The organism is Kribbella sp. NPDC002412, assembly GCF_053592935.1.
The window spans coordinates 1-56,608 of the sequence record NZ_JBSFBL010000043.1 but is presented as its reverse complement, the minus strand read 5'-3'; the positions used below and the strand labels follow the sequence as shown (position 1 = coordinate 56,608).

Sequence of the window (56,608 nt, the reverse complement as noted above, 5' to 3'; positions counted from 1 at the left end):
GAGCGCGAGCAGCCGCTCACGCCGCTTGCCGATGCCCAGGTCGGTGAGGTCAGCCGTCTTGTGCTTCGCCCGCCGGACGAAGTACGCGCGGGCCTGCAGGATGGCGCGGTGCAGCCGCAGCGACCGCCAGCGCGCCGCCCGCTGCAACCGGTCGAGGGTGAACCGACCGGCCGGCACGGACGAGCCGGATTCGCCGCCGGTGCGCTCGTGGTCGCGGCGGTCGCGGCCGCGGTCGGCGCGCAGCTCGCGGCTGGCGTACTGCCAGCGGCCGTAGGCCAGCAGGTACTCGGCCTCGGTGCTGAACCACGGCTTGAGGTTGGCCTTGATGGTGGCCAGCCGCTTGCGCCATCCCGTCACCAGCACCTTCGACTGGATGGGCGGGCACACCACCTGCACCTTGCCGAGCCGGCGGATGCCCCTGAGCTTGCGCCCGGGGATGCCGATGCAGGTGACGTCGAGGTCCCAGTTGGCCACCGTCTGCGCGTACTTGAGCACGCGGGCGTCGACGACGATGTCGTTGCCGGCCATCATGACGACCTTGGGCCGGACCCCCGGCGGCTTCCAGTCGGCCGGCACCATGCTCGGCTGCTCGACGAACGCGGCCAGCGCCTCGGCCGAACGGCGGCCGTCGTGCACCTGCTCGACGAAGGCCGATCCGCGCGCGGCGATCTCGCGGCCCCGCTCCGGGTCCGCGATGAGGTCGAGCACGACCTGTTCGACGGTGTCCGGCGTCGCATCGACGACGGGCAGCTCGAGCCCGGTGTCGGCGGCCACACGGTCGCGGACGTGCGAGGCGATGTGGCCCACCACGATCCGGCCCGCCGCCATCGCCTCGCACGCGGCGACGCCGTAGCTACCGACGCGGAACTGGTCGAGGACGATGTCGGCGTCACGGTAGACGGCCGGCATGTCCGCCGGGTCGACACCCTCGACCCGGCGGTAAGTGATGAGGCCGCGTTGGGCGAGACGCTCCATGATCGGGTCGATGAGCTCGGAGCCCTTCATGGCCGACTTGCTGGGCGCGTGGGCCACCACCGGCTTCTTGTGCTCGAGCACCGGGGCGTCGCTGCGCCAGGTGTCGACGTCGACGACCACCGGGCACCAGACGGCGTTCGGCACGTAGTCGAGGAGGTCGGGCGTGGAGACGTAGACCGAGCCCGGGTAGGACGTGAACAGCTCGACCGCCCGGGTGGCGTTGCGCTCGAGCAACTCGACGCTCTCGTCCTCGAGGTCGGGGAACGGCGACCACGGCTCGAGCTCGACGTGCCGACTCGGGATGCGGACGTCGGAGCCGTGCGCGATGAGCCCCAGGTGCAGGCCCTTGGTGAGCAGGTACTGGATGTCGCCGGACGCGTCCGGTCCGTGCAAGGGGCCGAAGATCGGCCGCGCCGCCTCGATCAGCACGTGCGTGTAGTTGCGCACGACGTGGTTGTAGAAGTTCAGCTGCCACCGGCGGTTGCGCCGGTACGTGCGCGCCGGGACGCCGTAGTCGACCGGGTAGTCGAGGACGCCCCGGAAGAAGGCGAACGAGGTCGCCTTCGCGCTCGGCACCCGCTCCTCGAGCGCGCGTGACCACCGGGTGCCCTGACCCGCGAAGTTGGCCGGGCCCACCAGCAGCCGCACCGGCGCGTCGAGCCGCGCCGGCATCCCGTCCCGGGCCGGCCCGCTACCCGGCCGGTCGTCTCGGCGTCTGTCTGTCTTCCGATCCACTGTGTTGCCCCCCACGCGCCTGCCAAGATCGCATCGCGGTCTTGACAATTGCGGACTATACCGGTATTTGGGCAGACGTATGCCCCCGGTGTGTGCGGTTGGTGGTGCTCATCCCCTCCGTGTCCAGCGAACCCAAGAGGTTGCCTCGGACTCACTGGATAGATGCCGCGAACGCCCCATTTGGTTGCCAGGCATCGCGGACTTTCTTGGTTACTTCACCTCATCACCAGGTTCAGGAGGTCGGTGCCGAGGTTGCGGAAGGCGTCCTCGTCCAGGCGGTAGGCGACGAAGCGGCCCTGGCGTTCGGCGGTGACCAGGCCGGCCCGGGTCAAGGCGCGGAGGTGGCGGGTGACCTGCGTCGGGTGGAGTCCCCAGAGGCCGGCGATCTCGCCGGCGGTGCGCGGTTCGCTGGCCACCGCCCGGCAGACGAAGAGGCGATCCGGAGCGGCGAGGGCTTCCAGGCGGGCGCGGACCTGCTGGGCGGTCGGCACGGCCGGACCGCGGTCGGCAGCGGGATAGATGACGGTGAGCGGCTCCCCCGGGACCTCGCCGAGGAACAGGTGCGGCGCGATGAAGTTGCTGGGAACAAGCAACAGCGAGCGCTCGCCCAGGTCGATGCGCTTGTTCTGCACTTTCTGGACCAGCAGGCTGTCCTTGTCCCGCACGCTGATCGCACCGTCGAGCGAGCACAGCATCGCGGCCACGCCGGCGCGGATCGCCAGGTCGCGATCCTGACGGCCGCGGGCGGCCAGGGCGTCCCGGGACTGCTCCCACACCTCCTCGAACCACTCCGACCAGCAGGCGTCGAGCAGGTCGAGGAACCGCCGTACCGGTTTGGCCGGATCGTTCAGCAGCGCCTCGACGAGGTCGCCGACGGCTCGGCCGCGACTCCTGGCCCAGCGCAGTACGGCGTCCGTGTCGGTGGCCCGGCTGCTCGACGGCAGGCCGCGCAGCGGGCGGATCAGGTCGGCCGCCAGGTCCTCGGGACGGCGCGACCGCAGGGCGGCCATCTCGTCCTGCCAGGTCGGCAGGCCGGTCGCCGTACTCGTCGCGAAACAGCGTGAGCGGATCGCCCGCACGGTCCACGTCCACTGCGCGAGCTCGGCCCGCAGGGCGTCGGACAGCGGTACGGCGGACGCCCAGTCGGTCCGGCTGTGGTGGCGTGGCTCGGCCAGGACGTGCAGGGCGCAGCCGAGCTCGATCAGCGGCGACGCGACATGGCGGATCCGTTCCGGATCGAGCCGGCTGATCCCGGCGAGCACGTTGGGCAAGGGCGGGCTCAGTCCTTCAGCTTGAACTCGAGGTCGGTCTCCCAGTCGTTCAGGTCCGGGACCTCGCGCGGGTCGGACCGGTAGATCTCGAGCCGAGCCGTCCAGTTGTTGCCGTTGGCATCCCACTCCAGGCCCTGCTCGGTCGCCCACGCGAGCAGGTCGCGAGTGGCGCCGAGCAGGCCGTCCGGGTGGCCGTGGTGGGTGGCGGTCACGTACCGGCCGGCCGGGAGCACGCCGGCCACGATCTCCCCCTCACCGTGGTGCAGGTCGTCGACCGGGAACCCGACCTCCATCACGAGCCCGGCTTCCATGTCGACCACGTCGTACTTGAAGAACGGAGCGTCGTTCGGAGCGATCTCGTGCGCGGCCAGCCAGGACACCACCTCACCCATCCGCTCGGCGAACGCGCCGATCCCGTCCATCGCGACCTTCCCCCGCAACGCGACGTACGGCCGCTCCTCGCGCTTCACGATCTCCGGCATCCCACGACCTCCCGACTCGACGCTCCCCTCAACTTAACGCCTGCGCAGGACTGGCGCCTGCCAGGCTCCCGGGCGTCTACTGAGGTGGGGGTGATCGCGATGATCCGGATCAAGGTGCTGGCGGTGGCGGTCGCGGTGGTGTCGTTGGGGTTGCCGGTGCCGGCGTCTGCCGAGCCGACGACGCCGTTGACCTATCCGGCAGGGAGTACGGCGACGCGGTTCACCGGGCTCGCGTTCGACACGTGCACGGCGCCGACGGTCGCCCAGATGACGGCGTGGAAGGCCTCGCCGTACAAGGCGATCGGGATCTACATCGGCGGGATCAATCGCAGCTGCGCGCAACCGCAGCTCACCCCCAGCTGGGTCAGCAGCGTGACACGGATGGGCTTCCGGCTGATCCCGATCTACCTCGGCTACCAGGCGCCTTGCACGTTCCGGACCAACGCCGTGAAGATGACCGCGCCGTCCGCCACCTTCCAAGGCGGCCTCCTGGCCAGGGATGCGGTCAACACGGCCCGGGCGCTCAACCTGCTGGCGGGCAGCGCGATCTACTTCGACCTGGAGCACTACGAGGCCACCGACGCGACCTGCAAGACGACGGTGCTGCGCTTCTTGTCGGCGTGGACGAAGGAGCTGCACCGGCTCGGGTTCCTCTCCGGGGTGTACGCACACCAGAATTCGGGCGCCCCGCACCTTGCGTCGGCGTACAACTCCACGTCGTACGCCCGGCCCGACGCGCTCTGGATCGCCCGCTGGGACGGCAACAGCTCGCTCACCGGCTGGCCGACCGTGCCCAACTCCTTCTGGGCGGTCGGTCAGCGAGGCAAGCAGTACGTCGGCGACCACAACGAGACGCACGGCGGCGTGACGCTGAACATCGACAGCGACCGCTTCGACGCACCGGTGGCGAGCGTCTGGTACACGTACACGGTCCGAACCACGATCCACTCCTACGCCGGCCCGTCGACCGCCTACCCGGTCCGGTCCACGATCGCCGCGAACGCCGGCGTACGGATCGTGTGCCAGACCTTCGGCCCGAAGATCGGCACCACCACGGTCTGGAACAAACTGATCGACGGCACCTACGTGACCGACTACTACGTGCGGACGCCGAACAAGACCGGCTACTCCGCGCCCATCCCCGGCTGCAGCAATCCGTTCCAGACCACGATCAACAACCTGACCCGGCGACACGGACCGGGTACGTCGTACGCCGCCTACCCGAGCCCGTTGCCGATCGGGTCGCTGGCGTGGGTGACCTGCCAGCGCGCCGGCTCCAGAGTCGGTACGACGTCCGTCTGGGACCGACTGAGCGACGGCAGCTGGGTCACCGACTACTACGTCGCCACCACGAGCAAGACCACCTACACCGCACCGCTCCGGCGCTGCTGACTCACCGCGCCCACGACGGCTGAACCGTCGTGCCGTCCGCCATCGTCCCGGTGAAACCGGCGGTGACGGCGACGTACAGCTCGGCCGCGCCGGCGCCCAGGTTGGTCAGCCGGATCGGCTCGCCGGCGGCGACCACGACGGCGTCGCCGGGACCGAGCTTGTCGCCGTCCGGGGTGACCTGCACGGTGCCGGTGAGCACCATGAACACCTCGTCCCGGTCGACCGTGTGCGGCTGATCGCCGCCGGCGCCCGGCTCGACGGTGAGCTTCCAGGTGCACAACCCGGCCGAGCCGAGGCTCGGTCCCGCCATGACCGTGAACCGGACCCCGGGCAGCTCGAACACCGGCGCCTCGTCCGCTCGAACGACCTGCATGGCCCCTCCTTAAGATAGTCAAGCTGACTTGACCAAGTCAGCTTGACTATCATGGGGTCCATGACACGATCTGGCAAGCCTGATTTCGGGATCCTGCTGTTGCTGGCGGACCAGGAGTTCGTCCGCGCGCTGCGGGCCGAGACGGCCGCGCAGGGGTTCGACGACCAGGGCCGGTCGGACGGGTTCGTGCTGCGCACGCTGGGCGCCGGGCCGACGAGTATCAGCGGGCTCGCGGAGCGGCTCGACATCACCAAGCAGGGCGCGAGCCAGATCGTCGATGACATGGAACGGCGCGGGTACGTCGAACGGCGTCCCGACCCGTCCGACGCCCGCGCGCGGCTACTGCAGCTGACCCCGAGAGGTGAGGCGGCGCTCAAGGCGGCCCGGAAGTTCCACCAGGCCTACGAGCGCAAGCTCCGAAGGCAGTACGGCGACGACGCGATCGACACCGTCCGCGCCGTACTGACCTCGATGGCAGGTGAGGCGCAGGTGAGCACCCCACACTTCAGAGCACTGATGTTCTAGCTGAAGTACTTGGAGAAGTAGTCGTGGGTCGGCCAGGTCTTCACGCCGTTGGCCGCGGTCCACATCGCCGCGTCGATGTCGGCGTACGACTTGCCGTGGCGTCGTCGCGGCGGTTGAAGATGGCGGCCCAGCTCATCCCGGCGGAGGTCCGGACCAGCAGGCTGTAGGTGCCCGGCAGGCTGCCGGTGTGCCAGGTGTTGCGCCCGGTGCCGCCCGAGGTCGGACGCACCTGCCAGCCGAGGCCGTAGTACCAGCCGTTGCTGATTCCGGTCTCCGGCTTCGCCCAGATCGCGTTCAGCGAGGTCGCGTTCAGCACCGAGGACGACGCGTCGAACATCCGCGCCCAGCGGACCAGGTCCGGCGCGCTGGCGATCCAGCCGCCGTTCGCGTCCTGGATCCGCATGCTGAACGTCCCGTACGGCGACGGCACCGTCGCGCCGGTGTCGTCGAGCACAGTCCTGCCGGTGTACTGCGACTCGTACGGCAGCTCACCGGTGTGCTTGGCGATGCTCCAGCCGAGCGCCATCCGCTTGATCTTCAGCGGGGTCAGCAGCTTCTGCTGGACGTAGGACGCATAGCTCATCCCGCTGACCTTCTCGATCACCCGGCCGGCGAGCACGTAGCCGAAGTTCGAGTAGACGACCTTGGTGCCCGGCGCGTGGTTGATCTTCTGGCCGGCCATGTACTTGATCACGTCGGCGTGCTTGAGCTCCATCGGCACGTTCAGCGCCCTGGCGATGGTGGCGTCCTTGAAGTTCGGGTCGCCGGACAGGTCGCGGTCCCAGCCGCCGAGATGCTGCAGCAGCCGCTTGATCGTGACCGACGACCAGCGCGCGTCCCGGGTCTGGCCGGTCGGCGGGGTGATGGTGAGGATCTTGGTGACCGGCGTGGACAGGCTGAGCTTGCCGTCCTGCACCAGCTTCATGATCGCGGCCGCGGTGATCGACTTCGACACGCTCGCGATCCGGAACAGCGAGGTCGGCTGCACGTCCAGCGTGGTGGACGTGCTGTAGCCACGGGCAAGCACCAGGCGGCCCTTGTAGGTGACCGCGAGCTGGCCGCCGGTGACACCGCGGGCCTGCATGAAGGTCTTCATCTGGGTGTCGAACCCGGCCAGCGCGGAGACCGCGGTGCCGGTGGTCTTCCAGGTCGCGGCGGCATCGGCGGAACGACCGAGCAGCGTCGTACCCACGCCGGTGCCGACGGCGGCGGCCGCCCCGGTTGCGACAGCAAACTTCCCGAGGTTGCGGCGCGACAGCTCCACGAATGTGTTCTCCTTCAGGTGTTCTGGCAGGGGGCAGTGCCTGAGGAGTCTCTCATCGCGCGGGTTCGTCCTACGGCTCGTCGACCACCGACGCGTACGAGATCACACCGCGGCGGATCTGGTCGACGACGGCCCGTGCGGTGGAGCGCAGCGCGCTGTCACCGGCGGCGTCGGCGACCTGCTCGGTGAGGTCGATCAGTTGCTTCACCCAACGAACGAAGTCGCCCGCGGCGAGGTCGGACTCGTACAGCACCTCGGCCAGCGAGGCGCCCGACGCCCAGCGGAACGCCGGCCAGCAGAACCCGAGATCCATCGACCGCAGGAAGTCGACCCGCATGTCGCGCTCCAGCGCGGACAGGTCCCGCCAGATCGATCCCATCCGCTCCAGCGCCTGCCGTACGTCGCCGCGCGGCAACCGTGGTGACGTCGGCTCGTCCTTCGCCCGCGACTCGTAGACGAGCGCAGCCAGGCACGCGGCCAGCTCGGGCACCGTCAGGTCGTCGAACACGCCCTGCCGCAGGCACTCCGCGGCGACCAGGTCGAGCTCGGTGTAGATCCGCGACAGCCGGTCGCCGGCCTCGGTGGTCTTGTCGCCGTCCAGGTAGTGCAGCGCGTCCAGCACCTGGCAGACCCGGTCGAACTGGCGGGCGATGGTGTTCGTCCGCTGCTCGATCTTGCGCTGCACGTCGCGGTTCTCCCGGTCGAGCCGGAAGTACCGCTCGGCCCAGCGGGCGTGGTCCTCGCGGTCCGAGCAGCCGTGGCACGGATGCGCACGCAACTGGGCCCGCATCTCCTGCAGCTCGGGGTCGTCCGCGTGACTGACCGCGTCGCGGCCGCGGGCGCGCGACGGCGGCCCGTCCTCACCCAGCATGTCGGTGTGGTTCCGCAGCACCTGGGCGAGCTCGCGCCGCTGCTGCGGGTTGCGCGGGTTGAACTTCTTCGGGATCCGCAGCGACCCGATCGCCTCGACCGGCGTCGGGAAGTCGATCATCGACAGCTTGCGGACCTGCCGGTCCAGCGTCAGCACGGTCGGCCGCGGGCCCTCCCGCTCCGAGCGCATCCCCGGGTCGAGCACCAGCGCGAACCCCGCGCTGCGGCCGGCCGGGATCCGGACGATGTCGCCGATCCGCAGCTTCTCGATCGACTCCTGCGCCTCGATCCGGCGGTCCAGCTTGCGCCGCTTGGACCCGGACGCCTCGCGATCACCGATCCGCCGGCGCAGTTCGGCGTACTCGAGGAAGTCGCCGAGGTGGCAGTCGATCGACTCCTTGTAGCCCTCGAGCGCCTCGGTGTTGCGCTGCACCTGCCGGGCCAGCCCGACCACGGCCTGGTCGGACTGGAACTGCGCGAACGACAGCTCCAGCATGTCCCGCGCCCGGGTCCGGCCGACCTGGCGGACCAGGTTGACGGCCATGTTGTACGACGGGGAGAACGACGAGCGGAGCGGATACGTACGGGTGCTCGCCAGGCCGGCCACGGCGCGCGGGTCGAACCCGGGCTGCCAGAGCACGACCGCGTGCCCCTCGACGTCGATCCCGCGCCGCCCGGCCCGGCCGGTGAGCTGGGTGTACTCCCCCGGCGTGATGTCGACGTGCGCCTCGCCGTTCCACTTCGACAGCTTCTCGAGCACGACGGTGCGGGCCGGCATGTTGATGCCCAGGGCAAGCGTCTCGGTGGCGAACACGACCTTGATCAGGCCGCGCGCGAACAGCTCCTCGACGACCTCCTTGAAGGCCGCCAGCATGCCCGCGTGGTGCGCGGCGATCCCGCGGCTGAGCGCCTCGGCGAAGTCGTGGTACCCGAGCACGCCGAGGTCCTCGTCCGGCAGGTCGGCGGTCCGCTCGGCCAGCACCCGCTTGATCTCGTCCCGCTCGTGCGGCTTGGTCAGCCGCAGGCCGGACCGCAGGCACTGCAGCATCGCGTCCTCGCAGCCCTTGCGGGAGAAGATGAAGTAGATCGCCGGCAGCAGCGCGCCCGCGTCCAGCTCCTCGACCACGTCGGACCGGTACGGCGTGAAGTGCGTCCGGCTGGGCCGGTTCTTCGGCAGGTCGCGACGCCGGCGCGGCTTGCGCGAGTCGTCGCGGAAGACCCGGTTGTCGTCGCGCGCGATCCGGACCAGCTGCGGGTTGACCAGGTCCTTCAGATCGGGTTGCGAAGCCTTGGCCGGGTTGCCGGACCTGGCCTTCGCAGGTGCGCCGACCCTCGCGGTCGGCGCTTCTCCGGCGAACAGGTCGTGCAGCCGCTTGCCCACCATCACGTGCTGGAACAGCGGCACCGGCCGTTTCTCCTCCAGGACGACGACGGTGTTGCCGCGGACGGTCTCCAGCCAGTCGCCGAACTCCTCGGCGTTGCTCACGGTCGCGGACAACGACACCACCGACACCGAGTCGGGCAGGTGGATCAGCACCTCCTCCCACACCGCGCCGCGGGACCGGTCGGCCAGGTAGTGCACTTCGTCCATCACGACGTACGACAGTCCGAGCAGGGTGCTGGATCCGGCGTACAGCATGTTGCGCAGCACCTCGGTCGTCATCACGACGATCGGGGCCTCGGAGTTGATCGAGTTGTCACCGGTGAGCAGGCCGACCTTGTCGGCGCCGTACCGGCTGACCAGGTCGGCGTACTTCTGGTTGCTCAGCGCCTTGATCGGGGTGGTGTAGAAGCACTTCTGTCCCCGCTGCAGGGCCAGGTGGACGGCGAACTCGCCGACCAGCGTCTTCCCGGACCCGGTCGGCGCCGCCACCAGCACCTGATGCCCGTCCTCCAGCGCCGCACAGGCCCGCAACTGGAACTCGTCGAGCTCGAAGTCGTACAGCCGCCGGAACTCCACGACAGCCGGATGCTCCTGGTCCGAGCGAAACACGGCGTACTTCTCGGACGGAGTGCTCATACCCCCAATCTATGCGACAGCACCCCCAAGGAAGGTCGCGGCGTGGTCGAGGGCCACGTCGGCCTCGTCCAGGAGTCCGGCCATGAGTGGGTAGACGTGGGGTGCGCCGGCTATGACGTCGAGGCTTACGTCGACGTCTTGGTGCGCGGCGTGGGTGGTCAGGCGGAGGGCGTCGTCGAGGAGGACTTCGGCGGTGCCTACCTGGATCAGGAGGGGTGGGAGGCCGGTCAGGTTGGCCAGGAGGGGGCTGGCCAGGTCGTGCTTGGGGTCGTGGCCGGCGAGGTAGTGGTCGGCGTACGCCTGCATGTGCGCGCGGCTGAAGAGCGGGTCGTAGTCGCCGCGGCTGTCCATGCTCGCGCCGGACAGCGTCAGGTCTGTCCAGGGTGAGAAGACGGCGGCTGCGGCCGGCAGCCGGAGGTCTTCGCGGCGCGCGGCGAGCATGGTGGCGAGGGCCAGCCCACCACCCGCGGAGTCGCCGGCGATCAGGATCGGACGGCCGGTCTCCAGGAGTGCTTTGTACGCCGCCAACGCGTCATCGAGCGCGGCCGGAAAGGGATTCTCCGGCGCGAGCCGATAGTCGAGAGAGACCGCTTGGAAGCCGGTACGACGGGCCAGCGGGGCCGCCAGATTCGCGCCGGTGCGGGCCGAGCCGACGACGTAGCCGCCGCCGTGCAGGTAGAAGATCACCGCGTCGCCATCCGCACCGGCCACGTTGACGTCCAGCGCCGGGACGCCGCCCAGCGTGCGCCGCGTCAGCGTGACGTCGTCGCCCAGCGGCCGGTCCGCGAACAGCTCGTCGAACTCGGCCCGCTGCTGCGCCACGGTCCGGCTGAGGTCGCCCTTGGTGATGATGGCTCGCGCCGCGGCGCGTTGTTCGTAGGTCATCGTCATCCTCCGCTGGATGATAGATTCCGAGGAATATAGTTCCTGGTAACCAGATTCCTCAGCAGCTCATTCCCAAGGATGCCGAGTGACCGATCTCACAGCCCTGTTCACGGACCTGGTCCGGCTGGAGACGCGGCTCTACAACGTGCTCGACGCCCGGCTGAAGGCGGAGCACGACCTGCCGCTGGGCCAGTTCGAGTTCCTCCGCTTCATCGCGACCCGCGGATCGGCCCGCGTGTACGACCTGGCCCACGAGATGGCGATCACCGTCGGCGCGACCAGCAAGGCCGTCGACCGGCTCGAGTCCGCCGGCCGCGTCCGCCGTACGGCGAACCCGGACGATCGGCGCTCGTCGCTGGTCACGCTCACTCCGGAAGGCGAGCGGATCCTCGCGGCGGCGGGCCCGACCGTCGAGGCGGAGCTGCAGACCTGGGTCGGCTCGATCCTGCCGGCCGAGGTCCTGGACAACCTCGCGGTCAGCCTGTCGATGCTCCGCCAGCGCGCGGAGGCGGATGCGCGGACGTCGCGGGTGTGAGTGCCGGACGCCCAGGCCATCACAATCGCGGTCGCAGCACCCGGCTCACGCTCACCGGAGCGCAGGTCGCGTAGTTGTGATGGCCCGGCGGTCCGTCTTCTCAGGCGAAGACGGTGAGCGCGCCCGGGGCGATCGTGATGTCGACCGGGAGCGGGCCGAGCAGCTCGCCGTCGGCGTACGCGGTGATACCGGGCGACTCGATCCGGACCGACTTGCCGCGCAGGGTCACCAGCCGGGGGTCGCCGACGTGCGTGCCCTTGGCGAGCTTCGGGAACAGCTGCAGCAGGGTCAGCCGGGAGATCGGCGAGATGATCGTGACGTCCAGCAGGCCGTCGTCGATCTCGGCTCCGGCGCAGATCTGCAGTCCCCCGCCGTACGTCGGCCCGGTGCCGACCGCGACCAGCATGGCCCTGGTCTCGATCACCTGGTCGTCGACGGTCACGACGTACTCGAGTGGGGTGAAGGTGCGGAGCTCGGCGAGGGTGGCGACGGTGTAGCGGGAGTTGCCCTTCGGCCAGCTCATCGCGTTGGCGCGCTTGTTCACCAGGGAGTCGAACCCGCCCGCCACGACGGTGGTGATGTACTCGTCCTTGGCCACCGCGAGGTCGACGGCCCGGGTGTTGCCGGCCACGATCAGGTCGGCTGCCGCGGCCGGATCCTTCAGCGGTACGCCGATCCCGCGCGCGAAGTCGTTGCCGGTGCCGGCCGGGATCACGCCGAACGGCATCCCGGACTTGGCCAGCACCTGGGCGCCGAGGTGGATGGTGCCGTCGCCGCCGATCAGCGCGACCGCGTCGGCGCCGGAGGCGATCACGTCGGCGGAGATCCGGCCGACGTCCTCGGCGCAGGTCGTCGAGTACTCGTCGACGGTGAGCCCGGCAGCCTCCAGGCGCCCGCGCACGATCGGGGCCACCCGGGCACCGAGGCCCTTGCCGGAGGCCGGATTCACCACCAGCGCGATCTTCCTGCTCATCAGTCGGCCAGGAGCTCTTCTGTCTTGCGGGCGCGCCGGCGGTCGTTGAGCCGCGAGATCACCTCGGCGATGAAGAACAGCACGCACATCGGGATCGCCAGCAGGCACATCGTGAACGGGTCACCGGACGGGGTCGCGACCGCCGCGAACACGAAGATGACCAGGACGATGTACGGGCGGAACCGGCCCAGCGCGGCGCCGGGGACGATGCCCAGGATGTTCAGCAGCACGACCACCAGCGGGATCAGGAACGCGACCCCGAAGACCAGCATCGTGCGCAGCACGAAGTCGAGGTAGTCGGGCAGCTCGACCAGGTTCTGGATGTCCAGCGGGGTGAAGCCCAGCAGGATCTCGATGCCCTTCGGCAGCGTCCAGTAGGCCACCCAGATACCGCCGGCGAACAGCGGGGTGGCGAGCGCGGAGAAGACGTAGGCCCACTTCCGCTCGTTGCGGTGCAGGCCGGGCGCGATGAACGCCCACAGCTGGTACAGCCAGACCGGCGCGGCCAGGATCAGGCCGAACAGCGCCGAGATCTTGATCCGGAAGGTCAGCGCGTTGCCGACGCCGGGGAAGGTCAGCTGCGGGGTCTTCGTGTTGCCCGCGTCCTTGGCCATCTCGGCGACGCTGGTCAGGAACGGCTTGGTCAGGAAGTCGAAGGCCTGGTTGTAGAAGATCCAGCCCACGACGGTCCCGGCCACGATCGCGAGCACACTGATCACCAGCCGGTTGCGCAGCTCGATGATGTGCTCGCGCAGGGTCATCCGACCCTCGTCGTCCTTCGGACGGCGTTCCTTGGGTTCTTTACGCCGTCCGATCTTCACCAATGACACCGGCGGGTGCTCGGCTCAGTTGGCCGTGTGGGTCGGCGGCAGGCCGTCGCCCGGCGCCTGGCCGTTCACCTGGTTCGGCTGCTGGGCCGCCTGCGGCTGCGCCTGGGGGGCCGCCTGCTGGGTCGGCGCCTGGGCCGGCTGGTTGGTGCCCTCGGTCAGCTCCGGCTCCTTCTTCTTCGGGCCGACCTCTTCCTCCCAGATCTTCTTCGACTTGCCGAGCTGCTTCACCAGAGCCGGCAGCTTGGCCGATCCGAACAGCAGCACGACGATGGCGAGAATGATGAGCCACTCCGCGCCCTGGGGCATGCCGATGAGTGGTGCCATGTCGATCTCCCTTTCACAAAACTTCTTAGTCGAGGCTCAAGCGTGAGAACGTGGGCCGAATACTACGCCGGTGCTCGCTCATCCTCGCGGGTCTGTCCAGACCCGGCCGTGGACATCGCGGCATCCAGCTTGGACTGGGCGGCGACCAACTCACGCGTCAGCGCCTTGCCCTGGCCCCACAGCTTCTTCGCGAGCAGGGCGAGGACGAGCAGCCACACCGCCACCACACCGAGGAAGAGCAGGAACCAGTACATACCCAGGAGCCTAGCCGGTTCCCGGTGATCGCCCACTCCTCGCGGGGAGTCTCGGTGGACAACGGTGCCGGAACGTGATGGTAAAACCGGGTGTCGCGCACGCGACGCGGCCTTCGGGCTGCCGGTCGGCCGGTGAGCGGGCAGACTGCTTCCGCGAGCGTGCGAGCACGGAAACTTTCGGTACGGCGAGGGGACGGCTGGATGTTGCGGATCGGGGTCGAGGAGCGGCGGGCGCGGATCGGCCGGCGGCACCGGCTCGGGCCGGACGTCCAGGCCGCGGACCCGGTCGAGGCGGCGGCGTCCGTCGTGGCCCTGCACGCCACCGATCCCGCCACGGTCCACTTGTCCGTCGCCGCCCGAGTACCAGGCAGTGAGGTGGCGGGCACGGAGCGTGCACTGTACGACGACCGGACGCTGATCCGGATGCTCGGCATGCGCCGTACGGTGTTCGTCGTACCGACTGAGTTCGCGCCGGTGGTGCAGGCGGCGTGCACGGACGACATCGCGGTCAAGCAGCGGAAGTTGCTGGTCAAGCACCTCACCGAGGCGGGGATCGCGCCGGACGTGGACGCGTCCGGGAAGTGGTTGCGGGCCGTTGAGGAGTCGACCGCGACCGCGCTGACGCTGCGTGGGTCTGCGACCGCTCAGGAGCTGTCTGCGGACGAGCCGCGGCTGCGGAGCCGGCTCAGCATGGCGGAGGGGAAGGCGTACGCCGCTCAGCCGTATGTGACGAGCCGTGTGCTGTTCCAGTTGTCGGCTGAGGGGCGGATCGTGCGTGGACGCCCGCTCGGGACGTGGTTGAGCAGCCAGCACCAGTGGTCGCCGGCGGAGGACTGGGTGCCGGGCGGACTTGGTGACAAGCTCGCGGCCGAGGAGGCGCGGGTGACGCTGGCTCGGGCGTGGCTGTCGTCGTTTGGCCCTGGTACGGCGGCTGATCTGCAGTGGTGGGCTGGTTGGACGGGCGGTCAGACGAAGAAGGCGCTGGCTGCGGTCCAGGCGGTCGAGGTGGACCTGGACGGGCAGGTCGGGTACGTGCTGCCGGGTGACGAGGCGCCGGAGGTCCCGGTGGAGCCGTGGGTGTCCTTCCTGCCGGCGCTGGACCCGACGCCGATGGGCTGGAAGGACCGGGACTGGTACCTCGGCTCGCACAAGGCGAAGCTCTTCGACAACACCGGCAACGTCGGCCCCACGGTCTGGGCGGACGGCCGCATCATCGGCGGCTGGGGCCAGCCCGAGTCCGGCGAAGTCCGCTACCAACTCCTGGAAGACGTCGGCTCCGACACGCTCGCCCTGGTCGAGTCAGAAGCCGCCCGCTGGACCGCCTGGCTCTCCGGCGTCCGCGTAACGCCCCGCTTCCGCGCTCCCCTGGAAAAACAACTCAGCCAGGGCTGACCCCACCCCCACCCGGCATTCGAGGGGATATCCCCTCAACTTGCGCCTTCTCCGGTCGCATACGAGGGGAGAAGGCACAACACGAGCGGATATCCCCTTGAACGAGACCTGGGTCAGGACAGGTTGTCGTACGCCGAGAGGGCCTCGCGGGCTGTGGCGGCTATTTGGGTGGAAAGGTTGGGTGGGTCCAGGACCGTGGCGGCGCCGCCGAGGCGGAGGACGAGGCGCTGGAGCCAGCCGGTGTCGGCGACGCGGAGCTTGACGATCAGGGAGTTCTCCGGGCCTTCCTCGACCGACTCGTTCGGGTAGTACTCGGCGACCCAGCGGGCCGGCGGCGCGAGCCGGATGGTCGCCAGCAGGTCCCGCTCGGACGGCTGGAACATGCCGTTCGACAGGTCCCGCGGCGTCGCCTCCGGCGGCGGCTCGCTCGGCAGCTCGAGCAGCTTCACCGCAGCGATCCGGTCCAGGCGGAACAGCCGCACATCCTCGGCCAGCCGGCACCACGCTTCCAGGTACGTGCGTCCCTCGGAGACGACCAGCCGCATCGGGTCCACGTCCCGCTCGGTGGTCTCGTCGCGCGACGGGACGTCGTACGTCAGGTGCAGGCGTTTCTTCCCGGCCAGGGCCCGGTTGACCGTCTCGGCGATCTCCGGCGCGGCCGGCTCGACGTGCACATGGGCCGCCGCACCCTCGCTCGCCGCGGCGGCCTCCCCCGCGGCGCGCTCGAGCTTGGCGATCGCCCGGTCGACCGCGTCCCGATCGCTCCCGGCGGTCACCTCGCGCAGGGTCCGGAGCGCGGTCAGCAGCGCCAGCGCCTCGTCCGCGGCCAGCCGCAGCGGACGGGCCAGGTAGTCGGCGTTGTTGATGTGGATGACGCCGTCACCCTCGGCCGCCTCGATGTCGATCTCGATCAGATCGCCCATCTGCGCCCCCGGCAGCCCGCAGAACCACAGCACCTTCAGGTCCGCGATGATCTGCTTCGGCCGGACGCCGAACTCCTTGGCGACGTCGTCGACGCGAGCACCGTCGTTCTCGCGCAGGTAGGGCACCAGTGCCAGCAACCGCTGCACCTGGTCACGCGCATTGCTCATACCCCGGCCACCGTCCGGAGCCGCCACAGCACACCGTCCAGTACGTCGCCTGGGCCCTCCACCACCGCGTCCGGGCCGTACGACGCGATCTCCTCGGCCAGCACGCCGGAGTCGGCGTACGGGACGTGCAGGAGGTCCCAGCCCTCCTCGTACGGCTCAATGGCGTTCGCACGGCGCCGCAGGCTGACGCATGAGCCGGTGCGGGCCCGCACCTTCGCCTCCGACGTCGGCCGTGGCGGCGCGAGCTCGGACACCAGCGAGCGCAGGTCGGTGCCCTCCGGCACGGTGAACGCGCCCGGCTCGCCGACCGTCTTCACGTCCCCGCCGATCCGGGACAGCCGGAACATCCGGGTCGCCTGACGGTCCCGGTCCCGGCCCACGACGTACCAGCGACCGTGCCAGGACACGATCCCCCACGGCTCCAGGGTCCGCGTGGTCGGCTCCGACGCACCGCTGCGCAGGTGCTGGAACCGTACGGCGGTCCGGCTGACCACAGCCGACCACAGCGGGTCGAAGGCCGGCTCGGACGCGCCGACGTGCGGCTCGATCGCACTCAGCGCGGACTGGTCGGTCTGGATCCCGGCCGCCTTCAGCTTGAGCACGGCCGACGTGGTCGCCTCGGCGAGGCTGGCGTGCTGCCAGACCCGGGCGGCGACACCGAGCACGGCGGCCTCGTCCGGCTCCAGGTGGACCTCGGGCAGCTCGAACACGTCCCGGCGGATCCGGTAGCCGACCTCGTCGGAGAAGAACTTGTCGATGGTGCCCATCTCGATCGGGATGCCGAGGTCGCGCAGCTCGTCCTTGTCCCGCTCGAACATCTTCTCGAACGCGTCGTCGGTCTGGCCCGCGTACCCCTCGACCACTTCGCGGATGCGTTCCTTGGTCACGTAGGTGCGCGCGACCAGCAGGCAGATGACCACGTTGAGCAGTCGCTCACTCTTCCGCGCCGACACCCGACCACCTTACGGCCTGAAAGCGTCAAACCCCGCCCTCCCGCACCGAAATCTTCGAACACACCTTCGAGGCACTACAGTCGGCGTGTGATTCGGTGGCGCGACGGTGTGGTGCGTGAGATCGGACGGAGCTGGGCGGGCGCTGTCGAACTGACAGTGACGGTCGGCGAACAGACTGTGCGCGCGCTCGCCTACCCGGAGCTGGTCGGTACGCCGGTGGCCGGCGACCGGGTGCTGCTCAACGTCGGCGCGCTCGACAAGGGTCTGGGGACGGGCGGGTACGCCTTGGTGGTCGCCGTACCGGACCGGTTGCCCAAGGACCCGCCAGAACACGGGCACCTGGTCAAGGCCCGCTACACGCCGCTGCAGACGATGGTGCTGGGCGCGGACGAGCAGGACTCCCCCGACCACGACGTACTGCGTGATGCGGACGACCTGTTCCGTACGCCGGTCGTCGTGGCGGACCTGCACTCGGCGCTGCCCGCCGTGCTGGCCGGTGTGTATGAGGCTCGACCGACCACGCGGGTCGTGTATGTGATGACGGACGGTGGGGCGCTGCCGCTGGCGTTCTCGCGGACTGTGGCAGCGCTGCGGGACAGCGGGTGGCTGAGCGGGACGGTGACCGTTGGACAGGCGTATGGCGGGGATCGGGAGGCTGTCACGGTCCACACCGGGCTGCTGACCGCCGTACACGTGCTGACGGCGGAGCTCGTCGTACTGACGCAGGGGCCGGGCAACCTGGGGACTGGGACCCGGTGGGGGTTCTCCGGGGTGCAGTCGGGTGAGGCGGTCAACGCGGTCGGCACGCTGGGCGGGCGGGCGGTGGCGTCGCTGCGGATCTCCGAGGCCGACCCGCGGCCACGACACCGAGGCATCTCGCACCACAGCCTGACTGCGTACGGCCGGGTGGCGTTACAGCCGGCGGATGTCGTTGTACCCGACCTGCCGGGTGAGTTCGGCGACGCGGTCCGGGACGCCGCCGAACCGCTGAAGGCCCGGCACCGCGTCGTACGCGTGGGTGTGGACGGCCTGTACGACGCCATGCGCGCAGCGCCGGTGAATTTGTCGACGATGGGCCGCGACCTGGACGCCGACCGCGCCTACTTCGAAGCGGCCGCCGCAGCAGGCCGCCACGCCGCCGGCCTCGTGGACGTGCCGTGATCATCACTGCCGCGAGCTTCCCGACCCCCGAGTTCATCAAGACGACGAACAACCCGGCGGTCTGGGACCAGAAGGCACGGTTCGCCGATCTCCAGGCGGCTGCCGCCAACCAGGCGCTGGAGAGGTTGAGCGGGACGCTCGACCGGCTGACGGCGCCGTACGAGCGCTCCATGGCCTTCGTGCAGCTCTACCGCGACCTGGCGGAGTGGCGGTATCGCCTCGCCCACACCGCGGAGGGTCAGAGCCCCGGTGCCGAGCTCGAGCAGTACCACCGCCCGATCGGTGGCCATCAGATGCTGGACCGCTTCGGACCGGGCCGTCGGAGGGAGCTGACGACCGACCGGGCCACCGGCCTGGTGGTGCGGGTCGCCGAGACCCCAGGCAGCCGCACGTCGGCCCGGATGGGCGCACTCATCGAGGCGCGGTTCCAGGCCGAGGCGCCACCGCGCGTCGAGATGTTGCAGAACCACGTGCGGTTGCCGGACGGCCGGACGATCCCGGGGAACGTGCTGATGCGCGGGAGCGCTGCCGCCGACGCGTACGGCATCCCCGTTCCTCCCGAAGGGATCTGGTGCACGATGACCGGCGCCGAGGCCGATCGGCGCACGATGACCGGCGCCGAGGCCGATCGGCGTGCTCTGCAGCGGGAGGCGTTCACCGTGCTGGGCGACCTGGAGACGCAGCGGGCCGAGGGCCGAGCGGACCTGGTCGCGGATCCGGACGCGCGGCGGGCGTTCGCAGCGGCGGAGTACTACCTGTACCAGGGGCCCGAGTACCAGCGCGGAGGGGACGCGACGATCAGGGTCCTGCTGGCCACCTCGCACGCCCGCATCTTCGATGCGGCGCCGAAGCTGCCGCACGACATCGACCTGATGGCGTACGTCGCCGGGCAGGACGAGTTCCACAGGCACGTGGAAGGCACTCAGGCAGTGCTGTCGGCCGGTGCCCCCGTCCAGGCTGACCCGGGTCGGCAGCCGGCGGCTTGGCGGCAGCAACAGCGTGGGGTAGCGCCGGAGCGAGGGTGATCGGTGGGGGTACGTCCACCTCGGGTGTGGTCGCAGTACTCCTGATGCTCGGGCTTTCGGCGGCGACGCTGGAAGCATGGCAACCACCACTGCAGTCGAAGCCCCGCTGACAGCCCGTTGGGCGACCCTGATGTGGTTGCTCGCCATCGGTGCGGGGGTTGCGGAATCCGTCCTCGGGGCGATCCAGGCGGACATCTCCCTCCCAACTCTCGCGGTCCAGCTCGCCGTACGCGCCCTCGTGTACGGCGCTCTCTTCGTCACCATCGACCGCTACTTCCGCCACGGCGTCCCGTGGTCCCGCTACCTCCTCGCCGGTCTCCTAGGCACTGTCGGTCTCGCCTCCCTCGTCTACGAACCCATCACCTGGCTGGCCGACCACGACCTCACCGAGCTCACCTGGTCTCCCGCGTTCTTCCTCTCGGCAGGTCTCCGCACCATCCACCTGAGCGCCCTGCTCGCCGCCCTCGCCCTCACCTTCCACCGGGACACCAACCGCTGGTTCCGCCGACAAACAGACCGAGAGCCGGTCCCCCAACGTTGGGAGACCGGCTCTCGGTAGGTGCTTGAGTTACTGACCCTGCTGCTTCGGGGCCGGGAAAGCGTTCAGCACGTCGATGACGGCGAAGGCGCTGACCGTCTTGCCGGAAGCGTCCTTGGTCGGGGGGAGCTCGACGAGGACTCGGCTGCCGATCGGGATGCCGGCGAGCGCGTCCAGCGGGCCGGACTGGCCGTTCGGGCCGGGGCCCACCTGGAGCTGGTCGGTCGGCGCGCCGGGCTGCGCGGGCTGGCCCTGAGCGGCGGGCTGGCCGTCCCACGTGCTGGCCTGCTTCTTGCCGGTGTAGTCGAACACGACGTACCGGCCGATCAGCTGGCTGCCCTTCTCGATCGGCTTGCCCTTGCCGGTCGCGAACACGACCGGCTTGCCCGGCTTCGCCGGCGCCTTACTGCCGGCCGGGACCGTCACCTTGGGCTCCGCGTTCAGCGCGCCGGTGACCTTGATCGCACTCGCCGTCGAGGCCGCCGGAGTGGCGTCCAGCGGGGTGTCGTTGGCGGCCGCGCCGACCAGGTCGACGACGAAGATCAGCGTGTCGTCCTTGGTGATGCCCGCCTTCTCGTTGCCGCCGGACGGGCCGTAGCCCTTGTCGGCCGGGATCGACAGCATCACGCGGCTGCCGATCTTCTTGCCGACCAGGCCCTCGTCCCAGCCGGCGATGACGCCGCCGACCCCGATCGGGAACGACGCCGGCGCACCGCGGTCGTAGGAGTTGTCGAAGACCTTGCCGTCCCGCCAGATCTGGCCGAGGTAGTTCGCCGTGAGCAGCTCGCCCTTCTTGACCGCCGGCCCGTCGCCCTCCTTGAGGACCTCGGTCACCAGGGTCTTGTCCGGGTCACCTTCGCGGTGGGTGACGGTCGGCTTCTGGCCGAACTCCGAGGTCACCTTGACCCCGCCGGCTCCGAACTCCGGTTCGTCGGAGCCACAGGCGGCCAGCCCGGACCCGAGCGCGACCACCGCGACCAGACTCAACAACTTGCGCACGAAACGAGCACCTCGAAACATCCCGGCGCGATCCGCGCCGCTCGACTCGGAGGGCAGACACCCTCTCGGGGGCAACAACGCGCCCACCCTAGCCTGCGCACGCAAAGACCCCAGCGCCCGGTCGCGTCACCATTGCGTCACACCACGTACAGTGACAGCCATTTCGTCGTACGGCGGGGCGCCGCACCCTCACATGCTGGCGATCAGCTTCTCGACGCGCTCGTCGTGGGACTTGAACGGGTCCTTGCACAGCACGGTCCGCTGGGCCTGGTCGTTCAGCTTCAGGTGCACCCAGTCGACGGTGAAGTCGCGGCGGCGTTCCTGCGCGCGCTTGATGAACTCACCGCGCAGCCGAGCCCGGGTCGTCTGCGGCGGCACCGACTTGGCCTCGAAGATGCGCAGGTCGTCGACCACCCGGGTGACCGCGCCCTTGCGCTCGAGCAGGTAGTACAGCCCGCGCGGCCGGTGGATGTCGTGGTAGGCCAGGTCGAGCTGGGCGACCCGCGGGCTGGCCAGGCCGAGGTTGTTCTGCTGCCGGTAGCGCTCGATCAGGCGGTACTTGATCACCCAGTCGATCTCGCGCTCGATCCCGCTCAGGTCGCCGGACTCGATCGCCTTCAGGGTCCGCTCCCACAGCGACAGCGCCCGCTCGACGGCCGGCGTCCCGAGCTCGCGGCGGTCGACGAAGTCGCGTGCCTTGGTCAGGTACTCCGTCTGGATGTCGAGGGCACTCGCCTCGCGGCCGTTGGCCAGCCGGACCTCGCGGCGGCCGGTCATGTCGTGGCTGATCTCCCGGATCGCCCGGATCGGGTTGTCCAGGGTCAGGTCGCGCATCACGATGCCGGCCTCGATCATCCGCAGCACCAGGTCGGTGCTGGCCACCTTGAGCAGCATGGTGGTCTCGGACATGTTGGAGTCGCCGACGATCACGTGCAGCCGGCGGAACCGCTCGGCGTCCGCGTGCGGCTCGTCGCGGGTGTTGATGATCGGCCGGGACCGGGTGGTCGCGCTGGAGACCCCCTCCCAGATGTGCTCGGCGCGCTGGCTGACCGAGTACACCGCGCCGCGTGGGGTCTGCAGCACCTTGCCGGCGCCGCAGATCAGCTGGCGGGTGACCAGGAACGGGATCAGCACGTCGGCCAGCTTGGCGAAGTCGCCGTGCCGGCTGACCAAGTAGTTCTCGTGGCAGCCGTAGCTGTTGCCGGCCGAGTCGGTGTTGTTCTTGAACAGGTAGACGTCGCCGAAGATGCCCTCGTCGTGCAGCCGCTTCTGCGCGTCCACGAGCAGACCCTCGAGGATCCGCTCACCTGCCTTGTCGTGCGCGATCAGGTCGGTGACCGAGTCGCACTCACCGGTCGCGTACTCCGGGTGGGAGCCCACGTCGAGGTAGAGCCGGGCCCCGTTGCGGAGGAAGACGTTGCTGCTCCGCCCCCAGGACACGACGCGCCGAAACAGGTACCGCGCCACCTCGTCCGGGGTCAGTCGGCGCTGACCGCGAAAGGTACACGTGACGCCGTACTCGTTCTCCAGACCGAAGATTCGCCGGTTCACACACCCACACTACGTGGCAGCTCCGACAACCGGGTCAAGTCTCAGGCGCGCCGTTGTGCGGCGTTACCCCTTTGATGTCAACCGACTGCGAGTGGAGCGCTCTCCGGACCGGTGGGTGGATCTTCGGGTGGAGGTCGGACCGACAGTAGTGACGGTGCGGGTTGCGACTGCCAGCGTCGGCGTCATGAGGAGACGAACCTTCACCGCCGTACTGGCCTCGACGATCCTGACCGGGGCGTCGCCTGCCTTCGCCCGTGGCGGTGACCTGACACTGCGGCTGCCGGCGCCGACGGGAGGATTCTTGGTCGGTACAACGAGCATGGCTCTGGTGGATCGTGATCGCGCCGATCCGTGGAACGGCGCTGGTGTGCGCGAGCTGATGACCACGGTCTTCTACCCGGCGGCCGACGTACGCGGATGTCGTCGGGCTCCGCAGCTCACGCCGGCTGCAGCCGCGGTGTTCAAGGGGCTCGACGCCGGCCTCCTGCATCCCGAACTGCCGACCAGCGGGGTCGACTGGGGCGCGACGATGACGCATGCGTACGTCGGTGCGCGTCCGCTGCCTGCACGGCGTCCAGTCCTGCTGTACAGCCCTGGTGGCGCGGATCCTCGAACAATCGGCACATCGGTAGCGGAGGACCTCGCCAGTCACGGCTACGTGGTGGTCACGATCGACCATCCGGGTGAGGCGAGCGAGGTCGAGTTCCCGGACGGTCGGCTGCGGACGATCGAGGTGCCGCCGGAGGTTCAGACCGATCCGGTGCTGTCTCGGACGATGATGAGCACGAGGTTCGCGGATGTGGAGTTCGTGCTCGGTCAACTGTCGTCGCTGGGCGTGCCGGTGGATCTGCGGCGGGTCGGGATCTATGGGCACTCGGCGGGCGGCGCGACTGCGGCGGTCTCGCTCGACGATCCTCGGATCCGGGCAGCGGTCAACCTCGAGGGGTACCTGGATTCGCTGGACGGTGAGCTGTATCCGATCGCCGTGCACGGCACTGACAAGCCGCTGCTGCTGGCCGGGACTGACGGGTTTCGCGACGATCGCTTCGACCGGACCTGGGCCGCCCTGCTGGCTCACGGCGGACCGGTCCGGCGGGTGGAGCTTGGGGACGCGAACCATTGGGTGTTCACCGACTACGCCGCGCTGACCCCGCAGTTGCAGGCGGCTGGACTGGTTACGCCGTCGGCACGGGCTCGGCTGATTGGCAGTACGTCTTGCGGGATCAGCGCCGTACGCAAGCTGGTTCAGGGATTCTTCGACCGGGCGCTGTAACTTTCCGGCGACGCAGTGCATCGACGTGGGCATGAGGACACTCACCGGGTTGGCAGGCACGCTGAGCGCCGTACTGCTGGCGGCGACACTCGTCCCGACGGCGGCAGCGAGCACCACGGCCGTTTGTGGCCTCAGGCTGGGGTCGGTAACGGCATCGGGCGGTCACCGCCTCCAGCAGATCTCCGCGACCACACCGCCGAGCGTCGTGCAGTCGGTCGACGGGCCGAAGGACCTGTTTCCGGACGGGCAGGGGCGGCTGGCCACGTCGGTCGCTTGGGAGCCTGGTGCGAGCGAGGGCGAGCATCGCTTCGGCAGTGTGACGATCGGCAACAGCCTGTACGACTTCTACTACCACGTCGGCGACAACCTGACCGACGTCACGCCGGAGACGTACGAACAGACGCTGATCGGCGGTGGGTGGACGCCGAGCATCACGTACGTCGAGGAGTCGTTCTACTTCCCCCGCGACGGGTCGCACCGCGCCAACAACTACGCGCTGTGGTCCGGGACGATCCACCGCTGGAACCAGGGCTGGGGCCAGGCCAAGGTCTTCAAGGGGTTCGACGCGGTGAAGACGATGACGCTGATCAGCCAGACCGCGACGTACGACACCTTCCTCGCGAACACCCGCGGCGGGGCGCTGTACACGATCCGGATCCCGCTGAGCAGCACCGCCGTACCGATCGTCAAGAAGGTGCGCACGCGCACGTGGCAGGGTTTCGAGGTTCTGATCGCCGAGAAGTGCGGCCGGGCGAGCACGCTGCTCCTAGGCATCGACAAAGACACCGGCTCCGCCCACGTCTACGCCATGAGCCACGCCACCGGAACCACCACCGTCATCAACTCCCTCGGCAAACTCCCAGGCACCTACACCGCCCCCACCTACTTCCGCTACCGCCGCACAATCACCAGCCCAACAGGCGCCCTAAACGGCGAGTAGCCCACCACGCCGAGCCGCCCGTACGGCGCGTCGCCAGCTCCGGCCGATCGCCCGGCTCGGGTGGGTCGCCCCGGACACCGTCCCGCTCCCGCACACCGCCCCGGACGGCACATCGTCCTGCTCCAGCGAGTAGATCGGTACGACGAGCCGCCCCTGTGCCGGGAGCACGTCAGAGGTCGACGAGGTCGAGGAGTTGGCCTAGTTCTTTTTGGTCGAGTTCGCGGAGTTCGCCGGTGTGGAGGTTGCCGCGGCGGACCGGGCCGATGGCAGTGCGGGTGAGGCGCTTGACCGGGTGGCCGACCGCGTCGAACATCCGGCGGACGATCCGGTTGCGGCCCTCGTGCAGGCTGATCTGGATCAGGGTGCGGCCGCGGATGCTGGAGATCACCTTGACGGTGTCCGCCTGCGCCGGTCCGTCGTCGAGCTCGACGCCGTCGAGGAGGCTGCGCAGGACTGCCGGCTTCACGTTGCCGTCGACTTCGGCGACGTACGTCTTGGAGACCTCGTACGACGGATGCGCGAGCCGGTGCGCAAACTCGCCGTGGTTCGTGAGGAGCAGCAGACCCTCGGTGTCGGTGTCCAGCCGGCCGATGTGAAAGAGCCGCTCCGGCCGGTCCTCGACGAAGTCCGCAAGACAGCGCCGCCCCTGCGGATCCGCCATCGTGGAGACGACTCCGCGGGGCTTGTTGAGCACCAGGTACACGTGAGCGCTGGTCGGCGGAATCCGCTCCCCATCAACCCGGATCACCGAAACAGCCGGATCCACCCGCCGCCCGAACTCGGTCACGACCTGCCCGTCGACCTCGACCCTGCCCTGCTCGATCAGGATCTCCGCGTTACGCCGGCTGGCCACCCCCGCCTGAGCCAACACCTTCTGCAGCCGAACCCCCGCCTCTTCCTCACCCATCACGATCCCCATCCCACCCCCGCAACCGCTCCCAAGCCAAACTCCCCGCCACCCCGGACCCCTCAGCCCTGCCACCTTCCGCGGTGTCACCTGAGTCCGCCGCACCAGCTCGGCCCGTTGCGCCGGCCTCATCCACCGAGTCAGCTTCATCCGCGGTGTCAGCGTCCTCCGCCGCGCCAGCTTGGTGTACCTCGCGGCCGACGCCCTCCCCTGCGTCCGGCTCCCCGCCGGCCTCGGCTTCGACACCCACCTCGGACGTGACCGGCTCGTCAGTCGTCAAATCACCGTCGATCCCGGCGGAGGTGCCCACAGGCTCGTCCTCTGAATCAGCTGCGTCCTCGGCTTCGGCAGTCGCCTCAGAGTCGACCGGTTCGTCGGTGCTCAGATCCGACGACTCGCCTGGCGCGGCTCCCGCGGTCGGCTCGGAGCCGGCTGCCTCGTCCGTCTCGAACTCCTCGGACGGCTTCAAATTCCCCGGCTCGTGCTCGACGTCCAGGTCAACCGGCTCGTCGGTCGTCAGATCGCCGTCGATGCCGGTGGCACCCTCAGCCGACTCGGCGACTGCGGTCGGTTCGCCGGCGGGCTCGATCTCCTCGGACGGATCGAGGTCGGCCGGCTCGTGGTCGGCGTTCAGGTCGGCTGGTTTCTCGGTTGCCAGGTCTGCGTCGATGCCGGTGTCGTCAGGTGGCTCGTCTGCGGTGGGCGGGTGTTCGTCTGACGTGGGCGGCTCGTTGGTGGGGTCGGGCGCCGTACCTTCCTCTGAAGATGCGGGAGGGAGGGATTGGGCGGCTAGCTCTTCCTCGATGTCGTCCATGTCGGGGAGGTAGGGGGCTAGCTCGGGGAGGTCGTCGAGGGACTGCATGCCCATGCGTTCGAGGAAGTACGACGTGGTGCGGTACAGGGTTGCCTGGGACTCGGTGTCGGCGCCTGCTTCCTCGACGAGGCCGCGGGCGACGAGGGTGCGCATCACGCCGTCGACGTTCACGCCGCGGATCGCGGAGACTCGTGCGCGGCTGACCGGCTGCTTGTACGCGACGACGGCGAGCGTTTCCAGGGCGGCTTGAGTGAGGCGCGCCTGCTGCCCGTCGAGGACGAACCTCTCCACGTACGGCGCTGCCTCCACGCGGGTGTAGTAGCGCCAACCGCCGCCCACCTCACGCAGGTCGAACCCACGCCCCTGCTCGGTGTACTCCGCGGCCAGCGCCTCCAGCGCGGCCGACACATCACCCGTTGGCCGGCCGACCGCCCGAGCCAGCGTCAGCACCGGCAACGGCTCGTCCGTCACCATCAGGATCGCCTCGAGCGCCCGCCGCATCGTCTCGTCATCAATAACAACCTCATCCCCCACCGGCACCGCCGTCTGCCCCGGCTCCAGGTAGTCCTCCCCGTCGTCGGTCCCGGCGGAGTCGTCGGCGGAGTCGGCTAGCTCCGCGGAGGCAGCCGCGTCGGCGCCATCCTCAGACGGAGCTGCGTCGGTGGACGCGCCGTCGGCGGAGTCGGCGGAGGGCGACTCGTCATCCGGGTCCGCGGGATCCGCGGAGGTGGTGGGGGCGTCGGCGCCCGGTGCGGCGTCGGTCGCCTCCGGGGTCGCGTCTGCGGAGTCGGCCTCGGGCGACTCCGCGCTCGGCTCCTCAACTGGGGTTGAGTCGGTGGACGCGTCCGCGGCGGCGGACGGCTCTTCGGCGTCGGAGTCGCCGGGGTCCGCGCCGGCGTCGGAGTCGCCGGGGTCCGCGCCGGCGTCGGAGTCGCCGGGGTCCGCGTCGGCGTCGGAGTCGGTGGGGGCCGCGTCGGCGCCTTGGTCGACGAAGCTGGGGTGTTCTTCGCGGGAGTCGGCGGCGGCGCCTTGGTCGACGAAGGTGGGGTGGTCTTCGGGGGTGCCGGGGGCGGGGGCCGGGTGGGTTGGGTGTTCGGTCACTGGTCCGCCGTCTCGTTCGGGGCGTCGGCCGGGGCGGGCTCGACGTCGTCTTCAGCTGTGGCGCTGGCGCCGGGTTCGAGGAAGTCGGTGTCGTCGGAGACCCGTGGGGCCTCGCCGTCCTCGGATTCGGGGCGCGACACCTCGTCGAACTCGTCGCTGACGTCGATGTCGCCCTCGTCCGACCCGGTCCACCGGATTGTGAGCTCCCCCAGCGGCGTCACCTGGTCGAAGGAGACCGCGGCCTCCCGGAACAACTCCAGCAACGCCAAGAACCGGCAAACCGTCGTCACGGTGTCCGGCGAGTCCGCCACCAACGCGCGGAACGTCGTACTCCGCTGCCGCCGCAACCGGTCCACGACGACAGCCGCCTGCTCCCGCACCGTCACCTGCGAACCGTGCAGGTGCGTCAGCGACACACCTTCCGGTACGTCGGTCTTCGGCGCCATCGCCCGGGCGGCCAGCGCAGCCAGCCCGGCCGGATCGATCCCCAGCAACACCTCGGGCAGCAGCTCCGCGAACCGCGGCTCCACCCCCACCGCCCGCGGGAACCGCTTGGCCTCGGCAGCCATCCGCTCCTGCATCAGCGCCGCGATCTGCTTGAACGCGCGGTACTGCAGCAGCCGCGCGAACAGCAGGTCCCGCGCCTCCAGCAGCGCCAGGTCCTCGGAGTCCTCGACCTCGCCCTTCGGCAGCAACCGGGCCGCCTTGAGGTCGAGCAGGGTCGCCGCGATCAGCAGGAACTCCGACGTCTGGTCCAGGTCCCACTCCGACCCCAGCGCCTTGATGTGGGCGATGAAGTCGTCGGTGACCTGCGACAGCGCGATCTCGGTGATGTCGAGCTTGTGCTTGCTGATCAGCTGCAGCAGCAGGTCGAACGGCCCCTCGAAGTTGACCAGGTGGACGCTGAACCCCTTGCCCTCGGCAACAGCCGGGACAGCGTCGTCCCCCGGGGACAACTCCAGAGGCAGCGAGTCCGCCACGGTCACTCCGAGGCCTTGAGCCGCCGTACCAGCACCGAGTCCGGCCCGTGGTCGACGAAGTCGGCCAGCAGCACGTCGATCGCCTCGCGGACGATCCGGCCGCGGTCGGCCGTCAGCCCGTGCTCGGCCCGTAGCGCGAGTCTGGTCTGTTCCAGGCCGAGCAGCTCCTCCTCCGTCACGTACACGGTGATCTTCGTGTCGTGCCGGATCCGACCACTCGACTTGCGGTCGTCGACGACCGCCGTGCGGGACCGCACGGTCGACGCCGGCGGTCCGTCAGTGGTGGTGCGCTTCTCGGGTCTGGTCTGCTTCGGTGCCGCACCCCCGAAGAGTTCACTGGCACCTGGCAGGCTCACCCGGCGGGACAACGCGCCAGCACCTCCTTGGCAAGGTCGCGGTACTGGGTAGCCGCTTGGGACGATGGCGCGTACGTCGTGATCGGTTCGCCGACGACCGTGGTCTCGGGGAACTTGACGGTACGCCGGATGACGGTGTGGAAGACGCGTTCGTCGAAGGCCTGGACCACCCGGTCGAGGACCTCCCGGGCGTGCGTCGTACGCCCGTCGAACATGGTGCCGAGGATGCCGACGATCTCCAGCTTCGGGTTCAGCCGGTCCTGCACCTTGCCGATCGTGTCGGTCAGCATCGCCAGCCCGCGCAGCGCGAAGAACTCGCACTCCAGCGGGACCACGATGCCGTTGGACGCGGTCAGTGCGTTCACGGTGAGCAGGCCGAGCGACGGCGCGCAGTCGATCAGGATCACGTCGTAGTTCGGGATGATCGGCTCGAGCACGCGCTGCAGGGTGTACTCGCGGGCGACCTCCTGGACCAGCTGGACCTCGGCCGCGGACAGGTCGATGTTGGCCGGCAGCAGGTCGAGGTTCTCCACCCGGGTCGGCCGGATCACCTCGTCCGGGGTGATGTCGCGCTGCATCAGCAGGTTGTAGACCGAGATGTCCAGGTCGTGCGGCTGCACGCCGAGGCCGATCGAGGCCGAGCCCTGCGGGTCGAAGTCGATCAGCAGCACCTTGCGGCCGGTCTCGGCGATCGCCGCGCCGAGGTTGATCGTGGTCGTGGTCTTGCCGACGCCACCCTTCTGGTTGCACATCGCGATCACCTGCGCCGGGCCCGTCTTGGTGGGCGGCTGCGGCACGGGCAGGTCGGGAACCGGCCGGCCGGTCGGCCCGATCTTGTTCCTCGGACCGTGCGCGTCATTCACAGGTGCGATGTCCTCCGCGGTGAGCTTGGCCGTCGGCCGGGGCATCTCCGCATAGTTCTCGGGTGGGGTCAGATTCCGCTGCGGCTGGGGCGTGGCTGCAGGCTGGGAGACCGTCGGCGCGATCGGTTGGGCCGGCGACGGGAACTGCTCGGTGCCCGGGAATGTCGACTCGTTCATGACTCGTCAAACCTTTCAACCGATACGGGCGATCCCAGCGACTGTAAGCGTGCATTCAAGCACTCTCAACCAGCCACTCCGCACCGGGGTGGGGTGGTTTGTCGACAAAGCTCCGGACCCGGCCGATCACTGCCTCCGCGTGACCAACCGTAACCAGATGATCGCACACCGTCCCCGAATTCCGTGCACCGGGTCCTACCCTTTCACGAGCCTGTTGTCCTAGGCGAACCAGGCCGCGCGGGCCCGCGGCTAGGACGAGAGCGCGCGCGGATGGGAGGTCGCGTAGACCTCGCGGAGTTTGTCGACGGTGACCAGCGTGTAGACCTGCGTCGTAGTCACCGAGGCGTGGCCCAGCAACTCCTGCACGACGCGGACGTCAGCGCCGCCGTCCAGCAGGTGGGTGGCGAAGGAGTGGCGGAGGGTGTGCGGGGAGATCTCCTTGGCGATGCCGGCTCGTTGGGCGGCCCGGCGGAGGACGGTCCACGCGGACTGACGGGAGAGGCGGCCGCCGCGGGCGTTGAGGAACAGGGCCGGCGTGCCGCGTCCTCGGCGTACCAGGTCGGGTCGGCCGCGGACCTGGTACGCCGACAGCGCTTCGCGGGCGTAGGACCCGACAGGTACGACGCGCTCCTTGCTGCCCTTGCCTCGCAGCAGCACCGCACCGGCTTCGAGGTCGATGTCGTCGACGTCCAGCCCGACCGCCTCGGAGATGCGCGCGCCGGTGCCGTACAGAAACTCCAGCAACGCCGCGTCACGCGTCGCCAGAACGGCCGGCTCCGCCTCCGCGCCGGAAGCCGCGGTCAGGATCCGTGACACCTCGTCAACGGAGAGTGCCTTCGGCAACCGTTGCGGCGGGGCCGGCGGCTTCACCGCGGCCGCCGGGTCCACCGCGGTCAAACCCTCGCGCAGGCAGAACCGGTGAAACCCGCGTACGGCGACCACAGTCCGGCCGGCCGAGGACGCGGTGAGCGGCGGGTGGTCCGCGTCACCCTCCCGCAACCGCATCAGGAAGTCGCTGACCACGGCCTCGGTGATCCGGCCGAGATCGTCGATCCCCGCGCCCGCGAGGTAGTCGTCGTACCGGCGCAGGTCACGCCGGTACGACGCCAGGGTGTTCGCAGCCAGGCCACGCTCCACCGTGAGGTGGTCCAGGTAAGCGCCAACCGCCCGGCTGATGCTCAGACCAGCACCTCGTCGAGCTTCAGCTGGGACAGGTCGTGGGCCTCGGCAACGGGTCCGTAGGTCACGTGCCCCTCGTGCGTGTTCAGGCCGAGCGCGAGGCTGTGGTCCTGCTTCATCGCCTCCCGCCAGCCCAGGTTCGCCAGCTCGATCGCGTACGGCAGCGTCACGTTGGTGAGCGCGTACGTCGACGTGTTCGGCACCGCGCCGGGCATGTTGGCGACGCAGTAGAACAACGAGTTGTGCACCTGGTAGACTGGGTCCGCGTGCGTGGTCGGGCGCGAGTCCTCGAAGCAGCCGCCCTGGTCGATGGCGATGTCGCAGAGCACGCTGCCCGGCTTCATCCGCCGGACCATGTCGTTGGTGACCACCTTCGGGGCCTTTGCCCCCGGCACCAGGACGGCGCCGATCACCAGGTCCGCCTCGAGCACCGCGCGCTCGATCTCGAACGAGTTCGCGGCGATCGTCAGCAGGTGCCCCTGGTAGATCCGGTCGGCCTCGCGCAGCCGGGCGATGTTGCGGTCGAACAGCTGCACCTGCGCCTGCATGCCGAGCGCGATCGCGGCCGCGTTCATCCCGGCGACGCCGGCGCCGATGATCACGACCCGCGCCGGGTGCACGCCGGAGACGCCGCCCATCAGCACGCCGCGGCCGCCGCCGCTGCTCATCAGGTGGTAGGCGCCCGCCTGCGGCGCCAGCCGGCCGGCCACCTCGCTCATCGGGGCGAGCAGCGGCAGCGAACCGTCCGGAAGCTGAACCGTCTCGTACGCGATCCCGGTGATGCCGGACTTCAGCAGCGCCTCGGTGCAGTCGGTGCTCGCGGCCAGGTGCAGGTAGGTGAACAGGACCTGGTCCCGCCGCATCCGGTGGTACTCCTCGGCCACCGGCTCCTTCACCTTGAGCACCAGCTCCGCGTCCAGCCAGACGTCGTCCGCGGTCGGCACGATCCGTGCCCCGGCCGCGACGAACTCGTCATCGGGGATCAGCGAACCGGTCCCCGCGCCCTGCTCGATCAGAACCTCGTGCCCGCTGCGCACGAACTCGTGCACGCCGGAGGGGGTGATCGCCACCCGGTACTCGTGGTTCTTGACTTCCTTCGGTACTCCGACCTTCACAACTCGCCCTTCTTTCACATTCCAGGTGTGCGGCCCACGTCGTTGTGTCCGCGGCCCGGCGGTGAGGGGTGTGCTGCCAGGTCGCTGCCGAGTGTAAGCCCGCAAGGCTCATACCACCTGATCGGATGGTCCTATCCGGTGGCGACTCGCGGAACCGTTGCCCGGCGGTTCGGTTACACTCCATTGAGACGCCGTGGCGCCCCGTGACGTTCACACCGGGATCCCTTGCCCGGCAGGCTTTGCGCAATCTTGACGCAATCTCCACTTCTCCCTTTACGCCAGTCTTGCACTGCCCAGAAGTGCGGACAGGCGCGCTCTTCGGTACCCCCGACCAAAACGCCGGAAGGAAGGTTCTGACATGGACGAAGAGGTCGCCCTGACGGGTGGCAACGTCGGCGGCGCCGTCCGCGTCGGCGACACCGTCCGGCGTGCCACCGGGCCGTGGACGCCGGCGGTTCATGCCTTGCTCAACTACCTCGCGGACGCCGGGTTGACCGGCGTCCCGCGCGTGCTCGGGTACGACGACCAGAACCGCGAGATCCTCGACTACCTTCCCGGTACGGCGTACGGCCCCGAGGTGCCCGACGACGTACTCGCGGACGCCATGCGCTGGCTGGCCGAGTACCACCGCGTAGTCGCGTCGTACCGGCCCGAAGGCGAGATCGTCTGGCGCACCAGTCGTGGCGAACTCGCTGCCGGACAGATCATCTGCATGCACGACTACGGGTACTACAACTGGATCGGCACCGAGTCCGGCTTCAGCGGCGTGATCGACTGGGACATGGCCGGCCCGGGCGTCCCCCTCGACGACATCGCCTTCGCCGCCTGGAACACCGCTCCGCTCGCGATCCCGATGGATCCCGCCTACCAGGCCGCGCGCCTGCAGCTGATGGCAACGTCGTACGGCGGATCCTTCACCCCACTCGAGATCCTCGAGGCCGCCCCGATCCGCGCCCAGCGGTCGGCCCGCGTCATCCGCGCCGGCCAGCAAACGAGTGACCCAGGCATGCTCAACCTGCTCAGGGTCGGCGAACCGGACCGCACCGAGCGACGGCTCGTGGACCTGCAGCAACGCATCCCCGACATCGCCGCCCACCTGTAGGCCGTCCACATTCTGGTTGCGCCGGCAGTCATCGTTGACGTGCCCTGGTGGGCGTCGGGGATGCTTTTCCCAGCACGGAATGGAGCCCGCCCGCTCCCGGTTGCAGCCTGAGAACGGTTCGACGAGAGGAGTACGCGTGGCGGTAGAACTTGGACGCTTCGGGGTCTGGCACGGACCTCAGCACTGGGGGCCGGAACTGGCGGCGGGACTGGAGCAGGCCGGGTACGGCGCGCTCTGGCTGGGCGCCTCCCCGGGCGCCGGCCTGCGCGACGCGGAAGTGTTGCTGGCGTCAACGAACTCCGTTGCCGTCGGCACCAGCATCGTGAACATGTGGAAGTCGCCCGCGGCCGACGTGGCCGCCTCGTACCACCGGCTGGAGGACGAGCACCCGGGCCGGTTCCTGCTCGGGGTCGGGATCGGTCACCCGGAACGCACCGGCGAGTACAAGTCGCCGTACGACACGATCGTCGGCTACCTGGACGAGCTCGACGACGCCAAGGTGCCGGCCGACCGGCGGGCACTGGCCGCGCTCGGCCCGAAAGTCCTGCAGGTCGCGGGATCCCGCACCGCCGGCGCCCTGCCGTACCTGACGACTCCCGAGCACACTCGCGAGGCTCGTCGTACCCTCGGCGGCGGTGTGCTGCTCGCGCCGGAGCACAAGATCGTGCTCGAGACCGACGACGAGATCGCGCGGACGACGGCGCGCGACTACCTGGCGTCGTACCTGCAGCTGCGCAACTACCGGTCGAACCTGAAGCGCCTCGGGTTCACCGACGCCGACCTGGACGACGGCGGTAGCGACCGGCTGGTCGACGCGCTGGTGCTGCACGGTTCGGCGGTGGAGATCGCGGAGGGTCTGAAGGCTCACCTGGACGCCGGTGCGGACCACGTCGCGGTCCAGCAGCTGGGGCGTGAGGGGATCGACCTGCTGCCTGGGTACGAGGCGCTGGCAACCGTTCTCCAGTAGGTGGTGACGAGTCCGTCCGGCGGTGCGCCTGTTCGCCGGACGGACCCTCTTGACGACCGCTTGAAGCGGAGGAACATCAGCAGTAGACGCACGCCATTTCGGGGTGCGTGCACTGGAGGTGTTCCCCATGACTGAGCGACACGAGTTGCGTTGGGGCGGAATTGCCGGACTGGCCTTCGTCGTCCTGGCACTCCTGGGCAGGTTCCTGCCCGGCAATCTCCCCACGGTGGACGAGTCGGAAGGCGCGATCACCGGCTTCCTCAACGACGCCCGGACCTCGATGCTGGTCGGGTCTCTGATGTGGGCCGCCGCGGCCGGACTGATCATCTGGTTCGCCGCCGCCTTCGCCGAGGCGATCAGAGAGCGGGAGGAGCGCAGTGACGTCCACCTCGCCCTGCTGGCGGGCTCGGTGCTGGTCGGCAGCGCGATCTTCGTGGATGCCGCCCTGACCGCCGCGACCGCGTTCAGCATCGACGGCCGGGGCGCGGCGATCACCATCATGCTGTACGAGCTGACCGCGGTGATGACGACGATGATCGGCTTCGCCGCCACGCTGCCGCTGGCCGCGGCCGGGATCGGTGTGCTGCGCACCCGGATGATGCCGAACTGGCTCGGGTACCTCGCGCTGCTGGCCGCCGTGGTGTCGTTCGCCGGCGCGTTCGGCGTGTTCGCCACCGACGGCGCGTTCATTGCCGGCGGCATGCTGATGACCACGGTCCCGTTGCTGCTGTCGGCGGTCTGGATCGTCTGCGCCGGCAGCTACATGATCCGCGAGCACCTGCCGGAGGTGACAGCGGGCGAGTCGATCGTTCCGCAGACCTGAGCTCGGTCGTCCGCCGGGGCTCGCGTGCCCCTGACGCGGGTCCCGGCGGGCCCTCCCCTCACCGCAGGGTGAAGTCCGCGAAGTCGAACCCCGGCGACACGACGCAGGACACCAGCACGGGCTGATCCCCCGCCGGTCGCGCCGCCTGCCACGCCCCCGCCGGTACGACGACCTGCGGCCGCTGACCCGCGCCGACGTCAGGCCCGAGGGTGACCGACTCGTCGCCGTACTCCAGCGTCAACGGCCCGCCGGAGTGCCACAACCAGATCTCCGCCGACCGCACCCGGTGCAACCGCGACTCCTCCCCCGGCGCCAGCAGGAAGTAGATCGCGGTCGCGCTGGCCCGCGTCCCGTCGTACCCCTCCGGCGCGATCTCCACCTCCGACCGCCACGTCTCCCGGTACCACCCACCCTCCGGATGCGGCTCAAGCCCCAACACCCCAGCCAACTCAGGCTTCTCCATGAAAGGCATTGTCGGATGGGAGGCGGCCCGGCAGAGTTCGGGGATGGGTGAGATGCCTTCTGAGTATCATCGGCGGTTGCCGTACGGGGAGCGGTTGTCTGCGGAGGCGCTGGTGGGGCAGCGGTTCTTTCCGTTCGAGGGGGACGTGCGGGTGGTGCCGCTGGCGGAGCCGGTGATGCCGGAGCCGCCACGTGGGGGTGAGCCGGGCGGGGCGCCGTGCGTGACGTGTGCCGATCCGGACAAGTTCGTGATCTGGCGGGACGACCAGTGGCAGTTGAAAGCGGGCTTCGAGCCGAACGGTCTGCCGTTCGTCGCCGTACTCGAGCCGCGCGAGCACTACCGCCTCGACAACCTGCCGCCCGAGCTGCTCGTCACCCTCGGCCCGATCATCCAGCGCGTCGCCGGCGCGATCCGCCGGATTGACAGCGTCGGCCGTACCCACTTCAACCGCTGGGGCGACGGCTCGGAGCATTTCCACATCTGGTTCCTCGCCCGCCCGGTCGGCCAGATGCAACTCCGCGGCGCGATGATCGCCGCCTGGGACGAGATCCTCCCCAAAGTCCCCGACGAGGAGTTCAAGGCCAACAGCCGCACCGTCGCCGCTGCCCTCTGCGAAGGCGGCGGCGAAGCGGTTGGCTGATTCCTACGAGCCCAGTGAGCGGGCGACGAGGATGTCGGTCTTGAGTTGCGGCGGGCCATCGACCGGAGCGGGGTCTTCGGCGGTCGGGGTGACGCCGCCGGCGGCGACCTTGTCGAGGACCTTCAGGCCGAGGCGGTCGACGGTGCCGAAGACGGTGTAGTCGGGGCGGAGGCGCGAGTCGGCGAAGACCAGGAAGAACTGGCTGCCGTTGGTGTTCGGGCCGGCGTTCGCCATCGCCAGGGTGCCGCGGGCGTAGACCTTGCGGGTGCCGGTCGGGTCGTCGGGCCAGTTCGGCAGGTCGGTCGGGAGCTCGTCCTTGTAGGAGTAGCCAGGGCCGCGTTCACCGGTGCCGCTCGGGTCGCCGCACTGCAGGACCTTCAGGGTCGGGTACAGCGTGAGCCGGTGGCAGGTGGTGAAGTCGTAGAAGCGGCTCTTCGCGAGGTGCAGGAAGCTCTGCACGGTGCATGGCGCCTTGGCCCGGTCGAGCGACAGCAGCATCGGGCCCTGGTTCGTCGCGACCACGACTCGCACGATGCCCTTGTTCGGCGTCGGCGTCGGGTCCGGCGGCAGCGAGACCGGGCGCGGCGACGGGTCGTCAGGGGTCGCGGTGTACCCACACGGACCACTGGTGGTCACTGGTGCGGCTGACGCCGTACCGGGAACGGTCAGCAGGCCGGCGACGGTCAGAGTCGCCAGGACGGCGACGCGGGTGGCTCTCATCGTTGAGATCTCCTTGGGGCGTTCGGGATCAGCCGGTGGCCAGGGTGAAGATCCGCAGGTCGCGGTTCTTCGGCAGGGTGATGCTGACCGGAGTCTTGGCCAACGTCAAGGGCGCCGTCGCGAAGATGTGCGTGCGGACGCTGTCCCGCCCGCCGGCACATTGTCCGGCTCCCCGCCTGTACGTCGGGCCACCACAACCGATTCATTGCCTGCCGCAACGTTTTTGGGTCTGGTACGGACGGCCGGTGTAGTTGTAGATCCACGGCGTGCTGATCGACGGCTCGTTGTCCAGCTCGGCATGCAGCTCACCGGCCTTGGCGTACGGGAAGATCGGGATGTCACCGGAGCCGCCGGCGCAGCCGGGTGCCGCTCATGTGCGTCAGGCTGAAGCCGCGGATCGTGCCGCTACCGACCGCACATCAAGCGTCACGGAAAGTTGCGGGACTCAGCGATCTTTGGCCGGCCAGGGCGAGTCCGCCGGCCGGAGGGTGTCGAAGCCCGGGCCGTTCAGCGCGGTCCAGGTGGCCAGAGCGCCCATCACGAGGATGGGGTTGTGCAGGTGGCCGGCCAGGACGGCGCCGACCACGTCGATCAGCGGCGCCCAGACGGTCTCCATGTCGGCTTCCTCGTGCCGCCGGTCGTAGGCCTCGTCGGCCGCGGACAGGTCGCGGGCCAGGAAGATCCGGACCGCCTCGTCGGTCAGGCCCGGGGAGGTGAAGGCGTCGACGAGGATCCGCCAGTCGGCCGCCTTCGTGCCCGTCTCCTCCCACAGCTCCCGCTCGGCGCCCAGCCGGTACTGCTCACCCTGGACGTCGAGCAGCCCGGCCGGTGGCTCGAGCAGCCGGTGGCCGACCGGGTGGCGGTACTGCCGGACCAGCAGCATCCGGTTGTTCTCGTCCAGGGCGACGACCCCGACCGCGCCGGGGTGCACGACCACGTCCCGGACGAACGGGTCGCGACCCGGTGGGTCGAGGTGGTCCCGCCGTACCGAGATCACCCGGCCGGTCTCGTGCACCACCTCGGACGAGGCGACCGGCCACTTCTCCGGGACGTCGGCCAGGCCGGCGCCGAACCGCAGTTCCGGAAAGTCCTTCATCGAGCCTTGACCGTGGTCTTGCCGACCGGCTTCTTCGCCACCGCCGGCTCCTCGACCGGCAGCCGCGACTCACGCTGGCGGATCAGGGCGGCGTTGATCAGGCCGGCGAACAGCGGGTGCGGCTTGGTCGGCCGGGACCGCAGCTCCGGGTGCGCCTGGGTGGCCACGAAGTACGGGTGCTGGGCCTTGTCGAGCTCGATGAACTCGACCAGCTCGTTGTCCGGGGACAGCCCGCTGAACACCAGGCCCGCCGTCTCCAGCTTGTCGCGGTAGGCGTTGTTCACCTCGTAGCGGTGGCGGTGCCGCTCCTGGACCGACGGGGCGCCGTACAGGTCGCGGACGATCGAGCCGTCCGCGAGGTTGGCCGGGTAGAGGCCGAGCCGCATGGTACCGCCGAGGTCGCCGGAGCCGGAGACGATGTGCTTCTGCTCCTCCATGGTCGCGATCACCGGCTGCTCGGCGTCCGGGTCGAACTCGCTGGAGTTGGCCTCGACCAGCCCGGCCAGATTGCGGGCGACCTCGATCACCATGCACTGCAGGCCGAGGCACAGCCCGAGGATCGGGATCCGCTGCTCGCGGGCGAACTTGATCGCGCCGATCTTGCCCTCGATCCCGCGGACGCCGAAGCCGCCCGGGATGCAGATCGCGTCGACGTCGCCGAGCAGCCGCGCGGCCGCCTCGGGCGTGGCGCAGTCGTCGGAGGCGATCCAGCGCAGGGTGACCTTGGCGTCGTTGTCGAAGCCGCCGGCCCGCAGCGCCTCCGCGACCGACAGGTACGCGTCCGGCAGGTCGATGTACTTGCCGACCAGCGCCACCGTGACCTGGTCCTTCGGGTTGTGTACGACCCGCAGTAGCTCGTCCCACCGGGTCCAGTCGACGTCACGGAACGGCAGGTTGAGCCGCCGTACGACGTACGCGTCCAGGCCCTCGGTGTGCAGCACCTTGGGGATGTCGTAGATGCTCGGCGAGTCGACGGCGGCGACCACGGCCTCGACGTCGACGTCGCACATCAGCGAGATCTTCCGCTTCACACCGTCCGGGATCGGCCGGTCGGCGCGGCAGACGACCGCGTCCGGGGCGATACCGATCGAGCGCAGCGCGGCGACCGAGTGCTGGGTCGGCTTGGTCTTCAGCTCACCGCTCGGGGCGAGGTACGGAACCAGCGAGATGTGCAGGAAGAAGACGTTGTCCCGGCCGACGTCGTGCCGGACCTGGCGGGCCGCCTCGAGAAACGGCAGCGACTCGATGTCGCCGACGGTGCCGCCGATCTCGTGCAGCACCACGTCGACGTCCGGGCCGGCCATCGCCAGCATCCGTTCCTTGATCTCGTTGGTGATGTGCGGGATCACCTGCACGGTGTCGCCGAGGTACTCGCCGCGGCGCTCCTTGGCGATCACGCTGGAGTAGACCTGCCCGGTGGTCACGTTGGCGACCGCGGACAGGTCCCGGTCCAGGAAGCGCTCGTAGTGGCCGATGTCCAGGTCGGTCTCGGCGCCGTCGTTGGTGACGAACACCTCGCCGTGCTGGAACGGGTTCATGGTGCCGGGATCCACGTTGAGGTACGGATCCAGCTTCTGCATGGTGACCCGGATGCCCCGTGCCGTCAGCAGACTGCCGAGGCTGGACGCTGTCAGCCCCTTGCCGAGACTGGATGCCACGCCACCGGTGACGAATACGTGCTTGGTCTGCTGGGAATTCGAAGCCCTGTCCACGGGCCTTCAGCCTACCTCTTGTCAACCCCCGGTCGCGACGAGACCCACGTAGATGTCGAGCAGATTCTTCGCCACCGCGTCCTCGTCCGGCCATCTGGCGGCCAACTCCCGGCCCCGCGTCCGCATAGCGTTCGCCGTCTCCGGCTCGGCCAGCACCGCACGGACCCCGTCCGCCAGCCCGTCGGCATCCCCGGGGAACGCCAGGACGGCGCTGTCGTCCACGAGCTCCGGGACGCCGCCGACCGCCGTCGCCACCACCGGTACGCCGACCTGCAGAGCCTCCTGGATGACCAGGGCCCGCGCCTCCCAGTGTGAGGTGAGCAGGAACACGTCGGCCGCGCCCAGAAGGTCCGCGATGTCGTCCCGGTGACCGAGGAGGCGCACCGGGAGGTTCTCCGCGTCGATCCGCGCCTGCAGGTTCTCCCGCAGCGGGCCGTCGCCGACGATCGCGAAGACCACGTCCGGGTTGGACTCCCGCACCAACGCAGCCACGGACAGTAGCGTCGGGTAGTCCTTCTGCGGGGCCAGTCGTCCCACGGTGAGCACGAGCGCTTCCTCGTCCAGCCCGAACGACTGCCTGACCTCGTGCCGCGGCGTGCGGACCTGAGGCATCGCGGGAGCCGCCACCGGAGCCAGCCTGGCCTGACGCGCTCCGAGGCTCTTGGCCAGCTCCACGAGGTCGCTAGAGGCTCCTAGAGTCAGGTCCGCTCCCCTGGCCACCAGCCGCTGTCCCAGCCGCATGACGAGCCCACGTGGGCCCGGAGCAATCACGGCGTTGTGCCAGGTGACCACCAGCGGCCGCAGCCGCGACCTGTCGCGGAGCGCCGTCATACCGGCTCGGTAGCCGTGCGCATGGACCACGTCAGCGCCGCGCAGCGCGGTCGCCTGGGTCACGACCTGCGCACCGCCGAAGTCGAAGTGCTCAGCGGTGCCGGGTGGTGCGCAGACGACTACCTCGTGCCCGGCATTCAGGAACCGCGGCACCAGGGAGGCGACGTGCTGCCCGATCCCGCCCCGCGACTCCGCGAGCAGCAGGCCGATCCTCATTGCGTCTCCTCCACAAGTCCACAACTCCGCAGGGCGCGGACGTCCGCGCGATCCAGTACCACCGCGACCGCGGCGTACACAACGACTACGGTCAGGCCGGACAGCACTGCGAACAAGCAGGCCTTGCCCACTCCGGCGTCGCCGGCAGGCAACGACACCGCCCAGCCGGCAGCACCGGCCAGCACAGCACCGACCAACGCAGCCAGCGTGGCGCGCGGCAATCCGGCGAGCACCCCGGCGCCCGCCTCCCGACGCAGTACGACCAGCAGCACGATTGCGCCGGCCACCATGCCGATCGACATCGCAGCCGCCAGCGCCGGCACGGCATCCCAGGACGCCGTGAGCACCACACCGGCCACAGCGACCAGCACCCAGGCGCCGGCCGTTACCACTGCGACCTCACGACCGCAGTGCCTCGCGTAGAGCACCCGGCCCACGTGCATCAGTACGGCGAACCCGATCGCAGCAGGTGCAAAGGAAACCAACGCGTCGACCAGCGATGCCGCTCTCGACTCCTGCACAGCGCCGTCGTCGTACGCGAAGACCCTTGCAACCGGGACCGCTGTGCCGACAAGCAACGCGGCCCCAGCACCGCCGGCCAGCATCACAGCCCGCGTCGACGAGGCAGCGTAGGTGTCGAACCGCTCCCCCGCCTCGTACGCCGCAGCGAGCCGCGGGAACACCGCTGTGGTGATCGGCACGGCCAGTACGGCGTACGGCAGCAGATAGACCGCGTTGGCCCAGGTGTAGACCGCGATGCTGCCCGCCACACCACGGTGGTTGGCCAGGTACGTGGTGACGACAAAGGTGAGCTGCTGCGCGATCAGTACGGCGAGACCGGCCAACGCCAGCCTCCGCAGCACCGGACCGACGCCCGGGTCGAGGCGTAGCGTCGGTTTGATCGGGATGCGCAGGAACAGCATCGGCACCAGCACGGTGAGCGCCAGCGCGGCGACACCGGCCGTCGTACCCCAGGCCAGCAGATCCGCCGCCCCACGCGAAGCCGACTCGGCGTCCGGCGCCGCGCTCGCAAACGCCAGATAGGTGCCCACGACAACAAGACTGGACACGAGCGGCGCCAGCGCACCCGCCGCGAACCGCTTGTGCGACTGCAGTACGGCGGTTGCGATCACGGCGATCGCATAGCCGAAGACCTGCGGCACGAAGATCGCGAGCATCCGCGTCGCCGTGGCGGCCGAGCCGCTGCAGTCGGCGCCCGGATCGAGCATCGCGTCGGTGTAGGTCGACGCGAAAAGCCAAGCCAGCAAGGCGAACGGCGCCAGCAGCACGAACGACCACGCGATCAGGGCACCGATGACGCGTCCCTGGGCCGCGCGGTCGCCGCGGGCCACCGGACCGGCGAGCACCGGGATGACCGCACCCGCCAGTGCACCACCCGCGACCACCTCGAAGAGGATGTTCGGCAGTTGGTTCGCCGTCGCGTACGCCTCGGCCAGGCATCCGGCGCCGACCGTCTTCGAGAAGACCAGCCACCGGCCGAATCCCACCACCCGGGCCAGAACTGTCACCGCGGCGACGAGCAGCGCGGCTTGCGCGATGCGCGCGCCGGTTCCTGAGCCGCCACCTCCCCCGGCGCCGGCCGGGCGCTCCGCGCCCGAGCCGTCCGTGCTCACCGAGTCATCATCGGGGCCTGCGGCCCCACTGGTCGATCTTGTCCAGCACCGCGTTCTCGGCGATCACCTTGGTGAAGCTGACCTTCTCGCTGGCCAGGTTCAGCGCGACGACGGCGCCCAGCGCGAGGGCCTTGAGCGGACCCGGCAGCGAGCCGGCCAGCGCCGTACCGGTGATCGCGCCCAGGCCGTTCGCACCGCAGTCGCCGAGCATCGAGCGCTCGCCGAGGTCGGACGGCGCGGCAGCCGCGGCCGCACCGACGACCGCGCCGGCGGGACCGTTCGTCGCGGCCAGCGGCGCGTTCACTGCCGCGACCGCCTTCAGCGCGCGGCCGGGCCGGAGGTCGAGCAGGTTGGTGAGGTTCGCCGTACCCGCGATCAAGGCGCCGTCGGCAACGACTCCGGCGAGGGCCTTCACACCGGACGACTTCCGCGGCAGCAGCGCGGCGGCGGCCAGGCCGGCGGCGCCGACACCGAGGATCTTCACCGCACCGCTCGTCACCTCACCCCGCTTCAGCGCGCTGAGGTGGCCGCGGAATCCCTTCGCCTGCGTAGTCCCGCGCAGGTCGTCGTACGCGCCGACCGCACCTGACACCGAGCCGGCGAGCAGCGCTGCCGCCTTCACCTTGCCCGGAGTCTTGGGAGATGCCGCGACCCCGGCCAGCGCACCGAGCACCGCGACCGGACCCTCGAGCAGGGTGACCGGCTCACCGCGATGGTTGGTCCGCTCGAACGGCTCGCGGTTCTCCTTGGGCAGGTTGGCCGCGGCGCGTTCGAGCGCGGCGGTGGCGGCTGCCGCGACGGCAGCGCTCAGAATTCCCACGTCAGTTGTCCTTCGTCTGTACGTCCGACGGCGCTACGCCGTTCTTCGCGTCGATCGCGCCGTACTGCCCCGCCTTGCCGGTCGCCTGCTCGGCCAGCGAGAAGACGACCGTCGCCTGCCCGGCGGGGATGTCGGCCACGTCCACCGAGGAAACGATCTTGGTCGCGTCGGAGTCACTCCGCAATGCCTTGAGCAGGCCGCCGTCCTGCGCGGTCACCGGCGTCCCGGCCACCACGACGCCGTTGCTGCCCAGGTCCAGGCCCTCGATGAAGTCCACGGAGTCGTTGTACGACGAGTTGTCCGGCACCGGCGTCGGCGGCTTCGCGGCCACCACCACGACCAGGCTGGCCCGGTCCTTGAACTGCGACGGCTTCAGCGACATCAGCTTCGCCCCGGTCAGGCCGCTGATGATCTTGGTCGACTCGCCGTCGGCGGACTTGCCCTCCTCCTTGGCCGCGATGCCGCGGGCCAGGATCAGCCCGGCGCGCTGGTACGTCGTGCTGTCGGCCGGGTAGTCGACGTCGGCGGTGACCAGCTCGGTGGCGATCTGCTCGACCAGCTGACGCTGTCCGGCGTCGAACATCTTGCTGTCCAGCGCGACCCGGGTGGTGACCTGGCCGCCGGCCTTCTCCAGCTCCTCGGTCAGCGCGTTGGCGAGGTCGCCGTCGGCGCTCGGCATGGTGACGACGGCGATCTTCTTGCTGCTCAGCTTGCCGTCGGTCAGCCCGGCGGTGACCTTGGCGACGTAGTCGTCGCGATACTTGTCCAGCGTCTTCGTCTCGTCCAGCTTGGCCCGGGTGTCCGCGAGCTGCTGGCGGTCCTTCTCGGCCTGGCTCGCGACGAGCTCGCTGCCGGTGCCCTTCAGCGGGCCGGCGCCCAGCACCACACCGGCGCCCAGGGCGAAGAAGATCGCCACGATCGAGACGATGTGGTAGCGAAAGTCGATCACGTGAACAGCTCCCGGATCCAGTAGACGAAGTCGCTCCAGCGCGCCCGCAGGATCGACCAGAGCACGTCGTCGGCGCCGATCGCGACCAACGCCATGCCGAGTGCGAACAGGCCGGCCGCGGCCAGCGCGACCACCTGGAAGGTCGAGACCCGGCTGCGGTACAGCCGGCCGACCCCCTTGGCGTCCACCAGCTTGGCACCGACGCGCAAGCGGGTGATGAACGTGCTCGCCATCCCCGGGCGTCCCTTGTCCAGGAACTCCACCAGCGAGTTGTGAGTGCCGACCGCGACGATCAGCGACGCGCCCTTGGAGTCGGCCAGCAGCATCGCGACGTCCTCGCTGGTGCCGGCGGCCGGGAACTCGATCGAGTCCACGCCGAGCCGCTCCATCCGCTCCGAACCCGGCGCGCGGCCGTCGCGGTAGGCGTGCACCACCACCTCGGCGCCGCTCTTCAGCGTCTCGTCCTTGACCGAGTCCATGTCGCCGATGATCAGATCCGGGACGTAGCCCTCCTCGACCAGCGCGTCGGCGCCGCCGTCGACGCCGATCAGCACCGGCCGGTACTCCCGGATGTACGACTTCAGCGCGACCAGGTCCTCGCGGTAGTCGTACCCGCGGACCACGATCAGGACGTGCTTGCCCTCCATCAGCGTGTGGACGTCCGGCACACCGACGCCGTCGAGCAGCAGGTCGCGTTCGCGGCGCAGGTACTCCAGGGTGTTGGCGGTGAACGCCTCCAGCTGGGTCGACAGCCCGGACCGGGCCTCGTCCATCAGCTCCGCGACGGTCTTGCTGTCCTGCGAGATGCCCTTGGCGACGACCTCCTCGCCCCGGTACAGCGAGCCCTCGTTCAGCCGGACCCGCTCGCCCTCGTGCAGGATCGAGAACACCTCGCGGCCGACCCCGTCGACCAGCGGGATGCCCGCCTCGACGAGGATCTCCGGGCCGAGGTTCGGGTAGCGGCCGCTGATCGAGTCCGCCACGTTCACCACCGCGGCGACCCGGCAGGCGACCAGCGCCTCGGCGCTGACCCGGTCCAGGTCGACATGGTCGATGACCGCGATCTCGCCCGGTTTCAGTCGTTTGGTGAGATTCTTGGTACGGCGATCGAGCCGGACCACGCCGGCGATGCCGGGCAGTTCAGTAGGACGTGCTCTCCGCAGGCTGGGCAGTTTCATCGCGCTCTCATCCTGCCATGTCAAGAGCCCCCTCCCGGTTCATTTACCCCTCCGGGCGGCAATCACGCACGGAAATCGTGGTGACTGTGCGTCAAATCATCCTTTCGAACGACTCTTCCGGCGCGGTTTGTGACGCTCGGCCGCGAGCGCGAGCAGCTCCTCGGCGTGCGCCTGCGCGGCGTCGGAGTTCTCCAGGCCGGCCATCATCCGGGACAGCTCCTTCAGCCGGGCGTCGTCGTCGAGCGCGACCAGGCCACTCGTGGTGACCGAACCATCGTCACTCTTCAGCACGACAGCATGACGGTCCGCGAACGCAGCCACCTGCGGCAGGTGCGTCACCACGATCACCTGGGCCTTCTCGGCCAGCCGCGCCAGCCGCTTGCCGACCTCGACCGCGGCCCGGCCGCCGATCCCGGCGTCGATCTCGTCGAACACCAGCGTCGGCACCGGGTGGGTGTCGCTGAGGATCACCTCGAGCGCGAGCATCACCCGGGACAGCTCACCGCCGGACGCGGCCTTCTGCAGCGGGCGGGTCGGGCTCCCCGGGTTCGCCGCGAAGCAGAACTCGATCTCGTCGATCCCGAACGGACCACGCGCGGTCTCGTGCACCTCGATCGACAACTTCGCGTGCGGCATCGCCAGGCCGGTCAGCTCGTCGGACACGGCGACGCCGAGCCGCTCGGCGGCCTCTTGGCGCGCCGCCCTGATCTGCTGACCGAGGTCTGTGAGCTTGGCGTCCAGCTCGGCGAGCTCGGCGGTCAGGTGCTCGACCCGCTCGTCGCTTCCGTCCAGCTCGGCCAGCCGGTCCGCGGACCGCTTCGCCCAGTCGAGGACCTCGTCCACGGTGCCCTCGTCGGCGCCGTACTTGCGGACCAGGCTGGTCAGCAGCGACCGCCGCTCGCTCACCACGGCCAGTCGGGCCGGGTCGGTGTCGACGTCGGCGGCGTACGACGAAAGCTCTTGGGCCAGGTCGGCCGCGAGGTATCCGAGCTCGCCGGCGCGATCGGCCAGCTCGGCCAGCTTCGGGTCGTGGTGGCGCTCCGCGTCGAGGACCTGCTTGGTGAGTGCGAGCAGCCCGAGTACGTCGCTCGGCCGGGTGGAATCGAGATCCTCGGAGGCCAGCGCGTCGGCTGCTGTGGTTGCCGCCGTACGAAGGCCGTCGGCGTACGCGAGCCGGTCCTCCTCGGCGGCGAGCTCGGTGTCCTCGCCGGGCAGCGGCTCGGCCTTCGCGACCTCGTCGAGCCCGAAGCGCAGCAGGTCGGCCTCGGCGAGGCGATCACGCTGCCGGGTGGTCAGCTCGGTCAGCTCCGCCTCGACCTCACGGTGCCGTTTGTAGGCCGCGGCGTACTCCTGCAAGGGCACGAGGACTGCCTTGCCGGCGAAGGTGTCGAGGGTCTCGCGCTGTCGCGACGGCTGAAGCAGTCGCCACTGCTCGGCCTGCCCGTGGATCGCGACCAGGTCGCCGGACACCTCGCCCAGGACGGACACCGGCACGGACGCACCACCGAGGAACGCCCGCGAGCGCCCTTCGGAGGACAGCTCACGGGCGATCAGCAACTCGTCGTCGTCCAGCTCGCCGCCACGGTCCTCGGCCTGCTGCACGATCGCCTTCGGTACGGCGCTGGCCCGGCCCTCGACCCTGGCCCGGCGAGTCCCGTGCCGCACCAGGCCGCTGTCCGCACGGCCGCCGAGCAGCATGTTCACCCCGGTCACGACCATCGTCTTGCCGGCCCCGGTCTCGCCGGTGACCGCGGTGAACCCCGGATCGAGGTCCAGCGTGGCGTCCTCGATCACGCCCAACCCGGTGATGCGAATCTCCGAGAGCATGCTCTAGGTCTCCTGTTGTCCGTTGCGTTTACGCTCTGCGGCTCCACGCCACCCGAGCACGGGTAGATCGAACTTGGCTACCAGTCGGTCGGTGAACGGGGCCTCGTGCGCCCGCGCCAGCCGGACCGGACGGTTGCCGCGGCGGACCTGGATCTCGGCGCCCGGCGGTACCTCGACCATCCGGCGGCCGTCACACCACAGCACACCCCGGCCGTGCCACGACGGCACCAGCTCGATCGACAGCTGCGACGTCGGCGCGACCACGATCGGCCGGGAGAACAACGCGTGCGCGCTCAGCGGCACCATCAGGATCGCCTCGACCTCGGGCCACACGATCGGACCACCGGCCGAGAAGGAGTACGCCGTACTGCCCGTCGGCGTCGCCACCACGACGCCGTCGCAGCCCCAGCGGGACAGCGGCCGGTCGTCCACCTCGACCATCACCTCGAGCATCCGCTCACGGGCCGCCTTCTCCACGCTCGCCTCGTTCAGCGCCCAGGTGTCGAAGATCTGCTCGCCGTCCAGCCGGACGTCGACCGCGAGCGTCATCCGCTCCTCGACCGTGTAGCTGCGGTCCACCACGACCTGGACGATCCGCTCCAGGTCGTCGACCTCGGCCTCGGCCAGGAAGCCGACGTGGCCGAGGTTGACCCCGAGCACCGGCGTCCCGTGCGGCCGGGCCAGCTCTGCGCCGCGCAGGATCGAGCCGTCGCCGCCGAGCACCATGATCAGCTCGACGTCCAGCGCCGCTTTCTCGTGGTCGTCGACGAGCTCCACGGGGTCGAGTTTCAGCGCCTCGGCCTCGTCGGCGAGCAGCCGGACCTGCAGACCGGAGTCGGTCAGCAGCCGGTGCGCGTCCCGCGCCACCTCGACCGCCTGCTCCCGCCCGGTGTGCGTCACCAGCAGCACGCGCCGCGGCTCGTGCTCACCCACGTGGATCCTGCCTCCTCATTGCGGACCGCTCTCGATGGCGGTCTGGAGCATCGTCTCATCGAGAGGCGGCGCGGAACGGCGTATCCACAGGAAGTATTCGACATTTCCTGACGGGCCGGGCAACGGGCTCGCCGCGACACCCGCCACGCCCCAGCCCAGCTCGGCCGCCTTGGCGGCCACCCCACGCACCGCGTCGGCGCGCAGCTCGGGATCCCGGACCACGCCGCCCTTGCCGAGCCGCTCCTTGCCGACCTCGAACTGCGGTTTCACCATCAGGACCAGGTCGCCGTCCGGTTTCACCACCCCGATCAGGGCCGGCAGGACCAGCGTGAGCGAGATGAAGCTGAGGTCGGAGACGACGAGATCAACCGGTTCACCACCGATGTCGTCGAGGGTGAGGGTGCGGACGTTGGTCCGGTCCATCACCGTGACGCGGTCGTCGGTCTGCAGCGACCACACCAGCTGGCCGTACCCGACATCGACCGCGATCACGTGCGCCGCCTCGTTGCGCAGCAGTACGTCGGTGAATCCGCCGGTGGACGCGCCCGCGTCGAGGGTCCGGCGGCCCTTCACCTGCACGCCGCCGAACGCTTCGAGGGCGCCGACCAGCTTGTGCGCGCCGCGGCTGGCGTAGTTCGGGTCGTCCGTCTCCGAGGTGTCGACGACGATCGGCGCGTCGGCCCCGACACCGGTCGCGGCTTTGCTGGCGACCGTGCCGGAGACCTTCACCTTGCCGGCGGCGATCAGGTCGCTCGCGTGCTCACGGGACCGCGCGAGGCCCCGTCGTACCAGCTCGGCATCGAGCCGCGATCGCTTGATTCCTTTGGCCACGTCCGTCTAACTGCGGTCCTCGGCGTCCGCCTCGACCAGTGCGGACTGGAGCCGCTCGTGCAGGTCGGCGTACACCTCGGCGTGCTCGCCGACCGGCCGGTCGCGCAACTCGTCGAGCCGGGACATCGTCTCCTCGACCAGCGGATGCGCGTCGTCCTCTTGTACGGCGGGTTCGTCCGCAGCCGTGTCCGCGACGAACGGGTGCTGATGCTCGTCCTCGGGAGCCCGGGCGAACTCGGGCCCGAACTCCACCTCGGCCGGATCGACGTGCGGCGCCGGCTCGTCCTCGCGGCCGGCCGGGGCGTCGACGGACGCCTCGAAGGTTGCTTCGGTGTCCTCCGCGGGCGCGCCGTCGTCGTCGTACTGACCCATCTCGGGCTGCACGTCGCCGTACGAGAAGTTCTGTGGCGCCGGCTCGGCGTCGTAGTCGGGGGACTCCGGGGTGTCCTCCGACGGATAGGGGTCGAAGCCCGGCTCGACGTCGGGGTCGACGTCCGGCGGGAACTGCTCGCCAGGATGCTCGGTCACGTCAGGCCTTCTTCGCCGTCTTCTTGGCCGTCTTCTTCGCGGCCGCCTGCTCGGCCGGGGCCTTCTTCGCGGCCTTCTTGGCCGCCGCGGCCTGCGCCGGAGCCGGCGCCGCCTCCGCGAGCGGGTCGCCCGCCGGAGCGGCCGCCCCGGATCGCGCCGCGGCCAGCTCGGTCTCCAGCGTCTGGACCCGGCGGGCCAGCGCGTTGACCTCCTCGGCCCGGACGAACCCGAGCCGCGCCACCGCGCCCTCGACCTCGTTCGTCACGATCGCCTGCAGCAGCTGACGGTTGCTCTTGCTGGTGGCAACGATCTCGTCGGCCAGGTCACTGACCTTGGTGGTCAGCCCGGACGTCAGTTTGTCCGCGCCGGTCTGCTGCAGCAGCGCCTTCGCCGCCGCCTCGGCCCGCTGCTTGGTGACCTCGGTCAGCCCGCTCGCCAGTTGTACGTAGCCGCGCAGTGCGTCCAGCACCATGACTGCCTCCTCGCTTCGTTCCAGCAACGGTATCGCCTCACACCCGCAATACCACCCACGCTACTTGTCCAGCCCGACGCGGTGCAGGGCGGCGTCGATCGCGATCGAGCCCGGCGCCGGGGCCGGCTTGGGCAGTGGGCGGCGACCGCGGGCGGTGCTCTTCTTCGCGACCGGCTTCGCTGGGGTGTCGACCGCGGCCCAGACCGCGGACAGGATCGCCCGCAGGCCGTCGTACGGCTCGCCCTCGCCCTTCACGGTCACCGCGTTGTCGACGACCTCGGCGGTCCAGCCCGCACAGGTGTGCCGCCCGCCGTCGACCGTGACTCCGGGCTGCTTCTCCGCAAGCGCTCCCAGGCCGGCCGCGACGTACGTCGGCCGCTGATGCTTCGGCGCGCGGGCCAGGTCGTGCGCGTCGTGGACGCCGGTCGCCACCCACAGGCTGGCGATCCCGACGTTGTTCGCGCCCTCGATGTCGGAGTCGAGGCGGTCGCCGATCATCAACGGCCGTTCGGCGTTCAGCCGCTCGATACTCGTCTCCAGCAACGGCCGCTCGGGCTTGCCGGCCACGATCGGGTCCACCTCGACGGCGGCCCGGATCGCCTGCACCAAGGTCCCGTTCCCCGGGGCCATGCCGGCGGCCGTGGGGATCGTCAGGTCGAGGTTGGTCGCGTACCACTTCGCGCCCTCGTTGATCGCGTGCGCGCCGTCCGCGAGCATCACCCAGTTCACGTCCGGGTGGAAGCCTTGGACGACGGCCACCGGGTGCGCGTCGCTGCTGCGGACCGGCCGCAGCCCGTACTCCTCCAGCGCCGACGTCAGCCCTTCACCGCCGACCACGAGCACCGGCGACCCTTCCGGGTACTCGCTCGCGATCAGCTTCGCGGCCGCCTGCGCGGACGTCACCACGTCGTCGGCGATCACATCCAGCCCGAACGACGCGAGGTGCTCGGCGACCACCCGGGCCGGCCGGCTCGCGTTGTTGGTGATGTAGCCGAGCCGCAGACCCTCCTTGGCCGCCTTGCGCAGGTTCTCCGGCGCGTCCGGGACCGGGTCGGGCCCGACGTACACGACACCGTCGAGGTCGAGCAGCGCGACGTCGTACCGGCTGGCGAGCGGTTCGTCACATGCGGACAGCGGCGCGGGCGGAGTTCGTTCCGTGCTCATGCTTCCCCCCGTACGATTCCGCCCATGCCAGCAAGCGGGCCGGACTCGAGCGGGAGCGTGCTACGGCTCGAGCCGTTGCGCGCCTGGCGGTTCGTGGCCGGCAGGGTGAGCACGCTCGGTGCCGTCACGTCGCCGCCGTACGACGTACTGGAACCCGCCATCGTCCGGCGGCTGACTGACTCTGATCTGCACAACATGGTGAGGCTCATCCTTCCACGCGATCCTGAGCTCGGCCCCGGCCGGTACGACGAGCCCGCACGACGGCTCGCGGGGTGGCAACGCGACGGCGTGGTGGTGCAGGACCAGCGGCCCGCGTTGTACGTCTACGAGCAGCAGCTGGGCAACGCCGTACTGTGCGGACTGGTCGGCTCACTCGGCCTGGATCCGACGCGGCGCGTTGTGCTGCCGCACGAGGAAGTGATGCCGCACTGGGTCGACGACCGGCTCGAGCTGATGGAGGCCACTGACGCCGACCTGGAGCCCATCCTGCTCGCGTACGGCGACGGGGGCGTGGCGAGTGACGCAGTCGACGCCGCGCGGTCCGCAGAGCCGTGGCTGGAGGCCGAGACCGCCGGCGCAGAGCACCGCATCTGGCGGATCGAGGACCCGCTCGTGCTTGCGGCCATCTCTGCGGAGCTGGCGACGCACGAGGCGCTGATTGCCGACGGCCACCACCGCTACGCGGCCTACCTGGAACGGCGCAGGCGTCAGCCGTCGCGAGCGAGCACTGACGTCGGTCTGGCCATGCTGGTCGACTACAACCGCCACCCGCTGACGTTGGACCCCATCCACCGGGTCATACCAGGGCTGGACCTGGCCACGGTCGCCTCGCGTACACCACCCGGCTGGCGGGTCCTGCAGGGGCGCGTGGAGGACGTGCCGGACCGGATTGGTGTCACTGACGGCTCGGAGTGGTTGACGCTGCGCTCGACGGAAGGTCAGGAGGCTCCGACAGTATCCATGCTGCACGACCTGCTCCTGCCTGCGTGGGGCGTGGTGGAGAAGGACATCACCTTCCACCACACCCTGGCTGACGCGCTGGCCCTGGCAGGCCCTCAGCAGGCCGTTGTGGAGCTCACAGCACCCCGGATGGACCAGGTACTGCGGTCAGCGCTGCAGGGCGTCGTACTGCCGCAGAAGGCGACGTCGTTCGGGCCCAAGCCGCGGGTGGGGTTGCTGTTCCGGACGCTGTGAGCGCTCAGGGGCGGTGGTAGAGGCTGAGGAACTCCTCGCGAAGCGGCTTCCGGGCCGCCCGGTGGCGCTCGGTGAGCCGGCCAAGGGTGAACGACAGCTCCGGGTCGTCCTGCGCCGCTGCCTCCCTCGCCATCGCGGTCAGGGCGTCTGCGGCGGCGCAGTGGTCCTGGTGCTGACCGAGTAGCTCCTGGTACTTGGCTGCCTGGGTGGCGGTCTCCTTGGCCTCGTCCCCGAGTACGGCGGCGCTGGTGTCGGCGGCGTACCGGACGCGCTTGGCGAGCAGGCGCACCTCGTGCCAGTCGTCGTCCTGGGTCCAGGGCTTGAGTTTGTCGGCCGCTTCGGTGAACGAGTGGTTGGCTGCCTTCAGCAACTGGGGCAGCACCTCACTGCACGGCTTGCTGGCCTTCGGCCTGAGGAGCGGCGAGGCTGCGACTGTGTCCAGAGTCTGCAGCAATCCCGCCGTACTCTCGCCGGTCACTACCTCGTTGGACCGAGCCGCGGCACGGTCGAGGCCGACGGTGAGGGTCGTCAGGATCGTCTCGACGTGCTCGGGATCGTCTTCGCTGGTGGCGGTCTCGCGGACGAGCGCCGCGATCACCTCGATGTCGCGGGCTTCTCCGCACGCGTTGGCGAGGGCCGCGAGCTCGGTGCGGAGGTCCTGGGCCCAGTCGCCCGCCAGCAGCTTCCGGAACAGCCTCAGGTCGCTCCGCAACCGCCGGCAGGAGACCCGCACCTGGTGGATGGCGTCGTCCTCGTCCTTCTCGACCATGAGGATGGCGCCGTGCAGCCGCGTCGTCCCCTTGGTGAGGGCGTTGACCACCAACGTCCCGACCGGGGCATCCGCCGACAACGCCCCGCTCCAACCCGCCACGCTCTCCACCATTCACCTATTCTCGCCGGTCTGGGTGAACACCGGCAGCGTGGCGGTGCGGGTCCTACTCTTCGGACTTCGCCGGCTTCTCGTCGTCGGACTCCTCAGCAGGCGTCACTTCACCATCCAGGGCATCATCCACAACCCCGTCAAGCTCCGCGTCGTCCATCTCGTCGCCGAAGTCCTCAGCCTCGTCCTCGAGCCCGTCGGCCTCGTCCCCGGCCTCGTCTGCGTCCGCCTCGTCCTCCGTGTCGCCCTGGAGGTCTGCAGCGTCCACCTCGTCGCCGAGCTCCGCGGTATCAGCCTCGCCCTCCGGCTCGTCCACCTCATCCTCGAGGTCAGCGTCGTCCTCGAACTCGGCCTCCGGCTCGGCGTCGTACGCCTCGTCCTCGGCTTCGTCGTCGTACTCGTCGTCCTCATCGAGGTCCGTGAACTCGAGCCCCTCGAGCCGCGCAGCACGCTCAGCGGCACCGGTAGAACCGTCAGCGTCGACGCCCGCGGCCCGGTGGAACCAGATCAGCGCGTCATCCTCCCGGCCGGCCTCCTCGAGCGCGTCGGCGTACGCGTACCGCAGCCGCGGCAACCACTCCGCCTTCGTCCGCTTGGTCAGCTCCGGCACCTGCAGCGTCTGGATCGCCGCCGCCGTCTGCTTCATGTCCCGCCGCGCGCCGGCCGCCACGATCAGCAGCTCGACCTGCGTCGCTTCGGTCAGGTCGCGTACGTGCTTGTCCCGCGACAGCGTCAGCGCCTTCTCCGGCCGCCCGAGCGCCCGCTCGCAGTCCGCCATCATCGCGAGGACCTCGTGGTTCCCGGTCATCCGCCGTACCGCCCGGAACTCGGTCAACGCCTCGTCGTAGTGCTCAGCCAGGTACGCCGTGATCGCGACAGCCTCCCGTACGCCGCCGAGCCGCGCCGCCAACCGCCGCGCGGTCCGCGCGTGCAGGTACGCCCGCTCCGGGTCGTCGTCGATGAACCGGCCCGACGCGACGAGGTGCTGCGCGACCAAGTCCGCGAGGCCGCGCGGCAACGACCGCAGCTCGGCCTTCACCGACCGGTCCAGCTCAGCCCCGGTGATCCCGTCCGGAATCACCGGATCATCCCGCCGCGGCCCAGCCTTCTCCTCTACCGGCCGATCCCCGCGCCGCCCGGCACCCCGCTCATCCCGCCGGCCACCCCGCTCATCCCGCCGAAAAGCCCCACGCTCCCCACGCCCCGGCCCACCGCTACGAGCCGCCCCACGTCCAGGGCGCTCATCGCGTCCCCCACGCTCCTCCCGCCGGAACCCGCCACCGCCACGCTCATCGCGGCCGCCACGCTCATCCCGCCGGTAGTCCCCACGTCCGCCTTCATCCCGCCGGAACCCACCGCCACGCTCATCGCGCTCATCCCGCCGGAACCCGCCCGACCGCTCATCCCGCCGGACTCCCTCGCGTCCGCCACGCTCATCGCGCCCACCGCGATCGTCCCGCCGGAAGTCTCCACGTCCACCGCGCTCGTCCCGACCACCGCGCTCATCGCGCCGGAAACCATCGCGCTCATCGCGCCCACCACGGTCGTCCCGCCGGAACCCGCCGCCGCGCTCATCGCGCCCACCGCGATCGTCCCGCCGGTAGTCACCGCGTCCGCCTTCGTCCCGCCGGAAGCCGCCACGCTCATCGCGGCGAGAATCCCCGCGTCCACCACGCTCGTCCCGACCCGCGCCCTCGTCCCGCCGGAAGCCACCACGCCCGCCGGACCGGTCGTCCCGACTGTCAGTACGCCGGTAGCCGCCAGACCTATCGTCCCGACCGGCTCCACGACCTCCGCGGTCATCCCGGTCTCCGCGCCCCGACATCTGGCCGCCGAAGGGATCCCGCTCACCCTTGTCATCCCGCCGCGACCCGGCAAACCCACGCCGATTCTCGGTCCGGCCATCCTGCCCGTCGCGATACGACCCACCGGACCGCGGACCACTCCGCGCCCCACCCGACCGAGGCCCGTCACCCCGACTCGAAGCCCCACGCGACCCACCGGTCCCCCGAGCTCCCGCCCGGCCCCCACCAGAACCGCCCGACCCACCGGAACCCCAACCACCAGACCCGCCCGAACCACCGGAGCTCCAACCACCGGCGCCCGAACGCCCACCGCCGGGAGCCCCAGAACCGCCCGATCGCCCAGCACCGGAACCGCCGGAACCACCCGATCGCCCAGCGCCCGAACCGCCGGAACGCCCAGCGCCCGACCCACCGGTCCGCCCAGCGCCGGGACCGCCCGTACGCCCGCCGCCCGAGCCACCCGACCCGGAGCCGGCCCGTCCACCACCAAACCCTGAACGACCGGAGCCCGACCGCCCACCACCATCGCGACCGGACCGGCCGCTGTCTCCGGAGGAACCGCGACGGTCCCCAGAACCGGAGCGAGGATTGCGAGGTGGCGTCGCCACGTTGACTCCTAATTGCTGTAGCTCGATCGAGCACCTGCGCTGCAGCCATCTGCAGCAAACGGACAAAGAACAAAGGTACCGCCGCCACCCCCACAACCAGACATCCGGTACACCCGACGGAGACTTGGAAGCCCGAGCACCACAGCTTCCGCACCGCCCCAAGCACCCAGGCGACACGCGAGGGCCACCGCGCACGGGCGGGAGCGGTCGCACCTGGGGCGTGCCTGCCTGCCCCGCAGCGCCGGCAGATGAGCTCGCGGCACGGCCACTAGGTACCGCCTGACGTGTAGCAGTTCGGCGTACGCATTCGAGGTGAGGGCTCCGGTGGGACACCTGGGGGAGGTGCTTGGGGTAGAGCAGTACAGCAGCCAAGGTGAGCCCTCGCGGTTGGCACTCGGCTAGGTCTCGCACCCCATAGGAACGTCGACCCGAGCCCTCGCCACTCGCCGACTACAGGCTCGGCTGACCGGATGCCGTCCTGGGCAGTTGCTGTTCTGGTGGCTGCGGCTCTCGGGATCTGCTGGCTCGAGCAGCTGCAACCAGCGGCGCCGGCTGTCGTCCTCAGAGCGGCCGATGGGAGCCCTCGGTTGGCACGCTGTCGATGCGCAGGGTGGCGCGGGTGCCGCTAGAACTCGCACCCCAGAAGGTTGTCGAGCGGAACTCTCGCCACGCTCACCGACTGCAGGCCCGGATGCAGTCCAGGACCGTTGCTGTACCGGCGGCTGCAGCTCCCCAGGACCTGCTGCCTCAGCACCTGGAACCAGCGGCGCGAGCAGGCGTCCATCGCGGTACGGCACCTGAGGCTCGGGGCGGGTCGGATGGAGTCCTCGGTAGCTCCTGAGCTGGCCGGATGCAGCTGTCCCGGCCTGCTGCCTCGAGCAGTCGTAGACCAGCGGCGCCGGCGGGCGTCCTTGCAGTAGGTAGCTGGGCGGCTGAGGGTGGGCTTCCGGGGTCGGGTCTTGGGACAGCTCTGCAGCCGGGGTCGTGACCGCGTAGGTTGCCTAGGACTGTTGGTACAAATGTTAAGGGCCACCCCGGTGGGGTGGCCCTTAACAGTGTGAATGTCCGGCGGCGTCATACTCTCCCACGACC

Annotated in this window: 56 protein-coding genes (1 of these 56 cut by a window edge); 14 read left to right on the top strand and 42 right to left on the bottom strand. The window is 70.0% G+C overall.

The annotated features are described in order from the left end of the window. The 3 genes from ACWCOV_RS29615 to ACWCOV_RS29605 form a co-directional block, all read right to left on the bottom strand. Positions 1-1,710, bottom strand: the 5' portion of a protein-coding gene (locus ACWCOV_RS29615; protein WP_449832603.1) for a glycosyltransferase. It extends 1,116 nt beyond the left edge of the window; the window shows 1,710 of its 2,826 coding nt (coding positions 1-1,710); its start codon is at positions 1,708-1,710; its stop codon lies off the left edge, out of view. Positions 1,711-1,925: 215 nt separating this feature from the next. Then, positions 1,926-2,972: a DUF5937 family protein gene (locus ACWCOV_RS29610; protein WP_449832635.1), complete on the bottom strand. Its 1,047-nt coding sequence runs from the start codon at positions 2,970-2,972 to the stop codon at positions 1,926-1,928. Positions 2,973-2,989: 17 nt separating this feature from the next. Further along, positions 2,990-3,463, bottom strand: coding sequence for a GyrI-like domain-containing protein (locus ACWCOV_RS29605; RefSeq protein ID WP_449832602.1), 474 nt, complete (start codon positions 3,461-3,463; stop codon positions 2,990-2,992). A 99-nt stretch (positions 3,464-3,562) separates the two neighbouring features. Between ACWCOV_RS29605 and ACWCOV_RS29600 the strand changes: the two genes are divergently transcribed. After that, the gene (locus tag ACWCOV_RS29600; protein ID WP_449832601.1) at positions 3,563-4,855 is read left to right on the top strand and encodes a glycoside hydrolase domain-containing protein; all 1,293 of its coding nucleotides are present in this window, start codon (positions 3,563-3,565) and stop codon (positions 4,853-4,855) included. Position 4,856: 1 nt separating this feature from the next. Here the strand turns inward: ACWCOV_RS29600 and ACWCOV_RS29595 are convergent, their stop codons facing one another. After that, positions 4,857-5,228 (bottom strand): cupin domain-containing protein, encoded by a 372-nt coding sequence (locus ACWCOV_RS29595; protein ID WP_449832600.1) that lies wholly within the window; start codon positions 5,226-5,228, stop codon positions 4,857-4,859. Between the two features lie 60 nt (positions 5,229-5,288). On the opposite strand from ACWCOV_RS29595, the gene ACWCOV_RS29590 reads away from it, so the two are divergent. After that, positions 5,289-5,753, top strand: a complete 465-nt coding sequence (locus ACWCOV_RS29590; RefSeq protein ID WP_449832599.1) for a MarR family winged helix-turn-helix transcriptional regulator — start codon at positions 5,289-5,291, stop codon at positions 5,751-5,753. A gap of 40 nt (positions 5,754-5,793) precedes the next feature. Here the strand turns inward: ACWCOV_RS29590 and ACWCOV_RS29585 are convergent, their stop codons facing one another. From ACWCOV_RS29585 to ACWCOV_RS29575, 3 genes are all read right to left on the bottom strand, one after another. After that, positions 5,794-7,017, bottom strand: coding sequence for a serine hydrolase domain-containing protein (locus tag ACWCOV_RS29585; protein ID WP_449832598.1), 1,224 nt, complete (start codon positions 7,015-7,017; stop codon positions 5,794-5,796). A gap of 70 nt (positions 7,018-7,087) precedes the next feature. Then, positions 7,088-9,907 carry a DEAD/DEAH box helicase gene (locus ACWCOV_RS29580; protein ID WP_449832597.1) on the bottom strand — a complete coding sequence of 940 codons (2,820 nt, stop codon included), beginning with the start codon at positions 9,905-9,907 and terminating at the stop codon, positions 7,088-7,090. Between the two features lie 9 nt (positions 9,908-9,916). Next, positions 9,917-10,798 carry an alpha/beta hydrolase fold domain-containing protein gene (locus tag ACWCOV_RS29575; protein ID WP_449832596.1) on the bottom strand — a complete coding sequence of 294 codons (882 nt, stop codon included), beginning with the start codon at positions 10,796-10,798 and terminating at the stop codon, positions 9,917-9,919. A 79-nt stretch (positions 10,799-10,877) separates the two neighbouring features. Between ACWCOV_RS29575 and ACWCOV_RS29570 the strand changes: the two genes are divergently transcribed. After that, complete coding sequence (locus tag ACWCOV_RS29570; protein WP_449832595.1) at positions 10,878-11,327, top strand: MarR family winged helix-turn-helix transcriptional regulator; 450 nt, start codon at positions 10,878-10,880, stop codon at positions 11,325-11,327. Positions 11,328-11,427: 100 nt separating this feature from the next. Here ACWCOV_RS29570 and ACWCOV_RS29565 read toward each other — a convergent pair whose 3' ends face one another. The 4 genes from ACWCOV_RS29565 to ACWCOV_RS29550 form a co-directional block, all read right to left on the bottom strand. Continuing rightward, positions 11,428-12,300, bottom strand: a complete 873-nt coding sequence (locus ACWCOV_RS29565; RefSeq protein ID WP_449832594.1) for a diacylglycerol/lipid kinase family protein — start codon at positions 12,298-12,300, stop codon at positions 11,428-11,430. Next, complete coding sequence (gene tatC, locus ACWCOV_RS29560; protein WP_449832593.1) at positions 12,300-13,061, bottom strand: twin-arginine translocase subunit TatC; 762 nt, start codon at positions 13,059-13,061, stop codon at positions 12,300-12,302. Before tatC ends, ACWCOV_RS29565 begins: the two co-directional genes overlap by 1 nt. An 84-nt stretch (positions 13,062-13,145) precedes the next feature. Beyond that, positions 13,146-13,454 carry a twin-arginine translocase TatA/TatE family subunit gene (locus ACWCOV_RS29555; RefSeq protein WP_449832592.1) on the bottom strand — a complete coding sequence of 103 codons (309 nt, stop codon included), beginning with the start codon at positions 13,452-13,454 and terminating at the stop codon, positions 13,146-13,148. Between the two features lie 62 nt (positions 13,455-13,516). Continuing rightward, positions 13,517-13,708, bottom strand: a complete 192-nt coding sequence (locus tag ACWCOV_RS29550; RefSeq protein ID WP_449832591.1) for a hypothetical protein — start codon at positions 13,706-13,708, stop codon at positions 13,517-13,519. Positions 13,709-13,909: 201 nt separating this feature from the next. On the opposite strand from ACWCOV_RS29550, the gene ACWCOV_RS29545 reads away from it, so the two are divergent. Next, positions 13,910-15,100, top strand: coding sequence for a winged helix DNA-binding domain-containing protein (locus ACWCOV_RS29545; protein WP_449832590.1), 1,191 nt, complete (start codon positions 13,910-13,912; stop codon positions 15,098-15,100). 113 nt (positions 15,101-15,213) lie between these two features. Here ACWCOV_RS29545 and ACWCOV_RS29540 read toward each other — a convergent pair whose 3' ends face one another. Further along, positions 15,214-16,191 (bottom strand): helix-turn-helix transcriptional regulator, encoded by a 978-nt coding sequence (locus ACWCOV_RS29540; protein ID WP_449832589.1) that lies wholly within the window; start codon positions 16,189-16,191, stop codon positions 15,214-15,216. Then, positions 16,188-17,144, bottom strand: coding sequence for a helix-turn-helix transcriptional regulator (locus ACWCOV_RS29535; RefSeq protein WP_396357454.1), 957 nt, complete (start codon positions 17,142-17,144; stop codon positions 16,188-16,190). Before ACWCOV_RS29535 ends, ACWCOV_RS29540 begins: the two co-directional genes overlap by 4 nt. 87 nt (positions 17,145-17,231) lie before the next feature. Between ACWCOV_RS29535 and ACWCOV_RS29530 the strand changes: the two genes are divergently transcribed. The 3 genes from ACWCOV_RS29530 (at position 17,232) to ACWCOV_RS29520 (ending at position 19,889) form a co-directional block, all read left to right on the top strand. Beyond that, the gene (locus ACWCOV_RS29530) at positions 17,232-18,305 is read left to right on the top strand and encodes a DUF3866 family protein (RefSeq protein ID WP_449832588.1); all 1,074 of its coding nucleotides are present in this window, start codon (positions 17,232-17,234) and stop codon (positions 18,303-18,305) included. Further along, entirely contained in the window at positions 18,302-19,330 is a 1,029-nt protein-coding gene (locus ACWCOV_RS29525; RefSeq protein ID WP_449832587.1) for a hypothetical protein, read from the top strand. The genes ACWCOV_RS29530 and ACWCOV_RS29525 overlap by 4 nt, the downstream gene beginning before the upstream one ends. A gap of 76 nt (positions 19,331-19,406) precedes the next feature. After that, positions 19,407-19,889, top strand: coding sequence for a hypothetical protein (locus ACWCOV_RS29520; protein ID WP_449832586.1), 483 nt, complete (start codon positions 19,407-19,409; stop codon positions 19,887-19,889). Positions 19,890-19,898: 9 nt separating this feature from the next. Here the strand turns inward: ACWCOV_RS29520 and ACWCOV_RS29515 are convergent, their stop codons facing one another. Beyond that, positions 19,899-20,867 carry an FKBP-type peptidyl-prolyl cis-trans isomerase gene (locus ACWCOV_RS29515; protein WP_449832585.1) on the bottom strand — a complete coding sequence of 323 codons (969 nt, stop codon included), beginning with the start codon at positions 20,865-20,867 and terminating at the stop codon, positions 19,899-19,901. A 189-nt stretch (positions 20,868-21,056) separates the two neighbouring features. Further along, the gene (pafA, locus tag ACWCOV_RS29510; protein ID WP_449832584.1) at positions 21,057-22,418 is read right to left on the bottom strand and encodes a Pup--protein ligase; all 1,362 of its coding nucleotides are present in this window, start codon (positions 22,416-22,418) and stop codon (positions 21,057-21,059) included. Positions 22,419-22,602: 184 nt separating this feature from the next. Between pafA and ACWCOV_RS29505 the strand changes: the two genes are divergently transcribed. Together ACWCOV_RS29505 and ACWCOV_RS29500 are read left to right on the top strand one after the other, a co-directional pair. Continuing rightward, entirely contained in the window at positions 22,603-23,691 is a 1,089-nt protein-coding gene (locus ACWCOV_RS29505; protein ID WP_449832583.1) for an alpha/beta hydrolase, read from the top strand. A gap of 31 nt (positions 23,692-23,722) precedes the next feature. Then, a complete protein-coding gene (locus ACWCOV_RS29500) occupies positions 23,723-24,631 on the top strand; it encodes a hypothetical protein (protein ID WP_449832582.1) in 909 nt (302 codons plus the stop codon). On the opposite strand, the gene ACWCOV_RS29495 is transcribed toward ACWCOV_RS29500, so the two are convergent. The 8 genes from ACWCOV_RS29495 to ald form a co-directional block, all read right to left on the bottom strand. After that, positions 24,617-24,799 (bottom strand): hypothetical protein, encoded by a 183-nt coding sequence (locus tag ACWCOV_RS29495; protein ID WP_449832581.1) that lies wholly within the window; start codon positions 24,797-24,799, stop codon positions 24,617-24,619. The genes ACWCOV_RS29500 and ACWCOV_RS29495 overlap by 15 nt on opposite strands. 1 nt (position 24,800) lies before the next feature. Then, positions 24,801-25,550: a pseudouridine synthase gene (locus tag ACWCOV_RS29490; protein ID WP_449832580.1), complete on the bottom strand. Its 750-nt coding sequence runs from the start codon at positions 25,548-25,550 to the stop codon at positions 24,801-24,803. Then, the gene (gene scpB, locus ACWCOV_RS29485; RefSeq protein ID WP_449832579.1) at positions 25,531-27,453 is read right to left on the bottom strand and encodes an SMC-Scp complex subunit ScpB; all 1,923 of its coding nucleotides are present in this window, start codon (positions 27,451-27,453) and stop codon (positions 25,531-25,533) included. The genes ACWCOV_RS29490 and scpB overlap by 20 nt, the downstream gene beginning before the upstream one ends. Continuing rightward, complete coding sequence (locus ACWCOV_RS29480) at positions 27,450-28,433, bottom strand: segregation and condensation protein A (protein ID WP_449832578.1); 984 nt, start codon at positions 28,431-28,433, stop codon at positions 27,450-27,452. Before ACWCOV_RS29480 ends, scpB begins: the two co-directional genes overlap by 4 nt. A gap of 2 nt (positions 28,434-28,435) precedes the next feature. Further along, on the bottom strand, positions 28,436-28,801 hold the full coding sequence (locus ACWCOV_RS29475) for a hypothetical protein (protein WP_449832577.1): 366 nt from the start codon (positions 28,799-28,801) through the stop codon (positions 28,436-28,438). After that, positions 28,786-29,697, bottom strand: coding sequence for a ParA family protein (locus tag ACWCOV_RS29470; protein WP_449832634.1), 912 nt, complete (start codon positions 29,695-29,697; stop codon positions 28,786-28,788). The genes ACWCOV_RS29475 and ACWCOV_RS29470 overlap by 16 nt, the downstream gene beginning before the upstream one ends. Before the next feature lie 381 nt (positions 29,698-30,078). Next, positions 30,079-31,011 (bottom strand): site-specific tyrosine recombinase XerD, encoded by a 933-nt coding sequence (xerD, locus tag ACWCOV_RS29465; RefSeq protein ID WP_449832633.1) that lies wholly within the window; start codon positions 31,009-31,011, stop codon positions 30,079-30,081. Next, a complete protein-coding gene (ald, locus tag ACWCOV_RS29460) occupies positions 31,008-32,123 on the bottom strand; it encodes an alanine dehydrogenase (RefSeq protein ID WP_449832576.1) in 1,116 nt (371 codons plus the stop codon). Before ald ends, xerD begins: the two co-directional genes overlap by 4 nt. A 358-nt stretch (positions 32,124-32,481) precedes the next feature. Here ald and ACWCOV_RS29455 point away from each other — a divergent pair, with 358 nt between their 5' ends. From ACWCOV_RS29455 to ACWCOV_RS29445, 3 genes are all read left to right on the top strand, one after another. Continuing rightward, entirely contained in the window at positions 32,482-33,225 is a 744-nt protein-coding gene (locus ACWCOV_RS29455) for a phosphotransferase (RefSeq protein ID WP_449832575.1), read from the top strand. A gap of 136 nt (positions 33,226-33,361) precedes the next feature. Beyond that, the gene (locus ACWCOV_RS29450) at positions 33,362-34,192 is read left to right on the top strand and encodes an LLM class F420-dependent oxidoreductase (RefSeq protein WP_449832574.1); all 831 of its coding nucleotides are present in this window, start codon (positions 33,362-33,364) and stop codon (positions 34,190-34,192) included. A 127-nt stretch (positions 34,193-34,319) separates the two neighbouring features. Further along, complete coding sequence (locus ACWCOV_RS29445; RefSeq protein WP_449832573.1) at positions 34,320-35,015, top strand: hypothetical protein; 696 nt, start codon at positions 34,320-34,322, stop codon at positions 35,013-35,015. 58 nt (positions 35,016-35,073) lie between these two features. Here ACWCOV_RS29445 and ACWCOV_RS29440 read toward each other — a convergent pair whose 3' ends face one another. After that, entirely contained in the window at positions 35,074-35,478 is a 405-nt protein-coding gene (locus tag ACWCOV_RS29440; protein WP_449832572.1) for a cupin domain-containing protein, read from the bottom strand. A 52-nt stretch (positions 35,479-35,530) separates the two neighbouring features. Here ACWCOV_RS29440 and ACWCOV_RS29435 point away from each other — a divergent pair, with 52 nt between their 5' ends. Beyond that, positions 35,531-36,118, top strand: coding sequence for a hypothetical protein (locus ACWCOV_RS29435; protein ID WP_449832571.1), 588 nt, complete (start codon positions 35,531-35,533; stop codon positions 36,116-36,118). A 3-nt stretch (positions 36,119-36,121) separates the two neighbouring features. On the opposite strand, the gene ACWCOV_RS29430 is transcribed toward ACWCOV_RS29435, so the two are convergent. The 15 genes from ACWCOV_RS29430 to ACWCOV_RS29360 all read right to left on the bottom strand — a co-directional run bounded on the left by ACWCOV_RS29430 (position 36,122) and on the right by ACWCOV_RS29360 (position 51,029). Further along, a complete protein-coding gene (locus ACWCOV_RS29430; protein ID WP_449832570.1) occupies positions 36,122-36,838 on the bottom strand; it encodes a peptidylprolyl isomerase in 717 nt (238 codons plus the stop codon). Between the two features lie 202 nt (positions 36,839-37,040). Continuing rightward, positions 37,041-37,142, bottom strand: coding sequence for a glycoside hydrolase domain-containing protein (locus ACWCOV_RS29425; RefSeq protein WP_449832632.1), 102 nt, complete (start codon positions 37,140-37,142; stop codon positions 37,041-37,043). A 141-nt stretch (positions 37,143-37,283) separates the two neighbouring features. Then, positions 37,284-37,934: an NUDIX domain-containing protein gene (locus ACWCOV_RS29420; RefSeq protein WP_449832569.1), complete on the bottom strand. Its 651-nt coding sequence runs from the start codon at positions 37,932-37,934 to the stop codon at positions 37,284-37,286. Then, positions 37,931-39,646 (bottom strand): CTP synthase, encoded by a 1,716-nt coding sequence (locus ACWCOV_RS29415; RefSeq protein WP_449832568.1) that lies wholly within the window; start codon positions 39,644-39,646, stop codon positions 37,931-37,933. Before ACWCOV_RS29415 ends, ACWCOV_RS29420 begins: the two co-directional genes overlap by 4 nt. 21 nt (positions 39,647-39,667) lie before the next feature. Further along, positions 39,668-40,693 carry a glycosyltransferase family 4 protein gene (locus ACWCOV_RS29410; protein ID WP_449832567.1) on the bottom strand — a complete coding sequence of 342 codons (1,026 nt, stop codon included), beginning with the start codon at positions 40,691-40,693 and terminating at the stop codon, positions 39,668-39,670. After that, on the bottom strand, positions 40,690-42,327 hold the full coding sequence (gene murJ / locus ACWCOV_RS29405) for a murein biosynthesis integral membrane protein MurJ (protein ID WP_449832566.1): 1,638 nt from the start codon (positions 42,325-42,327) through the stop codon (positions 40,690-40,692). Before murJ ends, ACWCOV_RS29410 begins: the two co-directional genes overlap by 4 nt. A gap of 7 nt (positions 42,328-42,334) precedes the next feature. Continuing rightward, positions 42,335-43,147, bottom strand: a complete 813-nt coding sequence (locus ACWCOV_RS29400; protein WP_449832565.1) for a hypothetical protein — start codon at positions 43,145-43,147, stop codon at positions 42,335-42,337. A gap of 1 nt (position 43,148) precedes the next feature. After that, positions 43,149-44,096 carry a copper transporter gene (locus ACWCOV_RS29395; RefSeq protein WP_449832564.1) on the bottom strand — a complete coding sequence of 316 codons (948 nt, stop codon included), beginning with the start codon at positions 44,094-44,096 and terminating at the stop codon, positions 43,149-43,151. Further along, complete coding sequence (gene steA / locus ACWCOV_RS29390) at positions 44,093-45,274, bottom strand: putative cytokinetic ring protein SteA (protein WP_449832563.1); 1,182 nt, start codon at positions 45,272-45,274, stop codon at positions 44,093-44,095. The genes ACWCOV_RS29395 and steA overlap by 4 nt, the downstream gene beginning before the upstream one ends. 96 nt (positions 45,275-45,370) lie before the next feature. Further along, the gene (recN, locus tag ACWCOV_RS29385) at positions 45,371-47,101 is read right to left on the bottom strand and encodes a DNA repair protein RecN (protein ID WP_449832562.1); all 1,731 of its coding nucleotides are present in this window, start codon (positions 47,099-47,101) and stop codon (positions 45,371-45,373) included. Positions 47,102-47,104: 3 nt separating this feature from the next. Beyond that, positions 47,105-48,034, bottom strand: a complete 930-nt coding sequence (locus ACWCOV_RS29380; RefSeq protein WP_449832561.1) for an NAD kinase — start codon at positions 48,032-48,034, stop codon at positions 47,105-47,107. Between the two features lie 15 nt (positions 48,035-48,049). Then, positions 48,050-48,865 (bottom strand): TlyA family RNA methyltransferase, encoded by an 816-nt coding sequence (locus tag ACWCOV_RS29375; protein ID WP_449832560.1) that lies wholly within the window; start codon positions 48,863-48,865, stop codon positions 48,050-48,052. A 6-nt stretch (positions 48,866-48,871) separates the two neighbouring features. Then, a complete protein-coding gene (locus tag ACWCOV_RS29370) occupies positions 48,872-49,393 on the bottom strand; it encodes a hypothetical protein (protein WP_449832559.1) in 522 nt (173 codons plus the stop codon). A 1-nt stretch (position 49,394) separates the two neighbouring features. Continuing rightward, positions 49,395-49,865, bottom strand: coding sequence for a phasin family protein (locus tag ACWCOV_RS29365; protein WP_449832558.1), 471 nt, complete (start codon positions 49,863-49,865; stop codon positions 49,395-49,397). Between the two features lie 60 nt (positions 49,866-49,925). Further along, entirely contained in the window at positions 49,926-51,029 is a 1,104-nt protein-coding gene (locus ACWCOV_RS29360; RefSeq protein ID WP_449832557.1) for an HAD-IIA family hydrolase, read from the bottom strand. Positions 51,030-51,053: 24 nt separating this feature from the next. Between ACWCOV_RS29360 and ACWCOV_RS29355 the strand changes: the two genes are divergently transcribed. Next, positions 51,054-52,223, top strand: a complete 1,170-nt coding sequence (locus ACWCOV_RS29355) for a DUF1015 family protein (RefSeq protein ID WP_449832556.1) — start codon at positions 51,054-51,056, stop codon at positions 52,221-52,223. Positions 52,224-52,227: 4 nt separating this feature from the next. On the opposite strand, the gene ACWCOV_RS29350 is transcribed toward ACWCOV_RS29355, so the two are convergent. From ACWCOV_RS29350 to ACWCOV_RS29340, 3 genes are read right to left on the bottom strand one after another with little or no spacing between them, the layout of a single operon-like run. Beyond that, positions 52,228-53,106 (bottom strand): CHAD domain-containing protein, encoded by an 879-nt coding sequence (locus ACWCOV_RS29350; RefSeq protein WP_449832555.1) that lies wholly within the window; start codon positions 53,104-53,106, stop codon positions 52,228-52,230. 52 nt (positions 53,107-53,158) lie between these two features. After that, on the bottom strand, positions 53,159-54,184 hold the full coding sequence (locus tag ACWCOV_RS29345) for a hypothetical protein (protein ID WP_449832554.1): 1,026 nt from the start codon (positions 54,182-54,184) through the stop codon (positions 53,159-53,161). Positions 54,185-54,216: 32 nt separating this feature from the next. Continuing rightward, the gene (locus tag ACWCOV_RS29340; protein ID WP_449832553.1) at positions 54,217-54,906 is read right to left on the bottom strand and encodes a hypothetical protein; all 690 of its coding nucleotides are present in this window, start codon (positions 54,904-54,906) and stop codon (positions 54,217-54,219) included. Positions 54,907-56,608: the final 1,702 nt, after the last annotated feature.

Bases quoted from the DNA above. Each gene is read 5' to 3' on its own strand.
- ACWCOV_RS29555 (WP_449832592.1), bottom strand. From the start codon at position 13,454: ATGGCACCACTCATCGGCATGCCCCAGGGCGCGGAGTGGCTCATCATT.
- ACWCOV_RS29565 (WP_449832594.1), bottom strand. From the start codon at position 12,300: ATGAGCAGGAAGATCGCGCTGGTGGTGAATCCGGCCTCCGGCAAGGGC.
- ACWCOV_RS29455 (WP_449832575.1), top strand. From the start codon at position 32,482: ATGGACGAAGAGGTCGCCCTGACGGGTGGCAACGTCGGCGGCGCCGTC.
- ACWCOV_RS29505 (WP_449832583.1), top strand. From the start codon at position 22,603: ATGAGGAGACGAACCTTCACCGCCGTACTGGCCTCGACGATCCTGACC.
- recN (WP_449832562.1), bottom strand. From the start codon at position 47,101: ATGCTCTCGGAGATTCGCATCACCGGGTTGGGCGTGATCGAGGACGCC.
- ACWCOV_RS29550 (WP_449832591.1), bottom strand. From the start codon at position 13,708: ATGTACTGGTTCCTGCTCTTCCTCGGTGTGGTGGCGGTGTGGCTGCTC.
- ACWCOV_RS29355 (WP_449832556.1), top strand. From the start codon at position 51,054: ATGCCAGCAAGCGGGCCGGACTCGAGCGGGAGCGTGCTACGGCTCGAG.
- ACWCOV_RS29435 (WP_449832571.1), top strand. From the start codon at position 35,531: ATGCCTTCTGAGTATCATCGGCGGTTGCCGTACGGGGAGCGGTTGTCT.
- ACWCOV_RS29600 (WP_449832601.1), top strand. From the start codon at position 3,563: ATGATCCGGATCAAGGTGCTGGCGGTGGCGGTCGCGGTGGTGTCGTTG.
- ACWCOV_RS29520 (WP_449832586.1), top strand. From the start codon at position 19,407: ATGGCAACCACCACTGCAGTCGAAGCCCCGCTGACAGCCCGTTGGGCG.
- ACWCOV_RS29445 (WP_449832573.1), top strand. From the start codon at position 34,320: ATGACTGAGCGACACGAGTTGCGTTGGGGCGGAATTGCCGGACTGGCC.
- ACWCOV_RS29365 (WP_449832558.1), bottom strand. From the start codon at position 49,865: ATGGTGCTGGACGCACTGCGCGGCTACGTACAACTGGCGAGCGGGCTG.
- ACWCOV_RS29430 (WP_449832570.1), bottom strand. From the start codon at position 36,838: ATGAGAGCCACCCGCGTCGCCGTCCTGGCGACTCTGACCGTCGCCGGC.
- tatC (WP_449832593.1), bottom strand. From the start codon at position 13,061: ATGACCCTGCGCGAGCACATCATCGAGCTGCGCAACCGGCTGGTGATC.
- ACWCOV_RS29340 (WP_449832553.1), bottom strand. From the start codon at position 54,906: ATGACCGCGGAGGTCGTGGAGCCGGTCGGGACGATAGGTCTGGCGGCT.
- ACWCOV_RS29580 (WP_449832597.1), bottom strand. From the start codon at position 9,907: ATGAGCACTCCGTCCGAGAAGTACGCCGTGTTTCGCTCGGACCAGGAG.
- steA (WP_449832563.1), bottom strand. From the start codon at position 45,274: ATGAAACTGCCCAGCCTGCGGAGAGCACGTCCTACTGAACTGCCCGGC.
- ACWCOV_RS29490 (WP_449832580.1), bottom strand. From the start codon at position 25,550: ATGGGGATCGTGATGGGTGAGGAAGAGGCGGGGGTTCGGCTGCAGAAG.
- ACWCOV_RS29470 (WP_449832634.1), bottom strand. From the start codon at position 29,697: ATGCCCCGGCCGACGGCCAAGCTCACCGCGGAGGACATCGCACCTGTG.
- ACWCOV_RS29575 (WP_449832596.1), bottom strand. From the start codon at position 10,798: ATGACGATGACCTACGAACAACGCGCCGCGGCGCGAGCCATCATCACC.
- ACWCOV_RS29500 (WP_449832582.1), top strand. From the start codon at position 23,723: ATGAGGACACTCACCGGGTTGGCAGGCACGCTGAGCGCCGTACTGCTG.
- ACWCOV_RS29410 (WP_449832567.1), bottom strand. From the start codon at position 40,693: ATGAGGATCGGCCTGCTGCTCGCGGAGTCGCGGGGCGGGATCGGGCAG.
- ACWCOV_RS29360 (WP_449832557.1), bottom strand. From the start codon at position 51,029: ATGAGCACGGAACGAACTCCGCCCGCGCCGCTGTCCGCATGTGACGAA.
- ACWCOV_RS29545 (WP_449832590.1), top strand. From the start codon at position 13,910: ATGTTGCGGATCGGGGTCGAGGAGCGGCGGGCGCGGATCGGCCGGCGG.
- ACWCOV_RS29440 (WP_449832572.1), bottom strand. From the start codon at position 35,478: ATGGAGAAGCCTGAGTTGGCTGGGGTGTTGGGGCTTGAGCCGCATCCG.
- ACWCOV_RS29590 (WP_449832599.1), top strand. From the start codon at position 5,289: ATGACACGATCTGGCAAGCCTGATTTCGGGATCCTGCTGTTGCTGGCG.
- ACWCOV_RS29420 (WP_449832569.1), bottom strand. From the start codon at position 37,934: ATGAAGGACTTTCCGGAACTGCGGTTCGGCGCCGGCCTGGCCGACGTC.
- ACWCOV_RS29350 (WP_449832555.1), bottom strand. From the start codon at position 53,106: ATGGTGGAGAGCGTGGCGGGTTGGAGCGGGGCGTTGTCGGCGGATGCC.
- ACWCOV_RS29605 (WP_449832602.1), bottom strand. From the start codon at position 3,463: ATGCCGGAGATCGTGAAGCGCGAGGAGCGGCCGTACGTCGCGTTGCGG.
- ACWCOV_RS29540 (WP_449832589.1), bottom strand. From the start codon at position 16,191: ATGAGCAATGCGCGTGACCAGGTGCAGCGGTTGCTGGCACTGGTGCCC.
- ACWCOV_RS29595 (WP_449832600.1), bottom strand. From the start codon at position 5,228: ATGCAGGTCGTTCGAGCGGACGAGGCGCCGGTGTTCGAGCTGCCCGGG.